Source organism: Pseudomonas sp. H11T01 (genome assembly GCF_048515765.1).
GTDB lineage: Bacteria > Pseudomonadota > Gammaproteobacteria > Pseudomonadales > Pseudomonadaceae > Aquipseudomonas.
The window spans coordinates 1-54664 of sequence record NZ_JBLYED010000040.1; the positions used below are offsets into that span (position 1 = coordinate 1).

At 58.3% G+C, this 54664-nt stretch carries 52 protein-coding genes; 19 read left to right on the forward strand and 33 right to left on the reverse strand.

Annotated elements, in window-relative coordinates; all coding sequences use genetic code 11:
- The first annotated feature begins 294 nt into the window (after positions 1-294).
- Positions 295-1182, forward strand: coding sequence for a threonine/homoserine exporter RhtA (gene rhtA / locus ACN1C3_RS31060; protein ID WP_419119547.1), 888 nt, complete (start codon positions 295-297; stop codon positions 1180-1182).
- Positions 1183-1352: 170 nt separating this feature from the next.
- Positions 1353-1634: a hypothetical protein gene (locus ACN1C3_RS31065; RefSeq protein ID WP_419119548.1), complete on the forward strand. Its 282-nt coding sequence runs from the start codon at positions 1353-1355 to the stop codon at positions 1632-1634.
- 12 nt (positions 1635-1646) lie between these two features.
- Here ACN1C3_RS31065 and ACN1C3_RS31070 read toward each other — a convergent pair whose 3' ends face one another.
- Positions 1647-2216, reverse strand: a complete 570-nt coding sequence (locus ACN1C3_RS31070; RefSeq protein ID WP_419119549.1) for a TetR/AcrR family transcriptional regulator — start codon at positions 2214-2216, stop codon at positions 1647-1649.
- A 94-nt stretch (positions 2217-2310) separates the two neighbouring features.
- On the opposite strand from ACN1C3_RS31070, the gene ACN1C3_RS31075 reads away from it, so the two are divergent.
- Complete coding sequence (locus ACN1C3_RS31075; RefSeq protein WP_419119550.1) at positions 2311-3051, forward strand: SDR family oxidoreductase; 741 nt, start codon at positions 2311-2313, stop codon at positions 3049-3051.
- Positions 3052-3088: 37 nt separating this feature from the next.
- The gene (locus tag ACN1C3_RS31080; RefSeq protein ID WP_419119551.1) at positions 3089-3679 is read left to right on the forward strand and encodes a 2-hydroxychromene-2-carboxylate isomerase; all 591 of its coding nucleotides are present in this window, start codon (positions 3089-3091) and stop codon (positions 3677-3679) included.
- Here the strand turns inward: ACN1C3_RS31080 and ACN1C3_RS31085 are convergent.
- The gene (locus ACN1C3_RS31085; RefSeq protein WP_419119552.1) at positions 3676-4674 is read right to left on the reverse strand and encodes a zinc-dependent alcohol dehydrogenase family protein; all 999 of its coding nucleotides are present in this window, start codon (positions 4672-4674) and stop codon (positions 3676-3678) included. The genes ACN1C3_RS31080 and ACN1C3_RS31085 overlap by 4 nt on opposite strands.
- Before the next feature lie 114 nt (positions 4675-4788).
- Here ACN1C3_RS31085 and ACN1C3_RS31090 point away from each other — a divergent pair, with 114 nt between their 5' ends.
- Positions 4789-5721, forward strand: a complete 933-nt coding sequence (locus ACN1C3_RS31090) for a LysR family transcriptional regulator (protein WP_419119553.1) — start codon at positions 4789-4791, stop codon at positions 5719-5721.
- Here the strand turns inward: ACN1C3_RS31090 and ACN1C3_RS31095 are convergent.
- The 6 genes from ACN1C3_RS31095 to ACN1C3_RS31120 form a co-directional block, all read right to left on the reverse strand.
- Entirely contained in the window at positions 5714-7522 is a 1809-nt protein-coding gene (locus tag ACN1C3_RS31095; protein WP_419119554.1) for an aminopeptidase P family protein, read from the reverse strand. The genes ACN1C3_RS31090 and ACN1C3_RS31095 overlap by 8 nt on opposite strands.
- Before the next feature lie 55 nt (positions 7523-7577).
- Positions 7578-8747, reverse strand: a complete 1170-nt coding sequence (locus ACN1C3_RS31100; protein WP_419119555.1) for an aminotransferase class V-fold PLP-dependent enzyme — start codon at positions 8745-8747, stop codon at positions 7578-7580.
- A 298-nt stretch (positions 8748-9045) separates the two neighbouring features.
- Positions 9046-10410, reverse strand: a complete 1365-nt coding sequence (locus ACN1C3_RS31105; protein WP_419119556.1) for a DUF1552 domain-containing protein — start codon at positions 10408-10410, stop codon at positions 9046-9048.
- Positions 10411-10412: 2 nt separating this feature from the next.
- On the reverse strand, positions 10413-14570 hold the full coding sequence (locus tag ACN1C3_RS31110) for a DUF1592 domain-containing protein (RefSeq protein ID WP_419119557.1): 4158 nt from the start codon (positions 14568-14570) through the stop codon (positions 10413-10415).
- A gap of 304 nt (positions 14571-14874) precedes the next feature.
- Positions 14875-15492: a LysE family translocator gene (locus ACN1C3_RS31115; RefSeq protein WP_419119558.1), complete on the reverse strand. Its 618-nt coding sequence runs from the start codon at positions 15490-15492 to the stop codon at positions 14875-14877.
- Positions 15493-15590: 98 nt separating this feature from the next.
- On the reverse strand, positions 15591-15860 hold the full coding sequence (locus ACN1C3_RS31120; RefSeq protein ID WP_419119559.1) for a hypothetical protein: 270 nt from the start codon (positions 15858-15860) through the stop codon (positions 15591-15593).
- Between the two features lie 397 nt (positions 15861-16257).
- On the opposite strand from ACN1C3_RS31120, the gene msuE reads away from it, so the two are divergent.
- From msuE to ACN1C3_RS31140, 4 genes are read left to right on the forward strand one after another with little or no spacing between them, the layout of a single operon-like run.
- Positions 16258-16821 (forward strand): FMN reductase, encoded by a 564-nt coding sequence (gene msuE / locus ACN1C3_RS31125; protein WP_419119560.1) that lies wholly within the window; start codon positions 16258-16260, stop codon positions 16819-16821.
- A gap of 9 nt (positions 16822-16830) precedes the next feature.
- A complete protein-coding gene (ssuD, locus tag ACN1C3_RS31130; protein WP_419119561.1) occupies positions 16831-17976 on the forward strand; it encodes an FMNH2-dependent alkanesulfonate monooxygenase in 1146 nt (381 codons plus the stop codon).
- Positions 17977-18001: 25 nt separating this feature from the next.
- Positions 18002-19189, forward strand: a complete 1188-nt coding sequence (locus ACN1C3_RS31135; RefSeq protein WP_419119562.1) for an acyl-CoA dehydrogenase family protein — start codon at positions 18002-18004, stop codon at positions 19187-19189.
- Between the two features lie 23 nt (positions 19190-19212).
- Positions 19213-20316, forward strand: coding sequence for a sigma-54 interaction domain-containing protein (locus ACN1C3_RS31140; RefSeq protein ID WP_419119563.1), 1104 nt, complete (start codon positions 19213-19215; stop codon positions 20314-20316).
- Here ACN1C3_RS31140 and ACN1C3_RS31145 read toward each other — a convergent pair.
- Positions 20313-20678 (reverse strand): antibiotic biosynthesis monooxygenase, encoded by a 366-nt coding sequence (locus tag ACN1C3_RS31145; protein ID WP_419119596.1) that lies wholly within the window; start codon positions 20676-20678, stop codon positions 20313-20315. The genes ACN1C3_RS31140 and ACN1C3_RS31145 overlap by 4 nt on opposite strands.
- 93 nt (positions 20679-20771) lie before the next feature.
- Between ACN1C3_RS31145 and soxR the strand changes: the two genes are divergently transcribed.
- Positions 20772-21242 carry a redox-sensitive transcriptional activator SoxR gene (gene soxR / locus ACN1C3_RS31150; RefSeq protein WP_419119564.1) on the forward strand — a complete coding sequence of 157 codons (471 nt, stop codon included), beginning with the start codon at positions 20772-20774 and terminating at the stop codon, positions 21240-21242.
- A gap of 74 nt (positions 21243-21316) precedes the next feature.
- On the opposite strand, the gene ACN1C3_RS31155 is transcribed toward soxR, so the two are convergent.
- From ACN1C3_RS31155 to ACN1C3_RS31170, 4 genes are all read right to left on the reverse strand, one after another.
- Positions 21317-22099 carry a MetQ/NlpA family ABC transporter substrate-binding protein gene (locus ACN1C3_RS31155; RefSeq protein ID WP_419119565.1) on the reverse strand — a complete coding sequence of 261 codons (783 nt, stop codon included), beginning with the start codon at positions 22097-22099 and terminating at the stop codon, positions 21317-21319.
- 77 nt (positions 22100-22176) lie between these two features.
- Positions 22177-22842, reverse strand: coding sequence for a methionine ABC transporter permease (locus ACN1C3_RS31160; protein ID WP_419119566.1), 666 nt, complete (start codon positions 22840-22842; stop codon positions 22177-22179).
- Positions 22843-22845: 3 nt separating this feature from the next.
- The gene (locus tag ACN1C3_RS31165; RefSeq protein WP_419119567.1) at positions 22846-24069 is read right to left on the reverse strand and encodes an SfnB family sulfur acquisition oxidoreductase; all 1224 of its coding nucleotides are present in this window, start codon (positions 24067-24069) and stop codon (positions 22846-22848) included.
- Positions 24053-24343, reverse strand: a complete 291-nt coding sequence (locus tag ACN1C3_RS31170; protein ID WP_419119568.1) for a hypothetical protein — start codon at positions 24341-24343, stop codon at positions 24053-24055. Before ACN1C3_RS31170 ends, ACN1C3_RS31165 begins: the two co-directional genes overlap by 17 nt.
- Between ACN1C3_RS31170 and ACN1C3_RS31175 the strand changes: the two genes are divergently transcribed.
- A complete protein-coding gene (locus ACN1C3_RS31175; protein WP_419119569.1) occupies positions 24342-24803 on the forward strand; it encodes a VOC family protein in 462 nt (153 codons plus the stop codon). The genes ACN1C3_RS31170 and ACN1C3_RS31175 overlap by 2 nt on opposite strands.
- A 73-nt stretch (positions 24804-24876) precedes the next feature.
- Here ACN1C3_RS31175 and ACN1C3_RS31180 read toward each other — a convergent pair whose 3' ends face one another.
- A complete protein-coding gene (locus ACN1C3_RS31180) occupies positions 24877-25311 on the reverse strand; it encodes a DoxX family protein (protein ID WP_419119570.1) in 435 nt (144 codons plus the stop codon).
- 103 nt (positions 25312-25414) lie between these two features.
- On the reverse strand, positions 25415-26836 hold the full coding sequence (locus ACN1C3_RS31185) for a transglycosylase SLT domain-containing protein (protein WP_419119571.1): 1422 nt from the start codon (positions 26834-26836) through the stop codon (positions 25415-25417).
- Positions 26837-27071: 235 nt separating this feature from the next.
- Between ACN1C3_RS31185 and ACN1C3_RS31190 the strand changes: the two genes are divergently transcribed.
- A complete protein-coding gene (locus tag ACN1C3_RS31190; protein ID WP_419119572.1) occupies positions 27072-27878 on the forward strand; it encodes a TatD family hydrolase in 807 nt (268 codons plus the stop codon).
- A gap of 115 nt (positions 27879-27993) precedes the next feature.
- On the opposite strand, the gene ACN1C3_RS31195 is transcribed toward ACN1C3_RS31190, so the two are convergent.
- A complete protein-coding gene (locus tag ACN1C3_RS31195; protein WP_419119573.1) occupies positions 27994-28776 on the reverse strand; it encodes a class I SAM-dependent methyltransferase in 783 nt (260 codons plus the stop codon).
- Between the two features lie 93 nt (positions 28777-28869).
- Between ACN1C3_RS31195 and ACN1C3_RS31200 the strand changes: the two genes are divergently transcribed.
- Positions 28870-29490, forward strand: a complete 621-nt coding sequence (locus ACN1C3_RS31200) for an energy transducer TonB (protein WP_419119574.1) — start codon at positions 28870-28872, stop codon at positions 29488-29490.
- Positions 29491-29532: 42 nt separating this feature from the next.
- Here ACN1C3_RS31200 and ACN1C3_RS31205 read toward each other — a convergent pair whose 3' ends face one another.
- The 6 genes from ACN1C3_RS31205 to ppc form a co-directional block, all read right to left on the reverse strand.
- Positions 29533-30354: an isocitrate lyase/PEP mutase family protein gene (locus ACN1C3_RS31205; protein ID WP_419119575.1), complete on the reverse strand. Its 822-nt coding sequence runs from the start codon at positions 30352-30354 to the stop codon at positions 29533-29535.
- 32 nt (positions 30355-30386) lie between these two features.
- Complete coding sequence (locus ACN1C3_RS31210; RefSeq protein ID WP_419119576.1) at positions 30387-31247, reverse strand: DUF72 domain-containing protein; 861 nt, start codon at positions 31245-31247, stop codon at positions 30387-30389.
- Entirely contained in the window at positions 31247-31552 is a 306-nt protein-coding gene (locus ACN1C3_RS31215) for a hypothetical protein (protein WP_419119577.1), read from the reverse strand. Before ACN1C3_RS31215 ends, ACN1C3_RS31210 begins: the two co-directional genes overlap by 1 nt.
- A 339-nt stretch (positions 31553-31891) precedes the next feature.
- Entirely contained in the window at positions 31892-32566 is a 675-nt protein-coding gene (gene tsaB, locus ACN1C3_RS31220; RefSeq protein WP_419119578.1) for a tRNA (adenosine(37)-N6)-threonylcarbamoyltransferase complex dimerization subunit type 1 TsaB, read from the reverse strand.
- 90 nt (positions 32567-32656) lie between these two features.
- The gene (gene adk / locus ACN1C3_RS31225; RefSeq protein WP_419119579.1) at positions 32657-33304 is read right to left on the reverse strand and encodes an adenylate kinase; all 648 of its coding nucleotides are present in this window, start codon (positions 33302-33304) and stop codon (positions 32657-32659) included.
- A 288-nt stretch (positions 33305-33592) separates the two neighbouring features.
- The gene (gene ppc / locus ACN1C3_RS31230; RefSeq protein WP_419119580.1) at positions 33593-36223 is read right to left on the reverse strand and encodes a phosphoenolpyruvate carboxylase; all 2631 of its coding nucleotides are present in this window, start codon (positions 36221-36223) and stop codon (positions 33593-33595) included.
- Between the two features lie 202 nt (positions 36224-36425).
- On the opposite strand from ppc, the gene ACN1C3_RS31235 reads away from it, so the two are divergent.
- The 3 genes from ACN1C3_RS31235 (at position 36426) to ACN1C3_RS31245 (ending at position 40396) form a co-directional block, all read left to right on the forward strand.
- Positions 36426-36770: a pilin assembly protein gene (locus tag ACN1C3_RS31235; protein WP_419119581.1), complete on the forward strand. Its 345-nt coding sequence runs from the start codon at positions 36426-36428 to the stop codon at positions 36768-36770.
- Between the two features lie 449 nt (positions 36771-37219).
- Positions 37220-38755 (forward strand): transposase, encoded by a 1536-nt coding sequence (locus ACN1C3_RS31240; RefSeq protein ID WP_419119583.1) that lies wholly within the window; start codon positions 37220-37222, stop codon positions 38753-38755.
- 378 nt (positions 38756-39133) lie between these two features.
- A complete protein-coding gene (locus tag ACN1C3_RS31245) occupies positions 39134-40396 on the forward strand; it encodes an OprD family porin (protein ID WP_419119584.1) in 1263 nt (420 codons plus the stop codon).
- Positions 40397-40502: 106 nt separating this feature from the next.
- On the opposite strand, the gene pcaC is transcribed toward ACN1C3_RS31245, so the two are convergent.
- The 11 genes from pcaC to pcaR all read right to left on the reverse strand — a co-directional run bounded on the left by pcaC (position 40503) and on the right by pcaR (position 51426).
- The gene (pcaC, locus tag ACN1C3_RS31250) at positions 40503-40895 is read right to left on the reverse strand and encodes a 4-carboxymuconolactone decarboxylase (RefSeq protein ID WP_150803589.1); all 393 of its coding nucleotides are present in this window, start codon (positions 40893-40895) and stop codon (positions 40503-40505) included.
- Positions 40896-40905: 10 nt separating this feature from the next.
- The gene (pcaD, locus tag ACN1C3_RS31255; protein WP_419119585.1) at positions 40906-41706 is read right to left on the reverse strand and encodes a 3-oxoadipate enol-lactonase; all 801 of its coding nucleotides are present in this window, start codon (positions 41704-41706) and stop codon (positions 40906-40908) included.
- Between the two features lie 11 nt (positions 41707-41717).
- On the reverse strand, positions 41718-43079 hold the full coding sequence (locus ACN1C3_RS31260) for a 3-carboxy-cis,cis-muconate cycloisomerase (protein ID WP_419119586.1): 1362 nt from the start codon (positions 43077-43079) through the stop codon (positions 41718-41720).
- Between the two features lie 49 nt (positions 43080-43128).
- Positions 43129-44424: an MFS family transporter gene (locus ACN1C3_RS31265; RefSeq protein WP_419119587.1), complete on the reverse strand. Its 1296-nt coding sequence runs from the start codon at positions 44422-44424 to the stop codon at positions 43129-43131.
- Between the two features lie 185 nt (positions 44425-44609).
- Positions 44610-45176 (reverse strand): protocatechuate 3,4-dioxygenase subunit alpha, encoded by a 567-nt coding sequence (pcaG, locus tag ACN1C3_RS31270; protein ID WP_419119588.1) that lies wholly within the window; start codon positions 45174-45176, stop codon positions 44610-44612.
- Position 45177: 1 nt separating this feature from the next.
- Positions 45178-45882 (reverse strand): protocatechuate 3,4-dioxygenase subunit beta, encoded by a 705-nt coding sequence (gene pcaH / locus ACN1C3_RS31275; RefSeq protein ID WP_419119589.1) that lies wholly within the window; start codon positions 45880-45882, stop codon positions 45178-45180.
- Positions 45883-45920: 38 nt separating this feature from the next.
- Positions 45921-47126 (reverse strand): 3-oxoadipyl-CoA thiolase, encoded by a 1206-nt coding sequence (gene pcaF / locus ACN1C3_RS31280; RefSeq protein ID WP_419119597.1) that lies wholly within the window; start codon positions 47124-47126, stop codon positions 45921-45923.
- Positions 47123-47905, reverse strand: a complete 783-nt coding sequence (locus ACN1C3_RS31285) for a CoA-transferase subunit beta (RefSeq protein WP_419119598.1) — start codon at positions 47903-47905, stop codon at positions 47123-47125. Before ACN1C3_RS31285 ends, pcaF begins: the two co-directional genes overlap by 4 nt.
- On the reverse strand, positions 47902-48759 hold the full coding sequence (locus ACN1C3_RS31290) for a CoA transferase subunit A (RefSeq protein WP_419119590.1): 858 nt from the start codon (positions 48757-48759) through the stop codon (positions 47902-47904). The genes ACN1C3_RS31285 and ACN1C3_RS31290 overlap by 4 nt, the downstream gene beginning before the upstream one ends.
- A gap of 170 nt (positions 48760-48929) precedes the next feature.
- Positions 48930-50276: an MFS transporter gene (locus tag ACN1C3_RS31295; protein WP_419119591.1), complete on the reverse strand. Its 1347-nt coding sequence runs from the start codon at positions 50274-50276 to the stop codon at positions 48930-48932.
- A gap of 307 nt (positions 50277-50583) precedes the next feature.
- Positions 50584-51426: a pca regulon transcriptional regulator PcaR gene (pcaR, locus tag ACN1C3_RS31300; protein ID WP_419119592.1), complete on the reverse strand. Its 843-nt coding sequence runs from the start codon at positions 51424-51426 to the stop codon at positions 50584-50586.
- Here pcaR and ACN1C3_RS31305 point away from each other — a divergent pair.
- From ACN1C3_RS31305 to ACN1C3_RS31315, 3 genes are all read left to right on the forward strand, one after another.
- Entirely contained in the window at positions 51415-51774 is a 360-nt protein-coding gene (locus ACN1C3_RS31305; RefSeq protein ID WP_419119593.1) for a hypothetical protein, read from the forward strand. The genes pcaR and ACN1C3_RS31305 overlap by 12 nt on opposite strands.
- Positions 51775-52134: 360 nt before the next feature.
- Positions 52135-52335 carry a hypothetical protein gene (locus tag ACN1C3_RS31310; RefSeq protein ID WP_419119594.1) on the forward strand — a complete coding sequence of 67 codons (201 nt, stop codon included), beginning with the start codon at positions 52135-52137 and terminating at the stop codon, positions 52333-52335.
- A 378-nt stretch (positions 52336-52713) separates the two neighbouring features.
- Positions 52714-54189: an inorganic phosphate transporter gene (locus ACN1C3_RS31315; RefSeq protein WP_419119595.1), complete on the forward strand. Its 1476-nt coding sequence runs from the start codon at positions 52714-52716 to the stop codon at positions 54187-54189.
- Positions 54190-54664: the final 475 nt, after the last annotated feature.

Consider the following 54664-nt stretch of genomic DNA (forward strand, 5'->3'; position numbering starts at 1 on the left):
CGGGCTTCGCTGAACGGAAGCGTAACCGCTGTCGAAAACTGCGTAACTCATTGTTTAGCAAGGAGTTTTCCGTTTCGACTGCGCCGGAAGTGGGGCGAATTATAGACTTCCAGAATCTGCCGTCAACACCTAATTCAGCTTATCTATCAACAAATGTCGAAAATCTCTAAAACCCTGCTTATATATAGAAGCGCACAAACAGTGTGCGCAGTATATTGCTCAACTCGTAGGGATTGAGCATCATGTATCGCGCCTATACTTTTGCGCCTCAACTACTCCGGATGACGCCTCTTCATGAATGACCAACCCCGCAGCCTCGCCTCCACTCTGTTCCCGGTCGGTCTGCTGATTATTGCCATGGCTTCAATCCAGTCCGGAGCTTCTCTTGCCAAAAGCATGTTTCCTGTTGTGGGAGCCCAAGGAACCACGACGCTGCGCCTGGTTTTTGCCAGCATCATCATGTTGCTCCTGCTACGCCCTTGGCGCGCCAAACTCACCGCCAGGTCCCTGCGTACGGTAATCGTCTATGGGATGGCACTTGGCGGGATGAACTTCCTCTTCTATATGTCACTTAGAAGCGTCCCACTGGGGATTGCGGTTGCCTTGGAGTTCACTGGCCCCCTGGCGGTTGCTGTATATGCTTCACGTCGGGCGATCGACTTTCTGTGGATCGGTTTGGCGGTCATCGGCCTGCTACTGCTGATCCCCAGAGGTGATACCAGTGCCGGGATCGACCTTTTAGGTGCGGGCTATGCGCTGGGCGCCGGCATCTGCTGGGCTGTATATATCCTGTTCGGGCAAAAGGCCGGTGCAGATAACGGCGTTCAAACCGCCGCTTTGGGTGTAATGATTGCCGCTTTATTCGTGGCACCTATCGGCATCGTCCACGCGGGAACAGCGCTATTGACTCCTTCCCTGATCCCGATAGCTATCGGTGTCGCGGTTCTCTCTACCGCCGTGCCTTACACCCTTGAGATGGTGGCCCTCACCAGAATGCCAGCGCGCACCTTCGGCACCTTGATGAGTATCGAACCTGCTATCGGCGCCTTGTCAGGGCTTGTGTTCCTTCACGAATACCTGTCCCTGGCCCAGTGGCTGGCCATTGGCTGCATCATCCTTGCCTCCATCGGTGCCACCATGACCATGCGCCGCGAATCCACTCCTATGCTTGCAGCAGATTGAAAACGGATTTGACGAAGCGCTGGTATTTACCGCTCAATTAGGCCATGTTTAGGCTGTAACTCTGTGTAAGTCTTGGGTTTTTCTCAAGCAGGGACATCGTCAATGCGACATGCAAGAGCGGATAAAGCCGGATTCGGGCGCCAGACCCGAAGTCAGCTATAAGGAAGGGAATGAAACGAGTTTTGATACTGCTAACCGTACTTGCCATTGCAGGTTGTGCTGCGACCTCAAAAACCGAGGTAAAGCGCGGGAAGAAGGGGTTGCATATCAATTGTTCCGGCTTGTCTTCTTCCTGGGAGAAGTGCTACACCAGCGCCGCCAATTCATGCGGCGCCAAGGGCTATAAAGTCATCGCCAAATCGGGTGACGCCGTGGAAGATCCCGGTGACTATCCCTTCGGCCTCAACCCCGCCGGCTATACAAGCCGCAGCATGATCGTCATCTGCAAGTAAGCTGACACCGCTTCATTCAACTCGCTGTTCCACCATCTGGCGACCGATCTCGGCGTAGCTGGATTCGAGGACTTTGCGTTGAATCCCCGGACTTACCAGCATCCGCGCCACAACCAGAGCGCCAATACATTGCGACAAGATCGCCCACGCCAGACTCTCACTACCTAGCGTACGAGCCCAACTTTCCTGCAATCGACAAATCCACTGCTCCGCCTGCTGTCGAACAGCAATGTCGGAGCGAGCGATTTCAGCTCCCAGGGCTGGCAATGCACAACCTGTCTCGGGCTGCTCAACGTGCGCCATGCTCAAATAGTGCTTGAGACAGCGTTCCAGCCTTGCCCGGCTCTGCTCACCATCCCCACTCAACCGCTCAAGACTCTGACTCAGTTCACGCTCGACGATCGAACTGAACAGCTCGTCTTTTGAAGAAAAATGACTATAGAAAGCCCCACCACTAAGCCCGATCGCTTTCATCAAACCGTCGACGCCAACCGTGGAAAATCCCTCTTTCTTGGCCGACACAGCACTGCTTTCCAGCAATCGTTCTCTGGTTTCCTGCTTGTGACTGGTTGAATAACGCATCGCTCCCTCCTATAGATCTATCACCTTGACGCATTCTGAATCGTAGCATAACGTTCGTTTAGCTAACGATCGTTTACCAAAAAAGGCGATACCCATGACTACAGCTATAAATAACAAGAAGGTCGTATTGGTGGTCGGCGCGGGCGATGCCACCGGTGGTGCAATCGCCAAGCGTTTTGCCCAAGAGGGATTTATCGCCTGCGTTACCCGGCGTAGTGCTGACAAATTGCAGCCCTTGGTCGATACAATTAAGGCGGCTGGGGGTGAAGCCCATGGCTTCGCCTGCGATGCGCGCAAAGAAGAGGACGTGATTGCGCTGGTCGAACAGATCGAGAGTCAGATCGGCCCGATTGAAGCCTTTGTCTTCAACATCGGCGCCAATGTGCCGTGCAGCATCCTGGAAGAAACCGCGCGCAAGTATTTCAAGATCTGGGAAATGGCCTGTTTCTCGGGTTTTCTGAACGCTCGCGAAGTCGCCAAACGCATGGCTACCCGCCAACGAGGCACCATCCTGTTCACCGGTGCGACAGCCGGGATGCGGGGAGCTGCCGGTTTCGCGGCGTTTGCCGGCGCAAAGCATGGAATTCGGGCATTGGCGCAAAGCATGGCCCGTGAGCTGGGCCCCATGAACATCCACGTCGCCCATATCGTCGTCGACGGCGCCATTGATACAGACTTCATCCGCGACAGCTTCCCGGAGAAGTACGCGCTCAAGGATCAAGACGGGATCCTTAATCCGGAACACATCGCCGAGAACTATTGGTACCTGCACAGTCAGCCGCGAGATGCCTGGACCTTCGAGCTGGATCTACGACCATGGAGCGAACGCTGGTAAGCCCTCCCCCATTAACAATAATCAGAGCGCCTCAACCATGAGCAAAACCGTAGAGTTCTTCTTCGACCTCGGCAGCCCGAGCACTTACCTGGCCTACACCCAGTTACCCAAGATCTGCGCCCAAACCGGCAGCCAGCTTATCTATCAACCCATGCTACTGGGTGGTGTATTCAAAGCCACCGGCAATGCTTCGCCCATCACCATTCCAGCCAAGGGACGCTACATGCTTCATGACCTGGAGCGCTATGCAAAACGCTACGACGTCCCACTCAATTTCAATCCGCATTTTCCGGTCAACACCCTCCTACTGATGCGTGCCGTCACCGGCATGCAGCTGCGTCACCCAGAACGTTTCCTCGATTTTATCGACTGTCTTTTCCGCGCATTGTGGGTTGATAAGCGCAACCTCAATGACCCAGCGACCGTTGCTGCAGTGTTGATGGAGAACGGCTTTGAGCCGACCGAAATCCTGGCCTTGACCAATGATGAAGAGGTCAAAGCCGCCCTTAAGGACAAAACCGAACAGGCCTTGCAACGCGGCGTGTTCGGCGCGCCGAGCATGTTTGTCGATAACCAGCTGTTCTTCGGCCAGGACCGTCTGGACTTTGTCCTTGAAGCCTTGAGCTAAATCTCGATGACCAACCGCCCTTGCGCCTCTCCTGCAGCAAGCAGGTCATAGGCCGCTTTGGCGGTTTGCAATCCGAACCGCCGAGGATCGAGCAAAGGCGTCAGCTTGCCAGCTTCGATCAGCCGAGTGGCTTCAGCAAGAATTTGCCCGTGATGGTCACGGCCCTTGCCTGTCAGCAATGGCAATAACGTGAACACTCCAGAATACGTCGCACCCCGAAAGGACAATGGCGCAAGGCTGTGTTGCCCCCAACCGAGGCAGCTCAGCACATGACCGTGATAGGCGCGCACAGCCTTGAACGACGCATCCAGCGTTTCACCGCCCACGGTGTCGTAAACGATGTCGAATCCTTCGCCTGCCGTGTGTTCCTCTACATACTGTTCAACCGGACTTTGTCTATAGTCGATAAAGGTCGCTCCAAAACCCTCGATAACCGCCCGACTTTTGGCTGAGCCGGTGGCAAACACAGCAGCACCGAAGGCTTGAGCGAGCTGTACCGCAACATGCCCCACGCCTCCCGCGCCGCCGTGAATTAGCACCGACTGCCCTTCTCGCACATGAGCACGATCGACCAATCCTTCCCATGCGGTAATCAGCACTAAGGGCAGCGCTGCCGCTTCACGCATACTCAGATTGCGCGGTTTGAACGCCAACAATTGCGCATCGACGACGGCGAATTCGGCCAGAGAACCTTGCAAACCTGCGATGCCGGTCGCCATGGCGTAAACCTCATCGCCGATCTGCCATCCGCTTACCCCGGCTCCCAACGCTTCAATGGTTCCCGCCAGGTCCATGCCCAACACCGCCGGCAAAGGTTGACGAGCGTGCTCGGCCTGTCCTGCGCGAATTTTCTCGTCCAGTGGATTGACCCCGCTGGCCGCAATCCTGACCAGTACCTGACCTTCTCCTGGCACGGGTCTGTTTATAACCGCCAGGCGAAAAGGCGCATTGGCCGAATCGACGATCAAAGCACTCATCTCAAGTGTGTCAGTCATCTTCGCAATCTCTTGTCAGTGGGAGTTGGATTGATCATCCGCCAACCGACTCATGCCGATAAGACCCTATAAAGCTATAGTGAGCATGCCCATTTGGCATGAATGAGAACTGGCATGGACAAGCTCAATGCAATGGCGATTTTTGTTCGGGTGGTGGAGCGCGGCAGTTTTTCCGCCGTCGCCCGAGAGTTGCAAACCAGCCAACCGACCATCAGCAAAGTGCTGAGAGCGCTGGAGATCGAGCTGGGTGGCAAGTTGATTTCCCGCAGTACCCGACAACTGTCGCTGACCGACGAAGGTCAGCGTTACTACACAGAATGTCGGCAAATCCTCGCTGCGGTGGATGCTGCGGAACACAGCTTTCAGTCAGGCAGGGAAACCGTCGCCGGCAACTTGCGGGTGGGTTCATCCGTCAGTTTCGGACGTTTACAGATCGCCTCGCGCCTGCCGGGTTTCCTGGCGAGTTATCCACAGGTGCAGATAGACCTGCAACTCGACGATCACAATCAGGATCTGGTCAGCGAAGGCCTGGATGTCACCTTCCGGATCGGCGAACTGAGTGATAGTGGCCTTATCGCCCGCCGCGTCGGTACCACCTACCGTGTAACGGTTGCCAGCCCTGACTATCTCGCTCGCCATGGCCAGCCACTTGCGCCAGAAGAACTAAGCCAGCACAACTGCCTGCTGTTCAACCTGCTGAGTAGCCAGAACCAATGGATTTACGAGAAGAACGGACAACGCCACAACGTGCGGATCAAGGGCAACGCCCAAAGCAATAGCTCAGAGGCCATACGTGAAATGGTGCTTGGCGGGCTAGGTATTGCGCTGTCGCCGGTGTGGTTGTTCAGCGAGGATTTACAGGAGGGTCGGGTGAAGGCGATTTTGCAGGACTACAGCGCACAGTCGCTGCCAATTCATGCCGTGTCCCCGGCGAATCGTCGCCAATCCGCCAGGGTCAATGCATTCATCGATTATATGACCAAGGCGCTCGCTCAAGCGCCTGAGCTTGCGCCGCCTCAGGCTGACGGCGCAGAGCGGATTAAATAGCCGCCGTTCGGGTGTTCAGCCACTCTAGAGCAGCCCCTTCAAGTAGCGGACTCAAACGCTCACGGACTTGCGCGTGATAGCCGTTAAACCATTCTTTCTCGTCTTGAGTCAGCAGCGCCGGCTCCAGGCAACGGGTGTCGATCGGGCACAGGGTCAGGGTTTCGAACCTGAGGAACTCACCGAACTCGGTGCTTCCCGCTTCACGATTCAACACCAGGTTCTCGATCCGCACCCCCCAACGGCCAGGGCGATAAGTACCCGGTTCGATGGAGGTGATCATCCCTGGTTGCATCGCCGTTTGTGGTGCCGGCGCTGCCTGATAGGCAATCACCTGCGGACCTTCATGGACGTTGAGGAAGTAACCGACACCATGACCAGTACCGTGACCGTAATCGACACCTTCGGCCCAGATCGGCGCACGGGCGATGGAGTCCAGCAGCGGCGACAAAATGCCTCGTGGGAACTGCGCCCGGGACAGCGCGATTACGCCTTTGAGTACCCGCGTGCAATCACGCTTCTGCTCCTGCGTCGGCGTGCCGACCGGCACCATGCGGGTAATGTCTGTGGTGCCGCCCAGGTACTGTCCACCGGAATCTATCAGCAGCAAACCATCGCCTTCGATCAGCGCGTGCTCTTCTTCGGTGGCGTGGTAGTGCGGCATCGCGCCGTTGGCGTTGAACGCCGCGATAGTGTTGAAGCTCAGCGAGACATAGCCCGGACGACGGGTACGCGCTGCCGTCAGGTGCTCATCGATGGTCAGCTCGGTAATCCGCTCGCTACCCAGCGTGGTGTCTAGCCAGGTGAAAAACTCACAGAGCGCCGCGCCGTCTTGCTCCATGGCCTGACGAATATGCTCGGCGTCGGCGAGGCTTTTTTGCGATTTGGCCAAGGTGGTCGGGTTCAGCCCTTCGATCAGTTTTACGCCGCTGCCCAGGTTATCCAGCAGACCCGCCGTCACCCGCGCAGGATCGACCTGCAAGCTCGCGCCGCTCGGAACTGCGCTCAGTGCCGCGGCCACTTCGCTGTAATCGCGCAATGTCACGCCATCCTGTTCGAGGATTGCGCGCAGTTGCGCATCGACTTTGCTCAGCGCCACAAACAGTGTCGCTTGCTGCTGTCCGATCAAGGCGAAGGAAACGAACACCGGGTTGAACGAAACGTCAGCGCCACGCAGGTTGAACAACCAGGCGATGTCATCGAGGGTCGCGATAAAGTGCCAATCGGCGCCACGTTCTTTCAGGCTCTCGCGCAGTTTGGCGAGTTTTTCGCCACGGCTGACAGTGGCCTGAGGCGGCAAGTGTTGATAGATCGACTGATTCGGCAGCGCTGGACGGTCTTGCCAGACTTCGTTCAAGACATCGATATCGGTACGCAACCGAGCGCCACGTTCCTGGAGTTTGCTACCCAGAGTACGAGCCGAAGCCACGGCCATGACAGCGCCATCGACGGCCACCACACCGCCTTCGGGTGTTTGCTCAGCGAGCCAGTCCAGCGGACCTGGTTGCCCAGGCTGGAGTTTCACCAATTCGATGCCGCTGCCCTTGAGTTCCTTGGTCGCCTGCTCCCAATAACGGCTGTCAGCCCAGACACCGGCGAAGTCCGGGGTCACGATCAACGTGCCGACCGAGCCATGAAATCCCGACAACCATTGCCGTCCCTGCCAATAGCCCGGCAGGTACTCCGACAAATGCGGATCGGCCGACGGCACCAGCAGGGCATGTATGCCCTCCCGGCTCATCAGCTCGCGTGTTTGCGCCAGGCGCTGGGGAACCACTCCATGGGTCAAAGTCTGCGTGCTCATTGTGTCTCCTGCTAATCACTCATCATTGTTATTGGGTGCTGAGGCGGATCAGCCCTTATGGCTGAGCAACGGCCCAGAACGCCGGTGCACTGGCCGATGAAGCTTTAATCAATTGTGCGGCTTGATCGACATCCTGCTCGGTGGTGAATCGCCCGAGACTCAGACGGATCGTGCGACTCGCTGCCCGCGCGTCATGCCCCAGGGCCAGCAGCACATGAGACGGTGCATTACTCGCCGAGTTGCAGGCCGAAGTCGCCGAAAAAGCAATCGAAGCACTCAACGCCGCCGAGTTGAACTCGCCCTCGTTGAACGTCAGGCTCAAGGTATGGGGAATGCGCTGGGTCGCACTGCCGTTCAAGTGCACACCGGGAATACTGAAGAGCTGCTCAAGCAAACGCTCACGCAAACGCACGATGGTTGCAGCCTCTTCGTCGAAAAACTCTCTCGCCAAGGCAAACGCCGCGCCCATGGCAGCGATCTGATGGGTCGCGAGGGTTCCTGAACGCAAACCGCCTTCGTGCCCGCCACCATGAATCTGCGCCTGCAAACGTTGCTGCGCGCGGGGGCCGACGTACAACGCACCGATGCCCTTGGGGCCGTAGATTTTGTGTGCAGAGAACGACATCAAATCCACCGGCCACTGGGCCAGATCGATCGCCACTTTGCCGGCACCTTGTGCGGCATCGACATGAAACAACGCGCCTCGCTCACGCACCACCTGGCCAATAGCCGGGATGTCATTGACGGTACCCAGTTCGTTATTGACCAGCATCAGCGACACCAGAAAGGTGTCCTCGCGCATTGCCTCACTGACCGCTTGCGCGCTGATCAGACCTTCGGCATCCGGCACCAGATAGGTCACGGCGACGCCGGCATCCTGCAACTGCCTGGCCGTGTCGAGAATTGCCTTGTGTTCGATTTGACTGGTGATGATATGCCCACCCGCAACACCACGGGCCTGGGCGACGCCTTTGAGAGCTAGGTTGTTTGATTCAGTGGCACCCGAGGTCCAGACGATCTGCGAAGGCTCAGCGCCGACCAGCTCGGCCACCTGTCGGCGAGCGTGCTCAACCGTTTGTCGGGCCTGCTGGCCGAAGGCATGGGAGCTGGAGGCCGGGTTGCCGAAGTTACCGCTGAACCCCAGACAATCGACCATAACCTGGATGACCCGCTCATCCACCGGGGTGGTGGCGGCGTAGTCGAAATACAAAGGACGTTTATTCATAAAAAACTCGCAGAGCTGGTTCCGGGATCAGGTGTGCTCGGTGGTGAAAACGTTGACCGGCGCCAACCCGGGAGCAGCGCAAAGCGGCAAAACGTTAGCAATACCTGATCGGATGCAGTTAAAGAAGGACAACTCTCTTAAAAGTGCGTAGGAACGCTCCTGAAATTCAGCTTAACAGGCTGCATAAGGGGCTAGCGAGAGGTGATCGGCCGATGGCCGAGCCCATCGACGGATTAAACGTAAAAACCGGAAAGTCCGATACCCAGACTTTCCGGCTTTTTGAGTAGCAAGACTTCATTCAGACATTGGTGAATATACCGCTCACCGGAGTGATATTGCCTGCGTAAGGCACGCTGGTTCCCGCCGCTTTGGCGATAGTGGCCCAGATGCGTTGCATGTCGACGAAATTCTTGCCGATGACCGGATTCCCCGAGTGATGGGTTTGATCGAACTGTGAAGTGATATTGAGATAACGCCCAGCACCGTCGCCACTCTTCAATAAGCCGCTTGCACCGCCCATGAGCACCAAAGGCATGTCAACCATATGCTCTGGCGCACCATCGGCCATTTCGCTGGTCACTACGACAAGGGTATGTTTCAGCAGATTGTCGCTCGGCACATCCGGGTCGGCATGTCTTGCCAGTTCGTCCATGAACAGTTTGACCTGCTTGACGTACCACTGACGCGTGCCTTTCCAGAATGCTTCCCCGGAGCGCCGGTGAGCACATTCATGCGGATTGCTGGTGGGGCTGACGTCGATAATGTTCAGCGATTCCGCCGAGCGCCCGATCTGTATCGTAGCAACGCGACTGATCCCGCAACTCAAGGCGGTGGCGACGACCTGGTGATGACTGCCCTGTACTCGAGTCCGGTAATCTGCCGACTCGAACGGCAGGGGTTCCAGGCTCAACGGTGCACACTCGCCAACCGGCGGAAGCGTATCGTCGATATCCTTGATAACCTGCTCCACCGAATCCATATGGGTTTCCAGTTTCTGTCGCTGAGCGCCGGAAACCTTGCCTTTGAGTTCCTGAATTTCGATCCGCGCGGGGTCAAATACACTGGTGTTCTTGAGTTGCTGTTCACGCACCGAACGGCTGGGAATACTGAGTATCGATTCATACATCAGCACCGGATCCCGGTAGGGCGTGCGAATCGCATTGCCATTCCATGAAACAAACCAAGGCGTACCGTCAATACCAGCATGAGGACCTGAAAACAGGCTGCGCTGGGACGGAACCGTGCCTTGTAAAGCCTGCCCCAACAACATATCGATGGACGACATGCTGGCCGCACGATCACGCAATACCCAAGTCCAGCCATTATGGCCGACATTTCCGGGACCAAGGATGATGCCGCGAAGGTAAAGGGACTGACTGCGATAGGCCGCCAATTCGCGGCTGACCTCATTCAACTCGAACACGGTGGTGTCCGTACTCTGGGTCAGCGGATGCCACAAGCCGCGTCCATCTCCAAAGCCACCGCCCTGGAAAGAGTCCACCGCCAGGCCATCCGGTAAAACCACAAACACCACCTTCAATTTTGCCTGTTGGGTTTGCCCTGCCAGGGCCATGCGCGCAAGACCGAACTGAGTCAGGGGACCGTACACACCGGCTGCGGCCAGGCCAGCAAGAAAACGTCGACGACTTTTCAAAATGCCCATGATCACTCCCTCTCGGTTTTGAATAGAAATGCATTGGAAGTGCCCAGGGCTCTTAGCATTTCACGCAGAGAACCGGAGGTCTGCAAACCATCGGCGATAGCCTTGACGGTCCCGGAAGTCGCCTCATCGGATTTGTTGCCGAACGCGAAACGGAAGTAGCTATCCGCCATGCAGAACAATGACGCAGGGTTGCGCGGTATCAGTTTTGCGATATCGCGAACGTCATTGATGTGTTCGACCCCGGTGGTGCTCAGGAAAGGACCGGATGCTTTGATCGGCAGCGTTTGCGGATATTGCACATAGTTGTGGGCCAATTCCTCACGGCGATAGCGCCCCGCCGCGTCGTAGTGCTCCATGGAGGCACCGGTGTCATTCATGTATTGATGACACTGCCAGCAACGCCCCCCGGACGCCTGTTCGCCATTGACCAAATCCCAGTGCTCGCGAGTGGTGATCGCACGTGCGGGGTAGTCCGGCTCCACAGGATCCGCTTCGACGGGTGCACCAAACTCGCGACAGAACATCTGCTCGCGAATCATGATGCCGCGCTTGACCAATGACGTGGTCTGGTAATCCGAGGTGGCTGCTTGGGTGAGTCCGAGATGGAGCAACCCTCCTCGCTTCTCATCGACCGCGACCTTTTTCAGAGTGTCACCACTGACGCCAGTGATCCCGTAATGCTCTGCAAGAGAGGCGTTGAGGTAGGTGTACTCAGGGTTGAACAGTTCATTGAGCGTCCCTTGTCCATCCAGCATCACATTGCGTGTTAACAGATACTGTTCCCGAGCCATTAGCTGGACCATGTTCGCGGTCAAGCCCGGCTTTTCCTGAACGCCTCGATTGGTCTTGGTGTAATAGCTGACAAAGCGGTTGAACTGCTCGACACCTCGATCGGAGCGCATCATCTGCTCGACTTCGGCGCCGATCTGTTGCGGGGTCTCCAGTAAGCCCTTCTCGGCCTTGGCTAATACCTCGAAGCTTGGCGTAGTTCCCTCAAAGGCAAAAGAGAGAGCTGTCGCCAACTCGAACGGCGTAAGTTTGAACACGGTTGAGCGGCCCGCCACCGTCTGCCCAAGCTCCGAGCGATACAGGAAATTAGGTGACAGCAGCATCCCGGCCACCAGCCCCGTCTGCCCATCCTTTTCCAGCAAAGACTGATAGCGTGCGTGTTCCGCGTCACTCAAAGGACGCCGGAACAAGCGGTAACCCAGAGCCGTCACAAGGTCAGGCTGGCGGGCCAATTTGAGTAAGGCCAATTGTTCGGGAGCAACCTTGTCAGCCACGAACAACGCCATGTCGTAGAACAGTTTTACATCTTCGGTCTGAAGAATGCCTTTATCTGCCTCGCCGGGGTATTTGAAATCCTTCTCCGATTTGTCAGCCGGTAATTTCTCGGGATTAATCTCGACATTCAGTATGTCTTTAACGCTGGCGGCATACTCCGCAGGCGTCAGCAGTCGCAGTTGCCGCTCACCATAGGACTCGGCCGGGTTCAGGTAAGGCGCCCAGACGACGCTATACAAGTGCTTGCTGATTTGCGAGGCACAGGTGGTATCGCAATGCCCCGCTACCGGCATGCTCTTGATCTGTTTCACCAAGGCATCCTGGCCCGCCACACTCCAGGCAAGGGCCATGCGCAAACTGTTGAAATATTCCACGGCGTGACATTTGGTGCAGGTCTCGGCCAGTACCACAGGGCCCAGTTCTTCTACCTTGCGGTACGACATTGGTAATACCTGCATGTCCTCGCTTGACTCATCAATCACCACACTCACTAGTTCAGGCTGCGGCTTCTCCTTGGTGTAGAACGGATAAAGAATCTCGTACCGACCGTAGTTCAGAGTCTGTGTAACACTTTCCCCCCACGGCACGTTTACCGTACGTGGTTGCGCAGCAGGATCGGCTTTGTCCCTGATGATGATATGCCATTGGCCATCGGTTACTGATGCAGGTTTTTGCGGGGCCGGAATAGTTACCTTGACCTCAAGCTTTATCGGCCGCTCGCGGTACTGCAAGTTGATCGTTTGGGTCTTGTTGGCTGCGGACAATGTAAAGCCGGTCGTGCGAACTTTCGGAATCCAGTTTTTTACATCATTGAGCTTAAGCTGATACTCCCCGTAGTTGAGCCCCTTGAGTACCAACCCGGACTCGCTGTCAGCGGGATTCCATGACACATGAAACAGTCGGCTATTGCCTCCCGGGGAGATCAAATAACCGCTGATCATCTCGTCGTCCACCTCCGGCGCGGGCGCCAGCATCGGACGCAACGTCAACTGAGTATCGAGTACCGCGTTGGCGTCGTAGCGCACGCGATAAATCATCCCGGCCACGTCATCGGAAATCAGCAGACTTTTGTCCGCCAGTTCGAGGAAATCCGTCGGACGCCCCGGAGATCCGTTCAGCGCATACACGTCATTTTGATCAAGATCCAATCCAGAGCTATTGATCAGCGGGATCTGATTGACCACCCGGGTCCCGCCCTGGATCGTCATCATTCGCACATCCATTCCCGGCCTTTCAGCTGAACCGGCGCCATGTACCGCCACCAGCAAACGCTGAGTGTCGCCCTGAGTCGGGTAACCGTCCCAGAATTTGACCCCCAATGGTGCGGTGTTAGTACCCAGTTCGAACGCCGCGGGCACGTAATCCCCTGAGTTGATCTGCTCCAGCGACTTGTCTGAAACAATCGCACCCGGTACCAACGGCGGCTGAATCACCCCAGGGTTTTCAAACTCCTCTTGGGTGAACCCCGGCTGCCCCTTGCCGAACCGGTAAGGAACCCCGAAATGCAGACCAGGACCACTGACACGGTTGACCTCATCCGGATTGGGAAAACCCTGGCGATTGTTATCGCTGAACCAGATCTCCCGGGTCTTGGGATTCCAGTCAAACCCTACGGAGTTACGAATACCCTTGGCCAGCACTTGCGCCTTGCCGGTCTCCAGGTCATAACGCAGCAACGCACCGTAACGCCCGTCAGCGGGAATCATGCACAGATTGCAGGGAGTTCCGACCGCCGTGTAGAGCCCCTTGTCCGTGGGGTCGACTGGGTTGAAATGCAGCGGATGCTTCATATGCCAGATACGTGTTGAAGAACCTGACGCCTGGGACGGCAAGGGAAATAGTGTGTCGTCTGCCGGAAAGTTCAGAACACGTTCAGGCTTGGGGTCTTTGTAGTTCTCATCGGCATTGCTCAGTCGATAAAGGCCGCCAGTGGTCGAGTAGTACAAATTGCCATCGCGGTAAGCCACGCCATGGGGCTCTTCCAGACCGCTGGCGATCACGTAAATTCCCGTCGGCTTGCCAGCGCCATCCAGAGGCAGCGCATAAATCATGTCGGCAATTTTCCCGTCATAGACATACGAGGGAATTGCACTGGAGCCCACATACAGTACGTGCTTGCCCATGGCCATTTGCCGAGGCTGAATCAGCCCTTGGGCGAACAACTCGATCTTGATTCCGGGCAGGCCACTGAGCTTGCCGATGTCGACCGGCGCACGATACTTCACGGTCAACGTCTGCTGATCCCCCTCATCCGCTTTGAAAGACAGGATTCGCGGTGTGTTCAGCGGCGCGAAACCATCGGCAACATTCATCACCAGTTGATAGTCGCAGGCTTTCAGACCATCGATATTGAGCGTTTCATTGGCTTTGGCGCTGATGGGGATTTCCTGCGTCTTGCAACGCAAGACTCCGGTGACGACCTGATCGGCGCGAGCCACGCCGATCACCGCCTCTTTCAACGGTGCTTTTCCGCTGAGGGTGGCGAAACTCAGACTTAGACGGTTGCCTTCAAAACCACCGCATTCGAGTTCTTTCCAGGCATCACGCCAGTGAACTGAATCACCGGGGGCATAGGCGGCCTGTTGACACCACTTCCAACTGTCAGGGCCAAGCGGCGCTTCGTTGTCTTTCCAACATTCAAAATGCCGGTCGACGTTCTTTACCTGATTCCCTTGCTGGTACTCCGTGCCCGCAACATAGGGATCCGCCGAACACGCCGCCGGTGGTTTTTGCGCCGACCTGGCAGGCGCTGCAAGCGTTTGGCCGGTGGACGAGTCAGAGGAATAGGCGAGGACAAACCCGGTGCCCGGCACCAGGCCGGGTATGGCAAGACACGCAATCCATAAGAGACGGCGAAAGACGATAGGTGCACGCATACGTAGCTTCTCCTTGCTAACCCAATACGCCCCATGCCCGGCAGAACAATGTGTTCGCCATCGCAAAAGAGTATTTGGAGCCGAAACTCAATGCTCAAAACTGCTGAGCGATGAGTTTCTATTGGAAGGCAAGTCCAAACTATTCCACTACGTCTACTACAGGACAGGAACGCGCAAGTACTTACTCTTTGCGCGACCAAACAACCGTTCTCCTGCCGCGCTTCCTAGGCTTAGTTCGGCTCTAAGGCGGCGTCAAAAAAGACTATCAGAAGTACTAGGACTTCCTTGCGGCTATTGACATTAGTTAGTGTCCAGCGCTTTCCAGGAATAACGGATACAGCGAGATCACCAACAGCAAAGCCATGCCCCAATTGAACACTCGCAGCCAGCGCCGATCACGCAGGACATTGCGCAACAGGCTGCCGCAGGCCACCCAGACGCTGACGCTAGGCAGGTTGATCACGGCGAAGACCGCGGCAATGACAATCACATTGGTGAAATAACCCTGCAACGGCGTGTAGGTGCTGATAGCACCGATCGCCATGATCCAGGCCTTGGGATTGACCCATTGAAATGCCGCCGCGCCCCAGTAGCTGATGGGTTTAGCGTGAGCTTGTTCGGTCTCGGAGACTGGACCGGAATGCGCGATTTTCCACGCCAGGTACAACAGATAGGCCGCACCGACATAGCGCAGCACCGTGTAAAGCAGCGGATAGGTTTGAAACACCGCACCCAGGCCAAACCCGACGGCGAGCACAAGAATGAAGAAGCCGCAGGTGATGCCAAGCATGTGGGGGATGGAGCGGTTGAAACCGAAATTGACGCCCGAGGCCAGCAGCATGGTGTTGTTGGGGCCAGGGGTGATCGAGGTGACGAGGGCAAACAGGGCGAAGCCCAACAGCAAATCCAGCGAGAGGGTCATGGGCGCATTCCATTAGGGTCGGTCAGATGTTGACCCTATCGCAGCGCCTTGGCGAAACCCACGGACAGTTGCGCAAAACTTCGAGCAGTACAGTCCACTCAGCTTGGGCGCCCATGGAGGGCCACGCCGCGCCCGGCGTTCATTTCGCCATGAGTATCGAAGCCAAAAGATTTCTGTGGCTGGCCGAGCAATTCGGCTTTTTTCATTTGGTATTCATCAAAAGACAACCCGCGACGGTTCAACGCCTCCAGCGCCAGTTCCTTGCTTTCTTCTGCCGTATACGGCCGCAATTCGGGGGAATAGTGGCTCGCACATCCGGCGAGAACCGAGGCGGCAAGCAGTAAAGAAGTGGCGAGAAAACGATTCATGGGAGGTTCCTGACAAGCTGGCGTTAGGCAATGAACACAGGCTACTCCCACGCCTTGGCCGACAAAAATCAACGCTCTCAATAGTCGCTATCGACTTGAGCGACAGAGCTGTTCAGGCCTCCTTATATTTCTTATTGATCTATAAATAGCAACTTACAATCTTTTACGGAATAACAAAGAGCCTATATAACGAACCTGCACGTCGCTGACTGTTGGCCGAGCAACTGTTCACCCAGCAACAGTCAATCAACAAAACAGTGGTTCACCCACACAACAGTTCGCATAGAAACCGCTGAAAGCCCCCGCAGTTCAGGGCTTCAGCCGCTTGGTACAGCTCTTGCTCAAGCCCTGTCATTACTCACTGCTCCCTGAGCAACTGTTTGAAAAGGAACTGATCATGTCGCGCCCTTTGAAAGTCGTAGCCCTCTCTGGTGGCACTTACCGCCCCTCCCGAACCTTGGTGCTGACCCAGGCCGTGCTCGCGCAATTGGCCGGACAGTTACCGATCGAGAGCAAGCTGATCGAGCTGGGGGATATCGCCCGGCCATTGGGCGCGGCGCTGTCGCGGCAGGAGCTGACTGCAGAGGTCGAAGCCGAGCTGCAAGCCATTGAAAATGCCGACCTGCTGATCGTCGCCACCCCGGTGTACCGCGGCTCCTACCCTGGGCTGCTCAAGCATTTATTCGATCTGGTGGACATCAACGCACTGATCGACACCCCCATCCTGCTGGCTGCCACCGGCGGCAGTGAACGCCATGCGCTGGTGCTCGATCACCAGTTGCGGCCGCTGTTCAGTTTTTTCCAGGCTTTGACCTTGCCGATCGGCGTGTACGCCACCGAAGCTGACTTCTCCAACTATCAAATAACCAGTGAGCCTTTGAAGGCCCGCATTCGTCTTGCTGCAGAACGCGCCGCGCCATTGTTCGGCGTGCACCCACACCCCCTGCTGAAAATCGCTTAAGGATCTGTCATGGATGTTTTCTGGTTTCTCCCCACTCACGGCGACGGCCATTACCTGGGCACCACTCAGGGCGCGCGACCGGTCACACTCAATTATTTGAAGCAAGTGGCTCAAGCCGCGGACAACCTCGGCTATCACGGCGTGCTGATCCCCACCGGGCGTTCGTGCGAAGACTCGTGGGTGATCGCCTCGGCGCTGGTGCCATTGACCGAACGCCTGCGTTATCTGGTGGCGATTCGTCCGGGGATCATCTCGCCGACCGTTTCGGCGCGCATGGCCGCGACGCTGGATCGGCTGTCCAATGGCCGGCTGCTGATTAACGTGGTAACCGGTGGCGACCCGGACGAAAACCGTGGCGACGGCAGCTTCCTCGATCACAGCGAACGCTACGAAGTTACTGATGAATTCCTCAAGATCTGGCGCCGGGTGTTGCAAGGCGAGTCGGTGGATTTCGAAGGCAAACATCTGCGCGTGCAGAATGCCAAAGCGCTGTATCCACCTGTGCAGAAACCTTATCCACCGCTGTATTTCGGTGGTTCTTCGGAGGCCGCCCATGATTTGGCCGCCGAACAGGTCGATGTCTACCTGACTTGGGGCGAGCCACCGGCCGCCGTAGCCGAGAAGCTGGCGGATGTCCGTGAACGCGCGGCTCGCAAGGGTCGCACAGTGAAGTTCGGGATTCGTCTGCACGTGATCGTCCGTGAGACCGCCGATGAAGCCTGGAAAGCCGCTGACAAACTGATCGAACACATCAGCGACGAGACCATTGCTGCAGCACAGAAATCCTTCTCGCGCTTCGACTCCGAGGGTCAGCGCCGCATGGCCGCGCTGCATGATGGTCGCCGTGACAACCTTGAAATCGCTCCCAACCTCTGGGCCGGGGTCGGTCTGGTGCGTGGCGGTGCCGGCACCGCGCTGGTGGGCGATCCGCAGCAAGTGGCTGCGCGGATCAAGGAGTACGCGGACTTGGGCATCGAGAGTTTCATTTTCTCTGGCTACCCACACCTGGAAGAGGCGTACCGCTTTGCCGAGCTGGTGTTCCCGCTATTACCGGAACCCTACGCCAGCCTCGCCGGTCGCGGCATCACCAACCTCACCGGGCCGTTTGGCGAAATGATCGCCAATGATGTCCTCCCGGCTCACGCCAAAGCCTGATCTCGATCGACATAAGGAACTCCACGTGACTGCCACGCCGCAAAGCGCCCTGTTGTCCCCTTTGCAGACCGCCCGTGAGTTGGCTGCCGAGTTTGCATTGACCGCTGTTGAACGCGATGAACGCGGCGGTACGCCGAAAGCCCAGCGTGATGCCTTGCGCGAAAGCGGTCTGCTGGCCCTGAGTATTCCAACCCAATACGGTGGCCTCGGCGCTAGCTGGAGCGAGACCCTGACCATCGTCCGCGAGTTCGCCAAGGTCGACAGTTCGATTGCCCATGTCTTCGGTTTTCATCACCTGATGCTGGCCACGGTCCGGTTGTTCTCACGACCGGAACAATGGCAGCCCTGGTTCGAACAAACCGCGCGCAAGAACTGGTTCTGGGGCAATGCCCTCAACCCGTTGGATACCCGCACCGTGGTGAAAAACCTCGGTGGCTGGCGCGAGTTTTCCGGCAAAAAAAGCTTCTGTTCCGGTGCCAGCGATTCGCAAATGCTGATCGCCTCGGCGGTGGATGAAAGCGCCGGCGGCAAGCTGTTGATCGCCGCCATCCCCAGCGGGCGCAGTGGTATCACCCTGCACAACGACTGGGACAACATGGGCCAGCGCCAGACCGACAGTGGCAGCGCCAGTTTCGAACGGGTGCGGGTAGAAGAATCGGAGTTGCTACTGGACCCGGGCCCTCTGAGCACCCCCTTCGCCTGCTTGCGTCCACTGATCGCGCAGCTGACATTCACCCATATGTTTCTCGGGATTGCCGAGGGCGCCTTCGAAGAAGCGCGGCAATACACCCTCACCGAAACCCGGCCCTGGCATAAATCCAGCGCCCAGGACGTGCGTCAGGATCCTTATGTGCTCAGCCATTACGGCGAGTTTTGGGTCGCGCTGGAAGGCGTTCGGCTGCTGGTGGAACGGGCCGCCGACTTGCTCGACAAGGCCTGGGCCAAGGGTCCTAAACTCAGCAGCGAAGAGCGCGGGAATCTGGCCACGGCGATCGCCACCGCCAAGGTTGCCGCCAGCCGTAACGGTCTGGCGCTGTGTAGCCAGTTATTCGAAGTCACCGGCGCGCGCGCAACCCATGCCTCCCTGCGCCTGGATCGCCACTGGCGCAACCTGCGCACGCAAACCTTGCACGATCCGCTGGACTACAAACTCCATGAGCTGGGTGATTGGGCGTTGAACCAGTCCCTGCCGACGCCAACTTTCTATTCATAGCCTTCTATTCATGGAGCGTGCCCATGCAACTTTTGACCTTACCGCCCTCGCCCGCGCTGGCGACCTCGATCCGGGCTACTGCCCAAGTCTTCGAAGACCCGAAATCCCAGGCCTTGTTGGCACATTTGCGGCAGGTCGCGCCGAGCGAAGCCAGCGTGCTGATCATCGGCGAAACCGGCACCGGTAAAGAGCTGGTGGCGCGACATATCCACAACCTCAGTGCCCGACGCAATCGGCCGTTCGTGGCGGTGAACTGCGGCGCGTTCTCTGAATCGCTGGTGGAAGCCGAACTGTTCGGCCATGAAAAAGGCGCCTTCACCGGTGCCCTGAGCGCCAAGGCCGGCTGGTTCGAAGAGGCCAACGGCGGCACGTTGTTCCTCGACGAGATCGGCGACTTACCGATGGCCATTCAGGTCAAATTGCTGCGGGTCTTGCAGGAGCGCGAAGTGGTGCGACTGGGTTCGCGCAAGAGCATTGCGATTGATGTACGGGTGTTGGCGGCAACCAATGTTCAGCTGGAGAAAGCCATCAATGCCGGGCATTTCCGCGAGGACCTGTATTACCGTCTCGATGTGGTGAGCCTGGAACTGAGCCCACTGCGCGATCGTCCGGGGGATATCCTTCCGCTGACCCGACACTTCATCGAGTCTTACAGTCAGCGCCTGGGTTATGGCGCGATCACCATCAGCAACGAGGCCGAGCACAAACTCAGGACTTACAGTTGGCCGGGCAATATCCGCGAGCTGGAAAACGTCATTCATCACACCCTGCTGATCTGCCGCAATGGACTGATCGAACGCGATGACTTGCGTCTGTCGAACATGCGCATCGAGCGTCAGGACGACAGCCACAGCAACGCCAACGATTCGGCCGAAGCCTTGCTCGACCGGGCGTTTCAAAAGCTCTTCGCGGAACAAGCTGGTGCGCTGCATGAGAACGTCGAAGACGCGTTGTTTCGGGCCGCCTACCGCTTCAGCCATTACAACCAGGTACACACCGCCAACCTGCTGGGCTTGAGTCGCAACGTCACTCGCACGCGGCTGATCAAAATCGGCGAACTGGCCGTCAACAAACGCCGGCCTGTGGATAACCTTCAGGGCGAACGGAGACTGCAGTTGTCGATCTAGTTCACCAGATTGCAGTGCAAGGCATTGTCATGGCTGCGCTCGATGCTGCGCAGCACCTGGAATGAGCCGAAGGTAACGGTTTTGGCCCGGTAGGCGCGGATCAGCTTCCAGAAATCCTGTTCGCCGTTTTCAAAGCTCTGGAAAGCCGCTTCACCTGCCTCCCGCGATTGCCATTGCAGGTAATTGAGCACCCGCCGGCCGTCATCACTGACCTGCACGCTGGCGCTCAGAAAGCCGGTATAGCCCTGGGCCAGGCGCTCGGTCTGTTCAGACAAGGCCGAGACCAGCCCTTGTTGCTGATGAGGCTCGATCTCGAATTCGATCAGTTGCGTGAAGCTGCGATTTTTCTCTAGCGACTGCATGAATAGTCCCCACTGACAGGTAAGCAGAATCTTGCGATTCGAGGCCATGCAGGGTAAAACCTCCAGTTAACTAGAGGTCAAGTGGCAAATGAGATGATCACTAAAGAAACGATCAACAAAGAGCTGACCGTCGGCCAATTGGCGGCGCGCAGCGGCGTCGCGGTTACCGCCCTGCACTTCTATGAGTCCAAGGGGTTGATCAAAAGCAACCGCAACCAGGGCAACCAGCGCCGTTATCCGCGGGAAGTGTTGCGGCGGGTGGCGCTGATCAAGGTTGCACAGCGATTGGGAATCCCCTTGGTGGAGATTGGCGAAGCCCTGAAGTCACTGCCCGACCATCACGCACCGACTGCCGCGGACTGGAAGCAACTTTCAGCGCAGTGGAGCAACGACCTGGATGAACGTATCAACCAACTGATCACGTTGCGCGACAAGCTTAACGGCTGCATAGGTTGCGGTTGTTTGTCGATGGAGGCCTGCCCGTTGCGCAATTATGGCGATGTGCTGGGTGAGCGCGGACCGGGGGCGCAACTGCTGGAGCCGGGGAATCCGAAACACCGATGATCGGACGCGGAGCGTCCAATGAGGCATTCCTTTGCTGCGCGTGGGAACGATCAATACATCGGTTTCAAACGGGCTCAAAACCCGGGTGCGATCTGGCCTTTATAGCGGGTCAGAATGAACTGGCGGACCTCATCGGAGTTCAAGGCCTTGGCCAGTTTCTGGATTCCCGGATCGTTAATGTTGTCCGGGCGAGCGACCAGGAACTCGATGTACAGGTCTTTGCCCTTCTCAACGATCAATGCGCTGTTGGTGTCGATCCCCGCTTCCAAAGCGTAATTGGCGAACACGAATGCGAGGTCCACCTGGCTCACCGAACGGGCCAGCAACGCCCCTTCCAGTTCACGAATTTTCAGATGCTTAGGGTTCTCAACGATGTCGCGCTGAGTCGCCAATGTGTTGCTTGGATCCTTGAGTTTGATCAAACCGGCTTCGTGTAACAGCACCAACGCCCGACCGGTGTTCACCGGGTCGTTAGGGATCGACACCGAGGCGCCGTCCTTCAAGTCGGCGATGTTCTTGATCTTGGTCGAGTAGGCACCGAACGGCTCGATGTGCACCCCGACCACCGGCACCAGATCGGTGTGGCGGGTCTTGTTGAAATCATCGAGGAACGGCCGGTATTGGTAATAGTTGGCGTCGAGGTTTTTCAGCGCCAGTTGCTGGTTGGGCTGGATGAAGTCGGTGAAGACTTTGATCTGCAAGTCCACGCCTTCCTTGGCCAGCACCGGTTTTACGAACTCAAGAATTTCCGCGTGAGGAACCGGCGTCGCACCGACGATCAATTTTTCGTTGCTATAGGCTGCGGGGTGAACCGTCAGCGACATTACTGCGGCCAGAATGGCGAGGGTCTTTTTCATGCAGTGCTCCAAGGCAGATTGAGTGGCCGTCGTGGGGCGGACGTGGGGCCGGTTTTTTTGATTTTCAAAATGAGATTTCAACGTCGGCTGTAGCGCGCTACTAATCGGTCACCGGTCATTTGCAGGGCCTGGACCAGCACCAGCAACAGCACCACCGTGACCACCATCACGTCGGTCTGAAAACGCTGGTAGCCGTAGCGAATCGCCAGGTCGCCAAGACCGCCACCGCCGATCACCCCGGCCATCGCGGTGTAATCCACCAACACAATCGCCGTGACCGTAACGGCTGCCAGCAATCCAGCACGGGCTTCGGGCAACAGCGTGTGACGGATGATTTGCCAGGTGTTCGCACCCATCGCCTGGGTCGCTTCCACCACACCACGGTCGACTTCGCGCAAGGCGGTTTCCACCAACCGCGCAAAGAACGGCGTACAACCCACCACCAACGGCGGGATGGTGCCTGGGACCCCGAGCGAGGTCCCCACCAGTAGCGTGGTCAACGGAATCAACACGATCAGCAAGATGATGAACGGCAGCGAACGCAGCATGTTCACGATCACCGACAACAACCGGTAAACACCGAGTGTTTCGTGCAATTGGCGCTTGCCGGTGAGGAACAACAGCACGCCCAGCGGCAACCCCAGTAACACGGTAAACCCCAGCGCCGCAGCGAGCATACTCAGGGTGTCGAGACAGGCCTGGCCGATGTCTGCCCAATAGATGTTTTTCAGTAACTCGCCCATCACTCAAGACCAATCGTGGCGCGGTGGTTTCACGCCATTGAGCAGCCAGTTGCCGACCACGTGGTACTTCCAGCGCACCGGGTCATGCAGGGTATGGACCCGCGCATTGCGCCAGTGGCGGTCGAAATTGTGTTTCTTCAAGGTCGAACGGGTGCCGCCGAGTTCGAAGAGCTTATTGCTCGCTTCGATGGCGATTTCGGTGGTCAGCACCTTGGCTTTGGCCACGGCCAGCGAAGCACGGGCGATGTTGTCTTCATCCGGTGCCGGGCGTGCGGCGTCCAGGGCTTTTGCGGCCCGTTCCAGCAGCGCTTCGGCGGCTTCCAGACGAATGTCCAGGCCGCCAACCTGAATGATGGTCAACGGGTCTTCGCTGGCGTTCTCGACGCCGGCATCAATCCACGGCCGGGCATGTTCCTGAACGAAGCGGATAGTGTCGCGCAACGCCGCACGGGCGATCCCAGCGTCGATCGCGGCGGTGGTCAATTGGGCAAAGGGACCGGCCAGGGTCGGGCTTTCGTAGGACCGGTACGTGGGGAACAGATTGAACGCCGGGACGTGCAGATCCTGCGCCAGCACGGTACCGCTGGACGTGGTGCGCTGGCCCATGCTGTCCCAGTCATCGATCACTGCCAGCCCCTGGGTACCGCGTTTGACGAACGCCAGTTGCCCCTTCTGTTCTTCATCCAGCGCCAGCACCGCCAGCCAATGGGAGTAAAGCGAACCCGTGCAATACCCCTTGCGTCCATTGATGACATAACCGTCGCCGTGCTGGCGAATGGTTGCCTGAATATCCTGAACATTCTTGCCGCCGGTTTCCGACAAGGCATTGGCAAAACGGTGACCTTGCAGCGCCAGGCCGAAGAAGTAGGCCTGTTGTTCAGGCGTGCCTTGCAAACGGATGTCTTCGAGCAGGCAATAGTGATTCTGCGGAATTTGCCCCAGTGATGGATCGGCGGCGGAGATGATCGCAATCACTTGCGCCAGTACTGCGTAGGAAACCTGCGCACCACCGTACTCTCGCGGCACGCTGATGCCCCACAGGCCACTGTTGGAATACAGATCGACAATGTCGGCGGGGACCTGCCGACTGCGATCGCGTTCGGCGTCTTGTTCCAGCAGTACGGTGGCCACGCGCTCGGCTACGAGCAAAGCCTGCGCCTCATCACGGATCAGCGCGGCGGCCGGAGGATGGATCGGATAATCGGCAGATTCAGGCAAGGCAGACATACAACGCTCTCGGGTCAACAGTAATTGCAATGAGCAATTGCAGCTTCTGTGCCTGAATGACTTGTCCTTTGTTTTCGGCCTGTTGGGCAACCTTTATAGCCATTCGGATTAATGCCGCGAAGCAAACTGCTGCTGCGCTGTTGATGGCTGAACAGTAGCCATGCTGCTGCCCGTCGGCCCCTCCACTGCCCCGTCGGGGGTGGCCTATAGTGAATCGACCGGAAAACGGTGAAGGATTACGTTCAGCCACCCCAACAAAAAGGAGAACCAACATGAGCGTTAAACCGATACCCGAGGGTTACCACAGCATCACGCCCTACCTTGGAATCAAAAAAGCAGCCGAGGCGATCGAGTTCTACAAAAAAGCCTTCGGCGCCACTGAAGTCATGCGCCTGGAAATGCCCAACGGCGACATCGGCCACGCCGAACTGCGCATCGGTGATTCGGCCATCATGCTTGCCACCCCTTGCGAAGCCGCGTCCCTGAGCAGCCCGGAACAGGCCGGCATCTCGGTGGGGCTGCATTTATATGTGAATGATGTGGACAAGCAATACGCCCAAGCGATAGCCGCTGGAGGTGAAGTTGTCTCGCAAGTGAAAGACCAGTTCTACGGCGACCGCTCAGGGACGCTGAAAGACCCGTACGGTCATTTGTGGTTTATCTCCACCCGTAAAGAAGACCTGTCGCAAGAAGAAATCGGCAAACGTGCCGCAGAGATGTTCAAGCAGGGATAAGCAACTGGCATAAAAAAATCCGGAATCTTTTCAGATGCCGGATTTTTTATGGGTCGAGAACAGGTGAATATTGTTACTTGGCGATGATGCGATCCACGGACAGCTTGCCTGCGCCTTCGAGCAGAACAGCGACCGTGCCGCCCAGCAAAGCCAGGGCGAATTCATAACCGTTGTTGGCCATGAACAAGCCGTTGCTGATGTGCACCGAGAAGATCGCCACCAGCAGCGTGAACGTCAGGCCCAGTGCCGCAGGACGAGTCAGCAAACCGATGATCAGTGCCAGGCCACCGAAGAACTCGGTGCCGCCCGCCAGCAACGCCATCAGATGACCCGGCGCCAGACCGATGCTTTCCATCCACTGCGCCGTACCGGCCAGACCGTAACCGCCAAATAGACCAAAGAGCTTTTGCGAACCGTGGGCAGCGAAGATGATGCCGACGAAGATCCGCAGAACAGCCGTGCCGTAGCCGGCGCGGGTAGACAGTGCGGTTTTGATCAGTGTGCTCATGGTGTGTCGTCCTTTCGAAATAGGGGGGGATTGGTCGCTATATTAATCAGTAAATGTCATGTTAAAAGCGCAAAAAACCCACCATAACAATCAAATTTATCGATCACTTCCGTAAGGCGATCTTTTGCCCGTGGGGTTCCAGCGAATCCCGTTCCCGATCGAACGCCAAGTAGTACTTGTTGACGCTATTAACGTAGCTGACGGCGTTCATTCCCACCTGTTCCATGGCGATGCGTTCCACCTGGAAAAACCACTGATTGGGATTCAAGCCGCGGCGCTTCGCTTCGGTGCGCATGCCCTGCACCCGCTCCGGCCCCATGTTGTAGGCGGCCAGAACAAACGCCATGCGCTCGCGCTCGTTAAGCTTGGGGCTGGAGAAGTACTTGCGGCGGATCAGCGCCAGGTACTTGGCCCCGGCCTGAACATTGTTGTCGAGCGACTGAATATTATTGACCCCCACCCGCTGGGCTGCAGACGGCGTAATTTGCATCAAGCCCGTTGGGCCGTCGCCGCTCTGCGCATTCGGTTGCAGTGCTGACTCCTTGAATGCCAGCGCGGCCAGGTTCAGCCAGTCCATACCCTGTTCGCTCGCATGCTTTTGCAAGACCGGGCGCAGTTTTTCCAGACGCTGACGGTCAGCACGGTCCAAAGGATAGTGGACCTGGTACAAGCGCCGGTAGATGCGCAGAAACGCGACGTCCTGATCCGCCGGCGTTTTATAGGTTTTCAGGAAGCGATCAATGCTCGCGCGCAGCATCGATGCATCACGCCGTACAAACCAATACTCTTCACCCGGCTCGCTGATGGTCACCTGTCGATCGAAGCGCAGCTTGGGCAGAATCTTGCCCCAACGCTCGGCAATCGGTTGCTCGACGATGGTCAGATGAAAAATTCCGCCCTGAACCATTTCCAGTACATCTTCGACAGCGAGGCTTGGATCGACCCACTCGACCTTGACCGGCGGCAACTTGTGTAACGCCAGCTTCTGGTTGATCTGATTGATCGCATCACCCGCCGCGCTACCCGTGGTCAGCGCCAACGTGCGCCCGGACAGTTGTTCAAGACGGGTGAAACGCCGCTCGCCCTTGATCCCCACCAGCAACAACGGAACATTACTGACAATCGGGTCACTGATGCTGATGGCATGAGCTGACTGCGGGTCGAGTAATTCCCCGGGCGCCACCAGGTCACCCTCGCCGCGCTGAAGGGCGCCGAGCAGTTGATCCTTGGCTTTTGGGATGATCTTGAAGGTGATTTCCTGACCGTCACTGGCGTGACCGTTGAGGTATTGTTCGAAGGCTCGCAGGCGATGGTATTCGACGCCAATGGTCTGACCCTGGACTTCGCCGGAACTGTTGCGACTCTGGTTGACCAGCACCCGCAGGACGCGGCTGCTACGGATTTGCGCCAGATCGCGAACCTGGCCCGACGCAATCGCCACCGGGGGACCGGCCAGACGCGCAACCGCCGGCATGGGCAGCAGCAACGACAAGCACAGCAGAAGCAAAACCGAGGGTCGCGTCATCCGCTCTCCGGGAAGAATACTGTCCAGCTTCACAAACGATTTCGTGAAGTTGGGCGACAGAAACAGAGCGCCTGGAGCGCTGACAAAGTGCGGAAAACTGACACGGCGACGGTTGTACTTCCAACCGAAGTTGTCTTCCGGCATCAAGAGACAGCTTTAACTCGTTGTAGTTCTTGATTTTTCTTATAAATCTACAGCTCTGATATGCTTTCCGGCCTTGGCCTGAGGTAGCACCATGCAACTCATCGATATCGGCGTCAACCTGACCAACCCAAGTTTCGCCGACAAACACCAGGCAGTACTCGACCGCGCCTATGCCGCCGGAGTCTGTCAACTGGTCCTCACCGGCACCAGCGTCGAGGGCAGTGAACAGGCGCTTGAACTGTGCCAACAACTGGATGAAACCGGGCAGCGGCTGTTCTCCACGGCAGGTATTCACCCTCACAGCGCCAGTGACTGGAATGCTGAGAGTGCTCAACGCTTGCGCGGTCTGCTGAAAGAATCGAGCGTGCGTGCCGTGGGTGAATGCGGACTGGATTTCAATCGCGATTTCTCGCCACGCCCGCAACAGGAAAAGGTACTCGAAGAACATTTGGCGATGGCCGTCGAACTGCAACTGCCGGTGTTCCTCCACGAGCGCGATGCCAGCCAGCGACTGTTGGAAATCCTGCGCGACTTCCGTGATCGTTTGCCGGCCGCCGTGGTGCATTGTTTTACCGGTGAGAAGCGCGCGTTGTTCAGCTACCTCGACCTTGATTTGCATATTGGCATCACCGGCTGGATCTGCGACGAGCGCCGTGGCACTCACCTGCACCCGCTGGTTCGCGAGATACCCAGTGCTCGCTTGATGCTGGAAAGTGATGCTCCGTACCTGTTACCGCGCAGCCTGCGACCAAAGCCAAAAAACGGTCGCAACGAACCGGCGTACCTGACTGAAGTATTGCGCGAAGTGGCATTGCATCGCGGCGAGAGCCTGGAGGATGTGGCGGCTCATAGCACGGCGTGTGCGCGGGCGTTTTATGGGTTGCCTTCGATAGATTGAACCCGCGCCTCTGTAGGAGCGAGCTCGCTCGCGATGGACGTTAACGATTCAAGAGCGGACGCAGAGCGTCCAGAGAGGCGTTCCCACGCTGGAGCATGGGAACGATCAGAGGCTCCTACGTCTTAAGCGCTTTCTTCGGATAGATATCGTAGCGACTGGACTTGCCGTCCAGCGCATGGCTCGGTTTCGGCCCTTCGATGCAGGGCGCCTTACGCGGGCGTTTGACCACGACCCGGTGGCTGGCCAGTGCCAATGCGGCCTCAAGCAAGGCCGGAGCATCAGGATCATCGCCAACCAGCGGCCGGAACAGGCGCATTTCCTTCTTCACCAACGCAGTCTTCTCACGATGCGGGAACATCGGATCAAGGTAGATCACCTGCGGCGGCTCCCCTTCCCAATTGCGCATAACCTCGATCGAGTTGCCTTTGAGCAAACGCATCCGAGAGACAATAGGCGCCACCTCAAAATCCTGAAGCCCACGGGCCAGGCCATCCTCCAGTAACGCGCCGATCAGCGGCTGGCGTTCGATCAGGCTCATTTCGCAGCCCAGACTGGCCAGCACGAACGCGTCCTTACCCAGCCCTGCCGTGGCATCCAGCACCCTCGGGCGTACGCCTTGGGCTACGCCGACGGCCTTGGCGATCATTTGACCGCTGCCACCACCGTACAACCTCCGATGGGCCGCACCGCCCTCAACGAAGTCCACCCGTACGGGCCCCGGCGCATCCGGGCCGAGCTGTTGCAGCTGCAAACCCTGCTCCGTGACCTGTAAAGCGAACTCGGCATCGTCCATCAGCAACGGCAAGCCCAGTCGCTCGGCCCATTGCTCTGCTTGCGCGGCAGACGCTCCGGCTAGCGCCTCGACTTTGATGCGGCAGGCCGCTGGTTGCTCAATCATGGGGAAACACGCTCAAAAAATTAATGATCGGCAAAAACTGCCGATAAAAGAACTATCAGGCATTTTGCCAGAGCTGAGCGTCGACCGAGAGAAATGTCAGACATTCAACGCACATCGATAGGCTATATCTCGCGTCACGGCGACTACGGCCTGCGCAATTCCCAAGCACTGAGCGGCGTCAGCCACCTGTGGCAGGATTTTTTTGCCCAGGCGTTGGCCGATCAGAGGGGCGATGCCGCGAGTGTTGTCGGCGATAAAGCGCCGGTCGCGGTCGATGGCCCGATTGAACCAAGCGGCGGCACAGACCTGCTCACGCAAATCGTCACGCAACGCCATTGTGATGTTCAAGACACCCCGATCCGCCCGCCGGAGCCGTTATTCCTGCCAATTGCCGAGTTCGAAATGGATTTGGCAGACAAGCCGGCCATCCCGTTCCCGCCGGAAGAAATCGTCGCACAACAGCAGCAACAGGATTTCGAAAGCGGCTGGGTTCGCCCAATCGTGCTCAACGCTGGTCAGCCACTGCCCGAGCCCGGCTCGGCGCCGCAACCACGCGCGCTGCACCTGCCGATTGCCGAGTTCGAACTCGATCTTCTGGACAAACCGGCGACCCCGTATGCGCCAGAAGAACTCGTCGAGCAACAGAAACAATTCGACTTCGACAATGGCTGGGCACGCCCGCTGATCCTGCAAAACCTGCGCATCGCCGCCTAAGCCTCAGCCCCTGTCAGAAACCGCACGACAGCTCCTGGCCAATCAGCCTTTGAACAGCTGATTGATCTGCCCGAACGGCATGGCTTGGTCGGCAAAATCGAAGGTGCCTCGCCCGTGAACTTCCTGAGCCGCGGCATAGAAAGCGCCATAAGCCGCACGCGCCATTGCAGAACCGACGCTGATACGTTTGACGCCCATTTCGCTCAATTCAGCCACCGTAAGATGCACACCGCCCGACATCAATACATTGACCGGTTTGGGCGCCACGGCCCGGACCACCGCGAGGATTTCTTCTCGCGTGCGAAGCCCTGGGGCATACAGCACATCGGCGCCAGCTTCGGCGAATGCCTGCAAGCGGCGAATGGTGTCCGCCAGGTCAGGCTTGCCGTGCAGGAAGTTCTCGGCGCGCGCCGTCAGCATGAACGGGAACGGCAGACTGCGCGCCGCCGCGACCGACGCTTCGATCCGCTCGACTGCATGTAAAAAATCATAGATGGGATCGTCTTCGTGGCCCGTGGCGTCTTCAATCGAGCCGCCAACCACGCCGTCAGCCGCCGCGCGCAAGAGAGACTCGGCGCAACCTTCAGGTCTGTCGGAGAAACCGTTTTCCAGGTCAACTGCAACCGGAAGACTCGTTGCCCCCACAATCGCCCGGACATTTTCGAGGGTATTCTCCAGCGACAACGCACCGTCTGGACGGCCTCGAGAAAAAGCAAAACCGGCACTGGTGGTCGCCAACGCCGCATAGCCAAGACTGGCGAGCATTTTTGCTGAACCGGCATCCCACGGATTGGGAATCACGAAAGCCGTGTCACGCTCATGGAGTGCCTTGAAGGCTTGGGCACGAAGGGTTTGCGCATCCATTTGCTCGCTCCTGAAGAAGGGATTGGCCCACCTCAGAGCAAGCCGAGTTGCTCCGCAGCAGGCTCTCTGTATAGCTCAGGCAGCGCCGGCAAGCCAGGCAAACGCGCCATCAATTGTGCGTGAAAACGCTGCGCCAGTTTGGCGGCGAGAAGGTTGTCGGCAGTGTGCAGAAAGATATAGGGCGTGCGTCCCTCTTCGATCCAGACCGCGATCTTCTCGACCCACGGCAGCAAAAACGGATCATTCGCCTCAAGCTCGGGATGGCCGATAAAGCGCACTTGCGGAAATTGGGTGAAGGCCGCCGGACGTGGCGGCACTTTGGGCTTCTTCGATTGCGCATGCAGCACCGACGGATCGATCGAGGTGCAACTGAACAAAGCCCGAGGATCGAGGCAAATGCGCTCGACGCCACGGTCCAGCAAGAGCCGATTGAGCATCCGCTCGGCATCACCTTTGGTGAAGAACTCCCGATGCCGCACTTCAACGGCCAGCGGTCGTTCCAGCCCATCGATAAAACCGGCCAACTCCGCCAGACGCTGCGGCGAAAAGGTTGCCGGTAATTGCAGCCAGAGCGGTGAGACCCGTGCACCCAGCGGACTGAGCAATTGCAGGAAGGTCTCTGCGGCGGTCAATTGCTCGCGCAGGTCGCCGCCGTGGCTGATGTCGCCGGGGAACTTGGCAGTGAAGCGAAAGTGTTCGGGCATGGTCTCGGCCCAGCGCTGCACCGTCGTGGCAGCAGGACGCGCGTAGAAGGTGGTATTGCCTTCCACGGCGTTGAACACCTGAGAATACAGACCGAGAAACTCCGCCGGCCGCGCGCTTTCTGGATACAGGTACTCACGCCAGGCGTTTTCGCTCCAGGAAGGACAACCGAGGTAGTAGGGAAGCAGCATCAGATGTGCAGATCGAGCCCCAGCACTTCCATGTCCCATTCGACGAAACCGGCAGTGGTCAGGTAGCTGGCCAGGGCATCGGCAGTGCTTTTGCTCATGGCACGATGGAAAATCATGTCTTGCTGGCGGGCGGGGAGATTGCTGGTGCGACCAGCCGACGCTTGGGAGCGGGCGCTGAGCGGCGTATCGGCCTGGAGGTCCATCTCGCCATCGACATCCTCGACGCAGTCGTCGACCACCACATTGCCTGTGCGAGGCTTGCGCTTGATGGGGTAGGACTGAGATGAAAGGCCGTCTATACGCATAAGTGTATGCTCGGGATCAATGATGGCAATTTAGTCTCAGATAACCGACTACGCAAATGCCTGGTGATAACTAGAGCACAGAAAATGCAAAAGGTTTAAAAGCGGGCGGGAATTGGTGGGCAAACCTGACGATTGGCTGTGTTTGAGGCTTTCCTGTGGCGAGGGAGCGTGCTCCCGCGGCCCGGTCCGCGCTCGGGCGAAGCGGTCGCAAAACCGGCTGATGCGTTACACCTGCAAGAACGCGTTTGTAGATTTTAGGGCCGCTGCGCAGCCCGGCGGGAGCAAGCTCCCTCGCCACAACAAGCTCCCCCACAACAAGCCCTCTCACCACAACAGGACTTACCGCGCTTTGGGCGTCGCCACTTTGTCGCGCAAATACACCGGCTGCGCCTGTTCAGCAGGAACCGCCTCACCGCGCTCCCAGGCAAAACGAGCCAGGGTCAGCAGGTCTTTGGCATGGGGCAACATCCCGGCATCCTGGCCGCTCAGACTGACCTCAATTCGCTCGGCGTAGCCCCAACCGGTGCCCGCGCCAAACCACTCACCCTTGGCATCGGTCGGCAAGGCAGCCACTTCAGGTGGCAACACCGCTTCAGCCCCGACCAGACGCATTTCGCCGGCCGTTTCGCGATAGCAGCCCCAATACACTTCATCCATCCGCGCATCGATGGCCGCAGCGACCTGGCTTGCGCCATGCTCACGAAATGCCCGCTGAGCCAGCACGGCCAGATTGGACACCGGCAATACCGGACGCTCCAGAGCAAAGGCCAGCCCCTGAACCACACCAATGGCGATCCGCACACCGGTGAACGCACCCGGCCCACGACCAAACGCAATCGCGTCGACCGCTTGCAAGGTGGTTCCCGCCTCGGCCAACAGATCCTTGATCATCGGCAGTAGCTTCTGCGCATGCAGACGCGGGATCACCTCGTAATGGCTCGTAACCTTGCCGTCATGCAGCAAGGCAACGGAGCAAGCTTCAGTCGCGGTGTCCAGGGCCAGCAAGGTGCTCATCGGTGTTTCCATCGGTGTGAAAAAAGTGCGCCAGTATAAACAACAACGGCCCGCAAGCGGGCCGTTGAACGTGAAGCAAAATCAGACTTTTCAGTTCAGTGCTTCAAGCACCTTGCCGGTGATCGCTTCAACCGAGCCGACGCCCGCGATGTGGCTGTACTTCGGCTTACCCTGGCTTTCGGCCAGATTTTGGTAGAAAGCCACCAGCGGCTTGGTCTGGGAGTGGTAGACCGACAGGCGATGACGCACGGTTTCTTCAGTGTCGTCCTTGCGCTGCACCAGGTCTTCGCCGGTAACATCGTCTTTGCCAGCCACTTTCGGTGGGTTGTAGACGGTGTGGTAAACGCGGCCGCTGGCCTCGTGTACACGACGACCGGCGATACGCTGAACGATTTCTTCGTCATCGACAGCGATTTCAACCACGTGATCCAGTTCGACACCGGCCTTGACCAGTGCTTCAGCCTGCGGAATGGTGCGCGGGAAGCCGTCAAACAGGAAACCGTTGGCACAGTCGGCCTGGCTGATGCGTTCCTTGACCAGGTTGATGATCAGGTCATCGGATACCAGGCCGCCGCTGTCCATCACGCTCTTGGCGATCAGGCCCAGCTCGGTGCCAGCCTTGACGGCAGCACGCAGCATGTCGCCGGTGGAGATTTGCGGAATGCCGAATTTTTCGGTGATGAACTTAGCCTGAGTACCTTTACCGGCCCCGGGAGCTCCCAGCAGAATTACGCGCATCGATGTGCTCCTCAATTTTTTATTTAGATAACGTCAGATTTGCCTCGTGGGGCCAATCTCAAAATAGGGTCGTGGCCGCCCAAACGGCCAAAGGCTGATCAAGATACACAGCAGGCACGGACCACACAAGCCGCCGAAAGTAGCAGGAACCCGCGACAATGTTACCCCTGCGACGAGGTATTCCAAGTCGCAACCCCATAACAAAGTGTCGCCTGATAGCAGCGGTCGCCTCTCTAAAAGCGACCGCCAGGGTCATGCGTCAAGTCAATGAAGATAGCCGAAAAAGTGTCAGCCAGTATTGCGCAAACCGGCGGCAATCCCCGCCACAGACACCAGCAGCGCCTGTTCCAGCGGGCTGCCCTGCTTCGCGTCCTGTTGCCGCGAACGCGCCAGCAACTCGGCCTGCAATAGATGCAGCGGGTCCAGATAAGTGTTGCGCAAACGGATGAACTCAAGGGTATCAGGGCTATGTGCCATCAGCTGCGACTGGCCGGTCAAGCCCAACACCACGGAACAGGCCTGCGACAATAGGTCGCGTAAATGCGCACCCAAAGGTAGCAAGTCCGGCTCCACCAATCGCTCATCGTAAGACTGCGCGATCTCCGCGTCCGCCTTGGCCAGGACCATCTCCAGCATGTCGATGCGCGTACGGAAGAATGGCCACTGCTCACGCATCTGCGCCAGCAACTCGCCCTCACCACGCTCCAGCGCGTTGCTCAACGCGGTTTCCCAGCCCAGCCAGGCGGGAAGCATCAAGCGCGTCTGGGTCCAGCCGAAGATCCACGGGATCGCCCGCAAACTTTCGATGCCCCCGGCACGGCGCTTGGCCGGCCGACTGCCCAGCGGTAAACGGCCCAGTTCCTGCTCCGGCGTCGACTGACGGAAATACTCGACGAACTGCGGATTGTCCCGCACCACGGCGCGATAAGCGCTGACACCGTCTGCCGCCAATTCGTCCATCATCACTCGCCAGGCCGGTTCCGGCGGTGGAGGCGGTAATAAGGTGGCTTCCAGCACTGCCGCCAGGTACAGATTGAGGTTTTGCTCGGCAATGTCCGGTAGGCCGAACTTGAAACGAATCATTTCGCCCTGTTCCGTAGTGCGGAAACGCCCGGCCACCGATCCCGGTGGTTGCGACAAAATCGCCGCGTGGGCCGGGCCACCGCCGCGCCCTACCGTGCCGCCGCGACCATGGAACAACAGCAGCTCGACTTGCTGCTCGCGGCAGATGTCCACCAGCCTTTCCTGCGCGCGATATTGCGCCCAGGCCGCCGCCGTGGTGCCGGCATCCTTGGCTGAATCGGAGTAACCGATCATCACTTCCTGCGGTCCCTGCAACCGCGCGCGGTAGCCCGGCAGAAGCAACAGTTTCTCGATCACCGGGCCAGCGTTATCCAGGTCAGCGAGGGTTTCGAATAACGGCACAACCCGCATCGGCCGCAGCACGCCGGCCTCTTTGAGCAACAGTTGCACCGCAAGCACGTCGGAAGCGGCGCCTGCCATGGAGATCACATAGGAGCCAAGGGATGCAGCCGGCGCCGCAGCGATTTCCCGGCAAGTCGCCAGCACTTCCGCTGTCTCGCCGGACGGTTTGAAATACCCCGGCAGCAATGGTCGCCGATTGCTCAGTTCACGCATCAGGAACGCGATGCGCTCCTCCTCACTCCAGTCGCCATAGCGCCCTAGCCCAAGGTAATCGGTGATTTCGGTCATGGCGGCCGAATGCCGCGAGGAGTCCTGACGCACGTCCAGACGCACCAGGAACAAACCAAAGGTCACGGCGCGGCGCAAGCAGTCGAGCAGCGGACCATCAGCGATCACGCCCATGCCGCACTCATGCAGCGACTGGAAACAAAGCTCAAGGGGATCAAGCAGATCACGGTTGTTTTGCAACACGTCCGTAGTTGCCACGGTGGCGCCACTCAAGGACGCATGCGCCCAGTTGCGGGTCGCCCGCAAGCGCTCACGCAACTGCTTGAGCACGGCGCGATAGGGTTCCGCACTCTCCCCGGCCTTGGCGCGCAACTCGGCGCTGGCCTGTTGCATCGACAGCTCGGCGGCCAGCTGATCGATATCGCGCAGGTACAGGTCAGCGGCCATCCAGCGCGCCAACAGCAGCACCTCGCGGGTGACCGGCGCCGTGACATTCGGGTTGCCGTCACGGTCGCCGCCCATCCACGAAGCGAAGCGAATCGGCGCGGTTTCCAGGGGCAAACGCAGTCCGGTGGCGGCATGCAGCGCCTGGTCAGCCTTGCGCATGTAGTTGGGGATCGCCTGCCACAGCGAATGCTCGATCACCGCGAAACCCCACTTGGCTTCATCGACCGGCGTAGGTCGGGTACGGCGGATTTCTTCGGTGTGCCAGGCTTCGGCAATCAACCGCTGCAAGCGCTGCCGAATCTGCTCGCGCTCGGCGGTGGTCAGGTCGCGGTGATCCTGCGCCGCCAGTTGGTCGGCGATCGCATCGTATTTCTGGATCAAGGTGCGGCGCGCAACTTCGGTCGGGTGCGCAGTCAGCACCAACTCAATCTCCAGTCGCCCCAATTGCCGGGCCAACGACTCGGCGCTATGGCCTTCAGCGAGCAAGCGCGCCAGCAGTTCTGGCAACACCCGCGACTCGAACGGCGCCGGTTGCGACTCGTCGCGCCGATGAATCAACTGATATTGCTCGGCGATATTGGCCAGGTTGAGAAACTGATTGAACGCCCGCGCCACGGGCAGCAACTCGTCCTCGCTCAACTGATTCAGGCTAGCGCTCAGTTCAGCATCCGCCGAGCCACGGCGATCGGCCTTGGCACCCTTGCGAATCTGCTCGATCTTGTCGAGAAAGCCCTCCCCGTACTGTTCACGGATGGTGTTGCCCAACAGCTCACCCAACAGGTGAACATCTTCGCGCAAGCGTGCATCAATATCAGTCATCTATGTGTTCTCCAGCAGACTCGGGGCGGCTCGGAAGGCTCAAGAGTGCCGCTCGCGTCACGTTCTTACAAGTGCGCGACGAATCGACTGTAAACCTTGTGCAATAAAGCTAGTCTCACAGTAAGCCACACAACGGCTTATCACCGGCCCACGCCGGTCAGTCATCACTGCCTGCCACGAGCAGGTGACTATTGAGGTCGCTATGAAAATCCGTGAGCTCGCCCAACATTGGGAAGAAAATGCCAAAGGCCGCTTGACCAAGACCGGCTACACGATCCGTCTGGACGTAGAAGCCGCAGCCCGCCTGGCGGCGATTACTGACATGTACCCCAAACGGCAACCCGAAGAACTGCTCGGAGAACTGATCGGCGCCGCACTGGAAGAACTCGAAGCGAGCTTTCCCTACGTCAAAGGCTCGCATGTCGTCGCCACCGACGAAGAAGGTGATCCGCTCTATGAAGACGTCGGCCCTACGCCCCGTTTTCTCGCATTATCACGGCGCCATTTGCACGAGTTGTCCACTCGGACAGACAAGCAAAAGCACTGATTGCACCGTCTCTTCCCCTTCAAAAAAATCGGTATTCCTGAACCCGTTTCGGGTCAGGAATACCCTTGCGCGAGGTAAAAGCTCCCGCCTTAGAACCTTGTCCGCTCGGTCAACACTTTTTCAAGCGATTGGCCATTTTTTCTAAACTGAAAAAAAACCACCTTTTATAGATTGGGCTTTGTTTGCGCGACGTTTTACGAGGAAGCAGCCAGATCTTCGCGCTAACAGGCCTATTTATTTTTCTTCAGTGCAATCACACCTCTGTCGAACTTCCTGTCAAAAAAACATATTTAAAACAATCGATTGAATCATAAAGCACTACTCCCACAAGCACTCTTTCAAGTCGCCCCTCCCCTGCCACCTGTTATTTCTGACAGTAGGCAGTCATCTGCGAGCCGAGTAGAAGCTGCTCTCAAGCCGACATCAATGGCTTCAAGGAGAAGGAAGCAATGAGACAGCTGAAGGCATTTCTAGTGTTTTGTTTAACCACGATTCAGGTGGCATGTGTACAGACGAGTGCAGATCTGAATGTGGTCCCGACGGGTCAAACGAGCGATGTATTAGCAATTAACTCATCCACAACCGACATGAAACAAACCAACCCTGCTTCAGCATCTAGAGAGATCCCACTCACAGGAGCGAAGCCTGTCTCTCTCGATGATGACGCCATTCCCACCAACGCCGCCTTGCCGCTGGCGGGAGTTAATCAGCGACCTGTAGTCGGGATCAAAACCGCATTGCTGGTAGCTGCTCGTTGGCGTGGCGATCGTGAACTGGACATGCAATCACTCTATGCATCCAGTTTCTCAGAGCAACCACGCTCGCTCAGCGACTATTTGCTAAAAGCCTCGGGTGGCCGATTAATACTCAAAGGGACAACGATAAAGGCCGAGTTTGCTGAGCCTGCACCATCCGGTGGGTTCTACGACGAAATCAGAGAGGCTCAAAAAGCTGCACGGGCACAAGGTATTGAGCCCAATGATTACGATTACTTCTTCGTCGTCCACAATAATGGCGTTGGTGGTGCACAAGGCCAGATGCCGGGAAACAAGATTGTTCTCCGCGACCAGCCGTATGCCGGCCACTACTTATGGGCACATGAATTTGGACATAACCTGGGGTTTAGCCATGAGTCAACTTTCGGCGGTCTCTTCGACACCTATATAAATTGCCCCTTGCGCGGGTCCGAGGTCTCGGCCCTCACTGGATGTGGCACAAAACGCTACGGTGACACTGGCGACCCTGTGCAAGGAAGTAACGGCATACAATCGCTCTACCCTGCAAACAATCGCTGGTATGCAGGCTGGCTGGATCAGTCGCAAGCCGCAGTCGTCAACAGTACTGGCCTCTATGGTCTCGGTGTACTGGGCGGCGCTGGGCCACAACTGTACTTGATCAATCGGGGAGCAAACGCAGCCCCCCAGCAAATTGCTCTCGAACTCCGCCAGCCCAGTCCTCCGTACGACAACTTCGCAGCAACAGATAACCGAGTCACGGGTGTCTGGGCGAGGTACACCACCATGGGTGGCAGGGTCGATAACGTACAACTCGACGGCACCCCGGAAACCGCCACGACGACAGACCCAACCTTGCAACCCGGTCGGATTCTAAAAGATGAAGCGGCCCGTATCAGCGTCAAGGTGTGTAAAGCCAATAACCTTGGCTCGGTCGTGGCCGTAGCGGTCAATGGAGAAACGTTGCCTGAATGCTCCTCTGTCCCGGCAAAACCACGCATTCTGACTCCGCAGGATGGGGACGTGACGGATCGCACCTTGGTCATCAGTGGGACCAGCCGTCCAGGCGCACTCGTTGCGGGCTTCATCCACAATACTCAGGACGCAGAATTGTTAAACACATATGCGGACGCTTGGGGTGATTGGTCAGTCAAAACGAAGATGCTCCCCTCAGGTAAATACGAGGTAAAAGTGAAGCAAGGCATGGTCACTGGATCGCCATTTGAAATAATAAATATTGAGTTACGGTAGAGCTTGTCCCAGTTCCTGACCTCCCACAAAAAACAAGCAAGTTAAAAGAGAAGCCAATGGACGCTATTCGTTAAGCACCCGCATCAAACAGGAGTTTGATCGGCCGGCCTTTAAACGTTTGACCGATCAAACCCGCAGCTCTTCTTCCGTTCGATTATCGCCCAAAACCCGCCATGGCCGATTGAATCGCTTTGACCATCCACCGCACCATTCCCCGCACCGACATAAACCAATAACAACAGGTTCGACCCCATGACCCAGCGCCCTGCCCGCTCCGGCTGATCCAGCCCGCTCGTCCTTCAATTCGACACTTTTGTCTGCAACCCGACGTTGCGGCAGCGCCCTGCTTCATCCCTAACAATTAGAGAATCCGATCACATGAAGCCATTCACCTCTTTCCCAGCCACTCCTTACGCTTTGCTGACCATAGCGCTGGCGAGCGCGGCATTGCCGGTCATGGCCGAGGAATCCGGCTTTCTCGAAGACGCCAAGGTCAACCTGAACCTGCGCAATTTCTACATCAATCGTAACTTCACCGACCCGACCAAGACTCAGCGCAAGGCCGAAGAGTGGACCCAGAGTTTCATCCTTGATGCCAAGTCCGGATTCACCCAGGGCACCGTCGGTTTCGGTATGGATGTGCTCGGCCTGTACTCGCTGAAACTCGACGGCGGACGCGGCACCGGAGGTACGCAGCTGCTGCCGCTCGACCACGATGGTGAACCGGCCGATAACTTCGGTCGCTTGGGCGTGGCCTTCAAGGCGAAGCTTTCCCAGACCGAATTGAAAGTTGGCGAATGGATGCCGGTGTTGCCGATCCTGCGTTCGGACGATGGTCGTTCGCTGCCACAGACGTTCCGTGGCGGTCAGATCACCTCGAAGGAAATCGACGGTCTGACGCTCTATGGCGGCCAGTTCCGCGCCAACAGCCCGCGTGACGACAGCAGCATGAGCGACATGTCGATGACCGGCAAAGCGGCGTTCACTTCCGACCGCTTCAACTTTGAGGGCGCCGAATACGCCTTCAATGAAAAACGCACCCAGATCGGTCTGTGGAACGCCGAACTCAAGGACATCTACAGCCAGCAATTCCTCAACCTGATCCACACTCAGCCCTTGGGTGACTGGACTCTGGGCGCCAACCTGGGCTTTTTCTACGGCAAAGAGGACGGCAGCGCCCGGGCCGGCGATCTGGACAACAAGACCTGGTCCGGGCTGTTCTCGGCCAAGTACGGCGGCAACACCTTCTATGTGGGCCTGCAGAAAGTCACCGGCGACAACGCCTGGATGCGGGTCAACGGCACCAGCGGCGGCACCCTGGCGAACGACAGCTACAACTCCAGCTATGACAACGCCAAGGAAAAGTCCTGGCAGCTGCGCCATGACTACAACTTCGCCGCCATGGGCGTACCCGGCCTGACCCTGATGAACCGCTACATCAGCGGCGACAATGTCCACACCGGGACCATCACCGACGGCAAGGAATGGGGTCGCGAGAGCGAACTGGGCTACACCGTGCAGAGCGGCGCCCTGAAAAATCTCAACTTCAAATGGCGCAACTCGACCATCCGCCGCGACTACAGCAACAACGAGTTCGACGAGAACCGAGTGATTGTGAGCTATCCGATTAGTTTGCTGTAAGCCACAAACAGCTTCGCGGGCAAGCCCGCTCCCACAGCGCTTGCGCTGACCTTGTGGGAGCGGGCTTGCCCGCGAAAGCGATTTATCTGTCACTCAAAACCCTGGGTTATTCCCGCGATTCAACCCCCAACTCATCCCACACCGATTCAGCCAGGTGAAAGGTCGCGTTGGCGGCCGGAATGCCGCAGTAGATTGCGCTCTGCATCAGCACTTCCTTGATCTCGGCGCGGGTCACGCCGTTGCTGGCGGCAGCACGCAGGTGCAGCTTGAGTTCTTCATTGCGGTTCATGCCGATCAGCATGGCGATGGTGATCAGGCTGCGGGTATGCCGAGGCAGGCCCGGGCGGGTCCAGATATCACCCCAGGCATGGCGGGTGATCATTTCCTGAAACTCTGAATTGAACTCGGTGAGGGCGTTCAGGCTGCGGTCGACATGGGCATCGCCAAGGACCGCGCGACGCACTTGCAGGCCTTCGTCATAACGTTGTTTCTCGTCCACGAGCCGCTCCTTAAATACGCTTTTCGGCTAACAGAAAGGCTAATACCCGGTCACTGAACGCAGCGCCAGCCTGGACGTTGGACAAATGCGCAGCGTAGAACTCAGCGTATTCGCAGCCCTGTACATGCTCTTGAATAAAGTGCCCGCCCGACGGCGGCGTAACCGCATCTTCAGTGCCGCAAATCACCAGCGTCGGCACCTTGATCAAAGACAATTGCTCGCGAAAATCAGCATCACGCACCGCTGCGCAATTGGCGGCATAGCCTTGCGGTGAGGTGGCCGCGAGCATGTCGGTGATCTGTTTCGCCTGTTGGGGATTGGCCTGGGCGAAGTCCGGAGTGAACCAGCGGGCAATCGAGGCATCACGCAAGGCAACCATCGCCGCAGGACCGTCGCGCAGCACGGTTTCGATCCGTGGGTTCCACACGGACGGATCGCCGATTTTCGCGGCGGTGTTGCAGACCACCAGTTTGCGCAGACGCTCGCCGGCATTGATCCCCAGCCACTGGCCGATCAACCCGCCCATGGACAAACCACAGAAATGCGCGCGCTCAATATGCAAGGCGTCGAGCAGCGCCAGTACGTCATGGCCCAGTTGCTCGATGCTGTAAGGCCCCGGCGTCACCAGTGAACGACCGTGGCCGCGCGTATCGAAACGCAGCACCCGGAAATGTTCGGCAAAGGCCGGGATCTGGAGATCCCACATGTACAGATCAGTGCCCAGCGAGTTGGACAGCACCAGCACTGGCGCATCTTCCGGGCCATCGAGTTGGTAGTTCAGTTCGCCATCGGCGAGTTGTACGAATCCCACAGCAGTCTCCTTCAGGCATTCAAAGCAAAATGTTCAGCCACCGCTCGCTCAACCCAAGTATGGGCCTGACCGAGGTAATGGGCGGGGTCCAGCAGACGATCAAGTTCATCGGCTGAAAGTTGGGCGCTCACCTGGGGTTCATCACCGAGCACCGCGCGCAGGTGGCGCTGCTCAGCGACGGCCCGCTTGCAGCATTGTTCGAGCAGATGGTGAGCCGTATCGCGGCCCACGCGCTGGGCAAGGACGATACTCACCGCTTCGGCGAGTACCAGGCCCTGAGTCAGGTCGAGGTTTTTCGCCATGCGCTCGGCGTCGACCTCCAACCCTTCAGCCACCAGCAAGGCTTGTTTCAAGGCACCGGAGACCAGGCAACAAATCTCCGGCAGGGTTTCCCATTCGGCATGCCACAGACCCAGGCTGCGTTCATGCTCCTGGGGCATCGCACTGAACAGCGTCGCGAGCAAACCCGGCACCCGGGTCGCAGCGCCGATCAATACTGCAGCGCCCACCGGATTGCGTTTATGCGGCATCGTCGACGACCCGCCCTTGCCCGGCGCGGCAGGTTCGAAAACCTCCGCCGCCTCGGTCTGCATCAACAGGCTGATGTCGCGACCGAGCTTGCCCAGGCTGCCGGCGATCAGGCCCAGCACCGCCCCGAACTCCACCAGTCGATCGCGCTGGGTGTGCCAAGGCTGTTCCGGAAGAGCGAGTTGCAGTTCCTGCGCCAGCGCCTCGGCAATCGGCATGGCCTGCTCACCGAGGGCCGCGAGGGTCCCGGAAGCACCGCCGAATTGCAGCACCAGCAGACGCGGTTTGAGTTCCTGCAAACGTCGTCGGCTGCGGGTTACGGCCCCCAGCCAACCGGCGATTTTCATACCTAGAGTCACCGGCGTCGCATGTTGCAGCCAGGTGCGCCCGGCCAGCGGCGTGGCCACATAGCGCTCGGCCTGAATCACCAGGGCGTCACCGAGTCGCGCCAGTTCACTGTCAATCAACTGCAAGGCGCTGCGCAGTTGCAGCACCAGGCCCGTGTCCATCACATCCTGGCTGGTCGCTCCCAGATGCACATAACGTTCGGCTTCGGCGTCCTGGGCGGCGATCCGTTTGCCCAGTGCCTTGACCAGCGGGATCGCCGAGTTCCCCGCCGTGGCAATTGCCTCGCCCAGCGCGAAGAAGTCGTAATGCTCTGCCCTGCATGCCGCTTCAATCGGCGCGACGGCGGTCTGCGGAATCAACCCGACCCGCGCCTCGGCCCGCGCCAGCGCCGCTTCGAAATCGAGCATGGCCTGTACCCGGCCCTGATCGCAGAACACTTCACGCATATCGCGGGCAGTGAAATAGGCATCGAACAATTGATTGCTCGGTCGTTGCATAGGGGGTTCCTTACGCGGCGCGCGCCGGACTCAGGCGCGCGCCGACAGCTCAAAGATCGTTATGCAGATACGCCGCCTGTTTCGGCAGACGCAGGCTAAACAGGAAAGCGACCGCCATCATCACCGTCACGTACCAGTAGAAGGAGTTTTCCATACCTACCGATTTCAGGCTCAAGGCCACGTACTCCGCCGAACCACCGAAGATCGCGTTTGCCACCGCGTATGCCAGGCCTACCCCCAGCGCACGGACTTGCGGCGGGAACATTTCGGCTTTCACCAGGCCGCTGATCGAGGTGTAAAAACTCACAATCGCCAGTGCCAGGGTAATCAGCCCAAACGCCATGAATGGATTGGTCACAGACTTCAAGGTCAGCAGGATCGGCACGGTGAACAGCGTTCCCAGGGCGCCGAACCAGAGCATCGAGTTACGCCGGCCGATCTTGTCCGCCAGCATGCCGAAAAATGGCTGCATGCACATATAAAGGAACAGTGCGCCGGTCATGATGTAACTGGCGGTCTTGGCGGGCATCCCGGCGGTGTTAACCAGGTATTTCTGCATATAGGTGGTGAAGGTGTAGAAAATCAGCGAACCACCTGCGGTGTAGCCGAGCACGGTAATAAATGCGGCAGTGTGGTTTTTGAACAGCGCAGCGATGCTGCCAGCGTCCTTGTTTGCGCGCATTTCCTTGCTGGTGGTTTCTTTCAGCGAACGACGCAGGAACAACGAAATCAATGCCGCCATCGCACCGACCACAAACGGAATCCGCCAGCCGTAGGCTCGCAGGTCGTCCTCGGTCAGGAACTGTTGCAGGATCACCACCAACAACACCGCCAGCAGTTGGCCGCCGATCAATGTCACGTACTGGAACGAAGCGAAGAAACCGCGCTGGCCCTTGAGCGCGACTTCGCTCATGTAGGTCGCGGTGGTGCCGTATTCACCGCCCACCGACACGCCCTGAATCAGGCGGGCCACCAGCAGCAGGATCGGCGCCCAGACGCCGATGTCCTTGTAAGTCGGCAAGCAGGCGATCAACAGTGAGCCGGCGCACATCATCAGCACCGAAATCATCATGGAGTTCTTGCGCCCGTGCTTGTCGGCCACCCGGCCGAACAGCCAGCCGCCGATGGGGCGCATCAAAAACCCCGCGGCGAACACTCCGGCGGTGTTAACCAGTTGCACCGTGGGGTTGTCGGAGGGGAAAAACGCCGGGGCGAAATAGATTGCGCAGAAGGCGTAAACGTAGAAGTCGAACCATTCGACCAGGTTGCCGGAAGAGGCACCGACAATCGCAAAAATCCTTTTGCTGCGCTCTTCGCCGGTGTAGTAGCTCGTTGTTGTTGTCATGGTTTTTCACTCTTTGGGGACAGTGAGAGTCTAGACATACTTTGCAACAGCCCCTTTCCGTATTGCCTGAGAGATCGTTCCCACGCTCCCGCGTGGGAATGCATCCCGTGACGCTCTGCGTCACATCAAGAGCGGACGCAGAGCGTCCATGGCGGCATTCCCACGCAGAGCGTGGGAACGATCACTCAGTAATCGAAAAACACCGTCTCGGCATCCGTCCCCTGCAGAATCACATTCCACTGATACGTGCCCGACGCATCCGCCTTGGCCAGCAGCGTACTGCGGCGCTCTGCCGGGACACATTCCAGCAGCGGGTCGGCGGCGTTGGCCGGTTCGCCGTCAAAGTAGATGCGCGTCAGCAAGTGTTTGACCAACCCGCGAGCGAACACCAACACCACCAGATGCGGCGCCTGTGTCGTGCCTTCAAGGCCCGGTACCGTGCCTGGCTTGATGGTGGTGAAACGGAAACGCCCTTCTGCGTCCACCGGCACCCGGCCAAAGCCTTCGAAGTTCGGGTCCAGGGGTTTGTCCTGGTCGTCTTCGACATGGTGATATTTGCCGACAGCGTTGGCTTGCCAGACTTCCAGCATTGCATCGTTGACGAAATCGCCGTTGCCATCGATGACCTGCCCGGTGATCGCTACGCGCTCGCCCAGGGTCTCGGGCGTGGTCAGGTCTTCACGGTTCAGCCAAGTCAGGCCGATGTGGTAATACGGGCCGACGGTGTGTGAAGTGGTCGCAGTGAGCGTCATCTTATTTCTCCATCGGCGTGGCTTCGCGGCCGCGCAAAACGATGTCCCAGCGATAACCGAGGGCATAGGAAGGGATGGTTTTTTCCAGGTCGAAGCTGGCGATCAAACGCTCTTTGGCGCGGGTATCGGGTACACAGTTGTAGATCGGGTCGTAGGCCAACAACGGGTCACCGGGGAAATACATCTGGGTCACCAAGCGCGTGAGGATGCTCGGGCCGAACAGCGAAAAGTGGATATGCGCCGGGCGCCACGCGTTGTGGTGGTTGCCCCATGGGTAGGCGCCAGGCTTGATGGTCTGGAACTGGTACCAGCCATCCGCGTCGGTAACGGTGCGGCCGGTGCCGGTGAAGTTCGGGTCCAGAGGCGCATCGTGCAGATCGCGGTCATGGTTGTAGCGACCGGCAGCGTTGGCCTGCCAGATTTCCACCAGAATCCCTGGCACCGGCAGGCCATCTTCATCCAGCACGCGGCCGTGAATGATGATCCGCTCACCCAGTGGTTCGCTTTCATGCTGGGCGGTCAGGTCGTTGTCTTTGTCTTGCAGGTACTCAGCGCCGATGGTCGGGCCGGTGATTTCCGACAACGAATGGGGCAAAAACGCCAAAGGTTTAGACGGTGAGCGACTGTTGGTGGATTTGTAGGCCGGGTGCAGGTATTCCGGCTGAGTGCCCGCTTGCGGGCGACGGTAACCAGGCTTGTCAGTCATGAAGCACTCCTCTTTTCTTGTTAGTCAGCAGCGACGCATCAAACGCGCTCGATCGCCAAAGCCAGGCCCTGACCTACACCGACACACATGGTCGCCAGGCCTTTCTTGCCGCCGGTCTTTTCCAGATGATGCAGCGCGGTCAGCACCAGTCGCGCACCGCTCATGCCCAACGGGTGGCCCAAGGCGATGGCGCCGCCGTTCGGGTTGACCTGCGCAGCGTCATCGGCCAGACCCAGTTCACGCAGCACCGCCAAGCCCTGGCTGGCGAAGGCTTCGTTGAGTTCGATCACGTCGAAATCACTGACAGCCAGACCCAGACGCTCGGTCAATTTGCGCACCGCCGGCACCGGGCCAATACCCATGACCCGTGGCGCGACACCGGCGCTGGCCATGCCCAATACCCGAGCGCGAGCGGTCAGGCCATGTTTCTTCACGGCTTCGGCCGAGGCCAGAATCAACGCCGCCGCACCGTCATTCACACCCGAGGCATTGCCAGCGGTGACGGTCTTGTCCGGGCCATTCACCGGTTTGAGTTTGCTCAGGGTTTCCAGCGAGGTGTCGGCGCGCGGATGCTCGTCCTGCTCGACCACGCTCTCGCCCTTTTTGTGGGCAATACGCACCGGGACGATTTCTTCAGCGAAGAACCCGGCGGCTTGTGCGGCCGCAGTACGTTGCTGACTGCGCACGGCGAAAGCGTCCTGATCGGCGCGGGAAACCTGGTAGTCATCGGCGACGTTGTCGCCAGTCTGCGGCATCGCATCGACGCCGTATTGGGCCTTCATCAACGGGTTGATAAAGCGCCAGCCGATGGTGGTGTCTTCCAGCTTCATGTTGCGCGAGAACGCCGCGTCAGCCTTGCCCATGACGAAGGGCGCGCGGGACATCGACTCGACGCCGCCAGCAATCGCCAACTCCATCTCGCCGCTGGCAATCGCCCGAAATGCAGTACCGATGGCGTCCATGCCCGAAGCGCAGAGACGGTTGAGCGTCACGCCTGGAATGCTCTCCGGCAAACCGGCCAGCAACAAGGCCATGCGTGCGACGTTGCGGTTGTCCTCACCGGCCTGGTTGGCGCAGCCGAGGAACACCTCGTCCACCGCGTTCCAGTCCACCGAAGGGTTGCGCTCCATCAGCGCCTTGATCGGCACGGCGGCCAGATCGTCCGCACGCACGGCCGCCAGACCACCGCCGAAACGACCGATGGGGGTGCGGATCGCATCACAGATAAAGACTTCGCGCATCAGGCTTCTCCCGGTGCTTGGCCGTGGGCCGCTGCAGTACGTGCTTCGAGATCACGCAACGCGGTCAGCTCGACTTCGGTCGGTTCGGCGGTGTGCTCAACCTGATCGGCGAAACGAACGGCCCAACCGGTCGCCGCGATCACCTGCTCGCGGGTCACACCCGGATGCAGCGCGGTGACCACAAACTCGTGGCTGACAGCTTCCGGCTCCATGATGCACAGGTCGGTAATGATCCCGACCGGCCCGGCGCCCGGCAGGCCGAGGCGTTTGCGCGAATCGCCGCCTTCGCCATGGCCGACCGAAGTAATGAAGTCGAGTTTGTCGACAAACGAACGCACCGACTGTTTGAGGATGATCAACACGCTTTTCGCCGAACCGGCGATCTCAGGCGCGCCACCGGCACCGGGCAGGCGGACTTTCGGATGGTGATAGTCGCCCACCACCGTGGTGTTGATATTGCCGAAGCGGTCGACCTGCGCGGCACCGAGGAAGCCGACGTCAATGCGCCCGCCTTGCAGCCAGTAGCGAAAAATCTCACCGGTCGGTACGACAGTGTCGGCGGTTTCCGCCAGCTCGCCGTCACCAATCGACAGCGGCAACACAGTCGGTTTGGCGCCAATCGGGCCGGACTCGTAGATCAGTACCACGTCTGGCGAGGAGGTCAGCCGCGCCAGGTTGGCCGCCTTGGAAGGCAGGCCGATACCGACGAAGCACACCGAACCATTCTTCAAACGGCGGGCAGCGGCGACGGTCATCATTTCATTGGTGGAGTAAGTCATTATTTAGCCTCCGAAGCGCGGGCCAGCTTGGCCTGGAATTCACTGAAGTCAGCGCTGCCGTGGATGTATTCGTTGATCCAGGCGGTGAAGGTTTCGCGGTCGCGGGCAATCGCGTCCCAGGCCTGATAGAAACGGTTGTCACGCTCGGTGTAACCGTGGGCGTAGGACGGATGCGCGCCACCCGGCACGTGGCAGACGGCGCTCAAGGCCCAGGTCGGCAATACGCAGGCATTCATTGGTGCCTTCAGGTCGTCGACGATTTCTTCGACGGTGACGATGCAGCGTTTGGCCGCCAGCGCCGCTTCTTTCTGTACGCCAAGGATGCCCCAGAGCAGCACATTGCCTTTGCGGTCGGCTTTCTGAGCATGAATCACCGTGATATCCGGGCGCACCGAAGGCACCGCCGCCAGCACTTCACCAGTAAACGGGCAAGTGACGCTTTTGATCAGCGGGTTGACCTTCGGCAAGTCGGAACCGGCGTAGGCTCGCAACACCGCGAACGGCAGACCGGAGGCACCGGCAACGTAGGCATTGGCGAGGTCGGCGTGGCTGTGTTCTTCGATCTCCAACGGGTGCGGCCACTGCCTCTCGACGGCGTCACGCAGACGGTGCAGAGAACCGACGCCTGGGTTACCGCCCCAGGAGAAAATCAGCTTGCGAGCACAGCCGGCACCGATCAACTGGTCGTAGATCAGGTCAGGCGTCATCCGCACCAGGGTCAGGTCTTTCTTGCCCTGGCGAATGATTTCATGACCCGCCGCTGTCGGGATCAGGTGAGTGAAGCCTTCGAGCGCGACGGTGTCGCCGTCGTTGACGAATTGCTTCACCGCGTCGTGCAGCGAAAGGATTTCAGCCATGGAGTGGGCTCCCGATTTTCAGTAAACCAACGTGGAAGAAAAAGGCGCGATGAACAGCGCCGGAGTGACTGAAGATTAAGCCTTGGAAAAACGTCAAACAATCCGATAATCGACTAAGCGTTCGTTTATCGAACATATTGTTGTCAGGCTAACGATCAACCACCCTCTTATCAGGTCGCATCCGCATGGCTGACCATGCCCTTGATCACCACCGCCGTGGTCGCCAGCGCCGCTGGAATCACCAGTGCAGTCAGCACTTGCTCGAAGTTCCAGCCCAGGCCCAACAGCGTCGCGCCCATCCAGGCACCGAGAATCGCGCCAAAACGACCGATCCCGAGCATCCACGACACGCCAGTCGCCCGGCCTTGAGTCGGATAGAAGCGCGCTGCCAGTGAAGGCATCGCCGATTGCGCGCCGTTGACGCACATGCCCGCGACCAGCACCAGGGTCGCCAACAGCGTGATGTTGCCCAGGCTCTGCCCTACTGCGTAGGCAAAGACCCCGGCCATCAAGTAGAAAATGCCGATAACTTTGTGCGGATTGAACCGATCCATCGCCCAACCCACGGCCACCGCGCTGAGTACTCCGCCGAACTGGAACAGTGCTCCGATAAACGCCGCCTGCTCCATGCTCGCGCCGCTGTCACGCATCAACGTCGGCAGCCAACTGGTCAGCAGATAGACGATGACCAACCCCATGAAATAGGTCAGCCACAACAGCAAGGTCCCAGTGCTGTAAGTCCCGGAGAAAATGACTGCGAACACGTTGCGGGCTTTTACGGTTTTCTGCTCTGGCACGCTGAAGCTGGCGGCCTGGGCGACGGTCGCAGGATCGATCGGTGCCAACGCTTTGCGCACTTTGTCCGCGCCGCGATTGCGCACCACCAGATACCGCGCCGACTCGGGCAGCCAGAGCAACAAGACCACCGACAGGATCAATGGCAGGATTCCGCCGATCATCAACAGACTGTGCCAGCCGAACGCCGGAATCAGCTTGGCCGAAATGAAACCGCCACCGGCCATGCCCAGGTTGAACCCGCAAAACATACTGGTGACCAGCAGCGACTTATGCCGCTCGGGGGTGTACTCGGACAGCAGCGTGGTGGCATTTGGCATGCCGGCACCCAAGCCCAGTCCGGTCAAAAAGCGCAGTATCAACAGTTGGTCAACATTGCTGCTGTAGGCCGATGCCAAGCTGAATGCACCGAACAACAGCACCGCCCCCACCAATACGACTTTGCGACCAAAACGGTCGGCCAGCGGGCCGGAGCCCAGAGCGCCGAAGACCATGCCAATCAGCGCCGCACTCATCACTGGACCGAGGCTGGCACGATCAATCCCCCAATCCTGCGACAGCGCTGGTGCAATGAAGCCCATGGCAGCGGTGTCCAGGCCGTCAAGAAAGACAATCAGAAAACACAGGATGACGACCCGCCACTGATAGCGGGACAGCGGTTGGGCATTGATGAAGGACTGCACGTCGAGGCAGGTCCCTACAGCAGACTGAGGCTGATTCATTATTTTTATTCCACACAAGATGCGCAGGCGAACAGGTGCCGGCAACGGCCAGCGGTTTCACAAAAGGGGCAATACCGGAGTCAGGCGACCCAGGCTCGAAGGCTGAACCGGTGCAGGCAACGGCAGGCGGAGAAAGTGCTCATGGCGGGGTTGGCCTCTTCATTATTATTGGGTCGCCGCCCGGCTGATGGCAGTTAACCCACATCGCCGGATGACGCTGCCGCGACATTAATGAAGCAGGGGAAACAGCGTCAATTCGCCAAACCCGTATCTGTGCGTTTACCGAACAGATACGGGTCTGATGCCCCTAGGCAAACAACTGCGCGCTCAGGTCGCGGCTGGCGCTCAGCAGGCCGGGCAGAAAACGCTGTTCAAGCTCATTGCGGCTCACGCGCCCGGCGTGGGTGCTGACGTTCAATGCCGCCAGCACTTGTCCGGAAGCGTCGTACACCGGTACGGCGATCGAACGCAGGCCCTGCTCGAGTTCTTGGTCGACAATGCACCAACCTTGCTGACGGACCTGTTGCAGGCATTCGAACAGCGCTTCAGGGGTGTGCAAAGTGCGACTGGTTTTGGCTTGCAACTCGGCGTGCTCGAGATAGTCGTGAAGCGAGGCATCGTCAAGCGCTGCCAGCAGGATCCGTCCCATGGAGGTGCAGTAGGCCGGCAGACGCCCGCCCACTGACAGGTCAACAGAGATCAGTCGCTGGGTCGTCGCCGAGCGGGCGATATACAGAATGTCATCGCCTTCCAGCGTAGCCATGTTACAGGCCTCGTGAAGTTGCTCGCTCATGCGGTCCAGATAAGGCTGAGCCGAAACCGCCAACGGCGTCGAGGACAGGTAGGCATGGCCCAGGGTCAACACTTTGGGCAGCAGTGAGTAGGTGCGGCCATCAGTGGTCGCGTAACCGAGTTTGATCAACGTATGCAGACAACGGCGCACCGCCGCCCGGGGGATTTCCGTACGGTGACTGATCTGCGCGATGGTCAGATGGCGCTTGCGCTCCTGGAAGGCCTGCACCACCGCCAAGCCCCGCGCCAGGGAGGTCATGAAATCCGGATCGCCGGTGAATGCCTGGATTCGCTTGGCCGGTGAGGCAACGATTGGCGGGGCCACTGAAGCGAAAGAGTTGCGTAATTGATCGTTCATTTCAGTTCCTTTCCACACAGGTCGACATCTATTACAGGCTGCTGCGTGGTCGGTACACAAGCCACCGGCAGTCAACGTTGGGCGATTATCGAACCATCAACCGATAATCGCAATTGCGCCTTGGCGGCGGGGCGGTGGTTTTCTTCTCAGGCACCTTCATGCCCGCAAGCGCTGATTGACAAGAATTCACATTTTTTGAAGGGAACCAACACCCCTTGGAAGTCAGCTTCTTACCACGCGCGACTTGTACGTTTTATTGCCGCCAGAAAACAGACAGCAACACCGCGCCAGCAAAATGTGTACTTGCTGACAAAACTTCCCGGTAACAAAACCCTCATACAAAGTTGACGGCTTTTAACTTCTTGGCGATAGTGTTATTCAGATCGACCGCTATAATGCATCATGTGATGACCGCGGTTTCTCTATACCATCGGATCCAATCACCAGGCTGCGCACATTCCAATGGCGCTTCCTGCAGTAAACGCTTGGCGGCTCTTCAAATGCCCTGTCAACGCGCTTGCAAGAAAGGAAAACTGTTTCACGGCAGCTGTTCTTCTCTGGTGCCGTGGCCGCATTCAACAAGGATGCTGTTTACCCGATCGTTTCAAAAGCCGAGCCTTTATTGGCCTTGCCTGTGAGGCGATTTGATAAACATCAGTGTTGCACTGCGTATCACCAGGATTTATCTCAACTCAATTAGGTAACAATGTGACGAAAGACGAACTGCGCGCGGAACTTGAGCGCCAGGAACAACGTTACAAGGAAGTTTACGGCGGGGAAGTCACCACCTACGCCGCCCAGCCCGAACCAGAACGCAAACCCTGGCGTAAACGTGCCAGCATTCTCGATCAGGCTTTTACTCAAGAGCTGCAGAAAATGGAAAAGGAACTCAAAGCCGAAGAGCCATGACGGCTTGGGCTTGAATCCTTCAGGGCTGGCCACGTCCCTGCCAGATAAAAGCTGGCCGGATCGTCGACCCCTATTCCGCTCGCTACAAGCGAACGGCTGCTACCTCAACCCAACCGGATGAGGCAAATAGCTCGCGGCTAGCCTTCCATTTGAATTCTATATAAATGTTTCAACCTCTCGTCGTGTCGAAGAAATCATTCTGATTTTCGATCATCAGCAACAAAATCAATAGGTTGCCAAAGCCCGAAAAAACCTGGGCTGCAGGGTCTTCCTGCAATCTAATTCGTTGAAGAATGTTACCGATGAGCAGCAAGTGCATTGATTACCTGGGTTTTCTGGCATAATCGCGCCCCCTTACGACCGGGTCAGAAAACCTTCATGATCGATTTATTCAGCGGACTAGATGCTTGGGTGCTTGTGAGCCTCTTGCTCGCCCTGGCCTTTGTCCTCGCCTTCGAGTTCATCAACGGCTTTCATGACACTGCTAACGCGGTGGCCACTGTTATCTACACCAAAGCCATGCCGCCTCATTTGGCCGTGTTCTTTTCCGGTGTCTTCAACTTTCTCGGCGTGTTGCTCGGCGGAGTCGGCGTGGCCTATGCAATCGTCCACTTGTTGCCGGTGGAACTGCTGATCAATGTGAACACCGGCCACGGGCTGGCCATGGTGTTCTCATTACTCGCCGCCGCGATCACTTGGAATCTGGGCACCTGGTACTTCGGTATCCCGGCCTCCAGCTCGCATACCTTGATCGGTTCGATCCTCGGCGTAGGCCTGGCGAATGCACTGCTCAACGATATCCCGCTGGCGGATGGCGTGAACTGGCAAAAAGCGATCGATATCGGCGCGTCCCTGGTGTTCTCGCCGGTCGCCGGATTTATCGTTGCGGGGCTGGTGCTGGTGGGTCTGAAATGGTGGCGACCGCTGTCCAAGATGCACAAGACCCCGGACCAACGCCGCAAGATCGATGACAAGAAGCATCCGCCGTTCTGGAATCGCATGGTACTGGTGGTTTCCGCGATGGCCGTGAGTTTTGTGCACGGCTCCAACGATGGCCAGAAAGGCATCGGTCTGATCATGCTGGTGTTGATCGGCATCGTTCCGAGCCAGTTTGTTCTCGACCTGAGCAGCACCACCTACCAGATCGAACGCACCCGTGATGCGACCTTGCACCTGAGCCAGTTCTATCAGCGCAACAGCAGCTCCCTGGGTGAATTCCTGGCGCTGGGCAAAAGCGTTAAAGAAGATTTGCCGGGAAAATTCCGCTGCAACCCGCAACAAACCGAACCGACCATCTCCTCCTTGCTGAACACGCTCAACGGCGTCGCTGACTATCACTCTCTGCCGGCCGAAAGCCGCATCGAAGTACGTCGCAACCTGCTTTGCCTGGACGATACAGCGAAGAAAGTCGGCAAACTGCCTAGCCTCGATGCTCGTGAAAAAGCCGACCTGGATAAACTGCGTAAAGACCTGACGGCCACCACCGAGTACGCGCCTTTCTGGGTCATTCTCGCCGTTGCCCTGGCCTTGGGCCTGGGCACCATGATCGGCTGGAAGCGTGTGGTACTGACCATCGGTGAGAAGATCGGCAAGCAAGGCATGACCTATGCCCAGGGCATGTCGGCGCAAATCACCACCGCCTGTGCCATCGGCATGGCCAACATCTTCGCCTTGCCAGTGTCGACCACCCACGTGCTGTCCTCAGGGGTTGCCGGGACCATGGTTGCCAACAAGAGTGGCCTGCAAGGCGGAATGGTGAAAACCATCCTGCTGGCCTGGGTCCTGACCCTGCCTGCGACGGTGGCCTTATCGGCCGGTCTATTCTGGCTAGCCTCGAAAGTACTCGGCACCTGATTTTCAGGCGGCTACAAAAAAGGTGCGATCCGTTTGGGTCGCACCTTTTTTTATGTCTGTGGGAATGTGTTCAACCCTAAAAAATTGCAGCCTGCGGCAACTTACAGGAAAAGCACATACACCCCACGAACAGGCCGGCCGGTAGGCCGCCTCGCTTGCTTTTGACCTGCCCGCCCCTTCGGGAGGCCGAGTGGAGACGTTCATCAGGGGGTAGGCGCGAAGCGCCGTTCGACGAAGTCGAACACATCGAGAGGAGGTCGAAGCGCAGCCGACCGGAGGCGATGCGCCCTGATGAATGCCGGAGCGAGGGAACAACGAGCCTTAGCGAGGTGCCGTACGCTTGGGGCAAAGACCTAATGAGATGGTCAGCCCGGTGAGAACCTCGGCGAGTCTAAACTTGCCGAGGCTCTCTCTTTACCGAAGGAGGATCTCTCATGAACACCGTAACGCTTCTGGGTATCGACATCGGCAAAAA

Bases quoted from the DNA above. Each gene is read 5' to 3' on its own strand.
- rhtA (WP_419119547.1), top strand. From the start codon at position 295: ATGAATGACCAACCCCGCAGCCTCGCCTCCACTCTGTTCCCGGTCGGT.
- ACN1C3_RS31065 (WP_419119548.1), top strand. From the start codon at position 1,353: ATGAAACGAGTTTTGATACTGCTAACCGTACTTGCCATTGCAGGTTGT.
- ACN1C3_RS31070 (WP_419119549.1), bottom strand. From the start codon at position 2,216: ATGCGTTATTCAACCAGTCACAAGCAGGAAACCAGAGAACGATTGCTG.
- ACN1C3_RS31075 (WP_419119550.1), top strand. From the start codon at position 2,311: ATGACTACAGCTATAAATAACAAGAAGGTCGTATTGGTGGTCGGCGCG.
- ACN1C3_RS31080 (WP_419119551.1), top strand. From the start codon at position 3,089: ATGAGCAAAACCGTAGAGTTCTTCTTCGACCTCGGCAGCCCGAGCACT.
- ACN1C3_RS31085 (WP_419119552.1), bottom strand. From the start codon at position 4,674: ATGACTGACACACTTGAGATGAGTGCTTTGATCGTCGATTCGGCCAAT.
- ACN1C3_RS31090 (WP_419119553.1), top strand. From the start codon at position 4,789: ATGGACAAGCTCAATGCAATGGCGATTTTTGTTCGGGTGGTGGAGCGC.
- ACN1C3_RS31095 (WP_419119554.1), bottom strand. From the start codon at position 7,522: ATGAGCACGCAGACTTTGACCCATGGAGTGGTTCCCCAGCGCCTGGCG.
- ACN1C3_RS31100 (WP_419119555.1), bottom strand. From the start codon at position 8,747: ATGAATAAACGTCCTTTGTATTTCGACTACGCCGCCACCACCCCGGTG.
- ACN1C3_RS31105 (WP_419119556.1), bottom strand. From the start codon at position 10,410: ATGGGCATTTTGAAAAGTCGTCGACGTTTTCTTGCTGGCCTGGCCGCA.
- ACN1C3_RS31110 (WP_419119557.1), bottom strand. From the start codon at position 14,570: ATGCGTGCACCTATCGTCTTTCGCCGTCTCTTATGGATTGCGTGTCTT.
- ACN1C3_RS31115 (WP_419119558.1), bottom strand. From the start codon at position 15,492: ATGACCCTCTCGCTGGATTTGCTGTTGGGCTTCGCCCTGTTTGCCCTC.
- ACN1C3_RS31120 (WP_419119559.1), bottom strand. From the start codon at position 15,860: ATGAATCGTTTTCTCGCCACTTCTTTACTGCTTGCCGCCTCGGTTCTC.
- msuE (WP_419119560.1), top strand. From the start codon at position 16,258: ATGTCGCGCCCTTTGAAAGTCGTAGCCCTCTCTGGTGGCACTTACCGC.
- ssuD (WP_419119561.1), top strand. From the start codon at position 16,831: ATGGATGTTTTCTGGTTTCTCCCCACTCACGGCGACGGCCATTACCTG.
- ACN1C3_RS31140 (WP_419119563.1), top strand. From the start codon at position 19,213: ATGCAACTTTTGACCTTACCGCCCTCGCCCGCGCTGGCGACCTCGATC.
- ACN1C3_RS31145 (WP_419119596.1), bottom strand. From the start codon at position 20,678: ATGCAGTCGCTAGAGAAAAATCGCAGCTTCACGCAACTGATCGAATTC.
- soxR (WP_419119564.1), top strand. From the start codon at position 20,772: ATGATCACTAAAGAAACGATCAACAAAGAGCTGACCGTCGGCCAATTG.
- ACN1C3_RS31155 (WP_419119565.1), bottom strand. From the start codon at position 22,099: ATGAAAAAGACCCTCGCCATTCTGGCCGCAGTAATGTCGCTGACGGTT.
- ACN1C3_RS31160 (WP_419119566.1), bottom strand. From the start codon at position 22,842: ATGGGCGAGTTACTGAAAAACATCTATTGGGCAGACATCGGCCAGGCC.
- ACN1C3_RS31165 (WP_419119567.1), bottom strand. From the start codon at position 24,069: ATGTCTGCCTTGCCTGAATCTGCCGATTATCCGATCCATCCTCCGGCC.
- ACN1C3_RS31175 (WP_419119569.1), top strand. From the start codon at position 24,342: ATGAGCGTTAAACCGATACCCGAGGGTTACCACAGCATCACGCCCTAC.
- ACN1C3_RS31170 (WP_419119568.1), bottom strand. From the start codon at position 24,343: ATGTTGGTTCTCCTTTTTGTTGGGGTGGCTGAACGTAATCCTTCACCG.
- ACN1C3_RS31180 (WP_419119570.1), bottom strand. From the start codon at position 25,311: ATGAGCACACTGATCAAAACCGCACTGTCTACCCGCGCCGGCTACGGC.
- ACN1C3_RS31185 (WP_419119571.1), bottom strand. From the start codon at position 26,836: ATGACGCGACCCTCGGTTTTGCTTCTGCTGTGCTTGTCGTTGCTGCTG.
- ACN1C3_RS31190 (WP_419119572.1), top strand. From the start codon at position 27,072: ATGCAACTCATCGATATCGGCGTCAACCTGACCAACCCAAGTTTCGCC.
- ACN1C3_RS31195 (WP_419119573.1), bottom strand. From the start codon at position 28,776: ATGATTGAGCAACCAGCGGCCTGCCGCATCAAAGTCGAGGCGCTAGCC.
- ACN1C3_RS31200 (WP_419119574.1), top strand. From the start codon at position 28,870: ATGTCAGACATTCAACGCACATCGATAGGCTATATCTCGCGTCACGGC.
- ACN1C3_RS31205 (WP_419119575.1), bottom strand. From the start codon at position 30,354: ATGGATGCGCAAACCCTTCGTGCCCAAGCCTTCAAGGCACTCCATGAG.
- ACN1C3_RS31210 (WP_419119576.1), bottom strand. From the start codon at position 31,247: ATGCTGCTTCCCTACTACCTCGGTTGTCCTTCCTGGAGCGAAAACGCC.
- ACN1C3_RS31215 (WP_419119577.1), bottom strand. From the start codon at position 31,552: ATGCGTATAGACGGCCTTTCATCTCAGTCCTACCCCATCAAGCGCAAG.
- tsaB (WP_419119578.1), bottom strand. From the start codon at position 32,566: ATGAGCACCTTGCTGGCCCTGGACACCGCGACTGAAGCTTGCTCCGTT.
- adk (WP_419119579.1), bottom strand. From the start codon at position 33,304: ATGCGCGTAATTCTGCTGGGAGCTCCCGGGGCCGGTAAAGGTACTCAG.
- ppc (WP_419119580.1), bottom strand. From the start codon at position 36,223: ATGACTGATATTGATGCACGCTTGCGCGAAGATGTTCACCTGTTGGGT.
- ACN1C3_RS31235 (WP_419119581.1), top strand. From the start codon at position 36,426: ATGAAAATCCGTGAGCTCGCCCAACATTGGGAAGAAAATGCCAAAGGC.
- ACN1C3_RS31240 (WP_419119583.1), top strand. From the start codon at position 37,220: ATGAGACAGCTGAAGGCATTTCTAGTGTTTTGTTTAACCACGATTCAG.
- ACN1C3_RS31245 (WP_419119584.1), top strand. From the start codon at position 39,134: ATGAAGCCATTCACCTCTTTCCCAGCCACTCCTTACGCTTTGCTGACC.
- ACN1C3_RS31260 (WP_419119586.1), bottom strand. From the start codon at position 43,079: ATGCAACGACCGAGCAATCAATTGTTCGATGCCTATTTCACTGCCCGC.
- ACN1C3_RS31265 (WP_419119587.1), bottom strand. From the start codon at position 44,424: ATGACAACAACAACGAGCTACTACACCGGCGAAGAGCGCAGCAAAAGG.
- pcaG (WP_419119588.1), bottom strand. From the start codon at position 45,176: ATGACGCTCACTGCGACCACTTCACACACCGTCGGCCCGTATTACCAC.
- pcaH (WP_419119589.1), bottom strand. From the start codon at position 45,882: ATGACTGACAAGCCTGGTTACCGTCGCCCGCAAGCGGGCACTCAGCCG.
- ACN1C3_RS31290 (WP_419119590.1), bottom strand. From the start codon at position 48,759: ATGGCTGAAATCCTTTCGCTGCACGACGCGGTGAAGCAATTCGTCAAC.
- ACN1C3_RS31295 (WP_419119591.1), bottom strand. From the start codon at position 50,276: ATGAATCAGCCTCAGTCTGCTGTAGGGACCTGCCTCGACGTGCAGTCC.
- pcaR (WP_419119592.1), bottom strand. From the start codon at position 51,426: ATGAACGATCAATTACGCAACTCTTTCGCTTCAGTGGCCCCGCCAATC.
- ACN1C3_RS31315 (WP_419119595.1), top strand. From the start codon at position 52,714: ATGATCGATTTATTCAGCGGACTAGATGCTTGGGTGCTTGTGAGCCTC.